We start from the raw sequence: 50,743 nt of genomic DNA, 5'->3' as shown, positions 1-50,743 counted from the left end.
CCGGGGCCGGGGCGGCCGGGGCCGGGGCGGCCGGGGCCGGGGCGGCCGGGGCCGGGGCGGCCGGGGCCGGGGATGCGGCAGTGACGGCCGTGGCCGCGGCGTCCTTGGCCGTGGTCACGAACGAGGGTGCCGGGTGCTCGGGCTCGGCCTGGCCCTCGACGGTTTTCTCGTCCCACTTCACCACGGACCCGTCGGTGTAGGTCTGGGCCGTGGGCAGCGTCACCGTTGTCCCGGCGTCAGGCAGGACTCCGACGGAGAGCGAGAACGCCTGGTATTCGTTCTGCCCGATCTGGTGGGCTGCGTCGGCTGTCCAGACGACGGAAGTGGCGGCCTTGGTCACGGTGGCCCCCGCGATGGTGACCGGCTGGGGCAGGCTGCTCGTGGTGACCTCGGCCTTCCAGCCCTCGATGGGCTTGACCGAGACGGACGTGAACGGGGTGTCCGTGGGCAGGGTCACCTCGAGCCTGCTGGTCTTGGCCGTCGGGGATTCGTTGGGGACATTGAAGGTCAGGTGCGTGTAGCCGCCGGCCGCCGTGTCATCGGACTCGACATGGACGTGGGCGGACGCTGCTTGCGGCGCCGGCGGCGAGCAGGCCGGCGGTCATCGTGGCGGCGGCGGCGGTCTTGAGGGTACGGCGAAGCGAGGTTTTCATGGCATGGTGCCTTTCACAAAAGGAAACGGGTGGGGGACCGGCCGGCGCAGTGTCCGTCCGGTAAGCAGCGCCACGCCTGCGGTCCTCATCCGTGTGCGAAAGGGACCGTCTCAGGCGGCGGGCACGAATGCCGGAGGGCCGCGCCGGGGCGGCAGACGGCGGCCAAGACAGTCCAGGGGAAGAACGACGGGCGCCGGGGCGGGTCCGGGGACGCGCCCCGGCACGATCGTGACAGGTTCGGGAAGCCGCACCAGGGGGCGCCACCAGGCGGCCAGCGCCGACAGCGCCCGTTCTCCGCGGGCCAGCAACACCGCCGTACCCAGGGTCGCGGCGGCGTGCGCGGCGAACATGAGGCCGTCGGCTCCGGCCGAAGAAGCCGTCATGCCGGAACTGAATACCTCGGCGGGCACGGCAGAGGCAACGTGCCCGGTATGGCTCTGGACCATCGGGGCCGGAACCATGGGTTTTCCGGCGTACAGCGCAGAGAACGACCAGTGAAGCCAGGCCTGCCCGGCCCCGATCAGCCCGGCCAGGACAGGGAAGGACAGCTGGAAGCGCGTCAGCGCGGCCACCGGGACGACCGCCACGGCGCAGAGCGCGGCCAGGACCGCCGGGTCCGGCAACCGTCCGCCGCCGGCCAGGTGTCCGCCGGCCAGGTGTCCGCCGGCCAGGTGTCCGCCGGCCGCGAGGCCGAGGATGATGGATCCGATCAGACTGCTGCGGAACACCCGGAAAGAAGCACGCGTCGTCATCGGCGGTCCTTTCCGGGTGGAGGTTCAAAGCGGGACGTACTGCCGATTCTACGGCCCAGCAACCTTGGAAACGCCTTGGGCGGCTTCCGTGACGCCGGGCCGCCCGGTCCTGCGGCTGGACGCGGGCCCGGAAATCACAATCCGGTCATCAATCAGGACCCGCCGTCGTGGCATCGTTGACTAAGGCAACGGCGGGCATGAAAGTTGAGCCATGAGGCCTCAGCGAACCAAGAACATCCTGGTACTTACGACGGCGGCTGCCGCGGCAGCGCTCCTGCTCAGCGGCTGCGGGGCCGGCGCGGCGCAGCCCCAGTCCACCACCGGACCGGCGGCACCCACGGCAAGCGCGTCGAGCCCGTCGAACAGCTCCGGCGCCTCCGCGGATGAGTCCGCCTCGGCGCCGTCGTCCGCCCCGCCGGGCGCGCAGCCGACCACCCAGTCCGGCCCGGCGCTCTGCAAGGCCGCAGGCTTGACGGCCAGCACCGATTCCACCGGCGGCGGTGCGGCCGGCAGCGTCTACCAGCAGCTGATCCTGACGAACTCCGGCACCGGGCCCTGCCTGCTGAAGGGGTACGCGGGAGTCTCCCTCACCGCGGACGCCAACGGCGAGCCAATCGGTGCGCCCGCAACCCGGGACGAGTCGATCCCGGTCACCGACGTATTGCTCGCGCCGGGCCAGGCGGGCACCGCGGTGCTGCGCTACACCCAGGCCGCCAACTACACGGACTGCACCCGGGTCCCGGCGGCCGGCCTCAGGATCTACCCGCCCGAGGACACCGCCTCGCTGTTCCTCGCCCAGCCCCGGGACGCCTGCAGCAACGCCGGCATCAACCTGCTGATCATCGAGGCCTTCCAGGCCAAGTAGCGCCGGCCGGCGGTGCGCCGGAGCCAGGCTGAGTCGGGCTCGCTACCGGGCTGACGGTACGGCCGGGCCCCGGACCGGACCCCGGATACGGGCCGCCGGATACTGTCGGTGCCGTAAGGCATGATGGAGGAATGAAGGGGCGTGAGCTCGCCGGCGGAGCACGTGCGGCCGGTGCCATGGACCGGTTCAGCCGGCCGACCCGGGACTGGTTCCTGGGTGCCTTTTCCGCGCCCACCCCGGCCCAGGACGGCGCCTGGAACGCCATCTCCTCCGGATCGCATGCCCTAGTCGTCGCCCCCACCGGATCCGGCAAGACGCTCGCGGCCTTCCTCTGGACGCTGGACCGGCTGCTGGCCGCTGCCCCCGCCGGGCCGCCGGAACTGCCCGGCCTGGACGCGGCGGCGCTGAAGGGCACGCGGCGGAAGGCACCCAGGCGGAATACCCGGGTGCTGTACATTTCCCCGCTCAAGGCGCTGGGCGTCGACGTCGAACGCAACCTCCGCGCCCCGCTGATCGGCATCACCCAGACCGCCAAGCGCCTCGGGCTGCCCGCGCCGCTGATCACCGTCGGGGTCCGCTCCGGGGACACCCCGGCGTCTGACCGCCGCTCGCTGCTCAGCCACCCGCCGGACATCCTCATCACCACCCCCGAGTCCCTGTTCCTGATGCTGACCTCCAAGGCGCGGGAGACCCTCAGCGAGGTCGACACCATCATCGTCGACGAGGTCCACGCCGTGGCCGGCACGAAGCGGGGTGCGCACCTGGCGGTATCGCTGGAACGCCTCGATGCCCTGCTGCCCAAACCCGCCCAGCGGATCGGCCTCTCGGCCACCGTGGAGCCCAGGGAGCTTGTTGCGCAGTTCCTGGCCGGATCGGCACCGGTGGAAATCGTCGCCCCGCCGTCGCGGAAGAACTGGGACCTGACAGTCTCCGTCCCGGTGGAGGACATGTCCGATCTCCAGGTCGCGGCCGCGGCGTTCGACTCCGGCCCGGCGTCCGGGCTGCAGCCGCAGGCGTCCATCTGGCCGCATGTGGAGGAGAAGATCGTGGATCTGGTGCTGGCCAACCAGTCCACCATCGTGTTCGCCAATTCCCGCAGGCTCGCCGAACGGCTGACCGCCAGGCTCAACGAGATCTACGCCGAGCGCCAGCTCGTGGCCGCGGGCGGCGGCTGGGATGCCGTGGAGTCCGCCTCCCCGGCAGGCGCACCGCCGGGCGGGGCCACGGTGCCGGCGTCGACGGCCACGCCGGCGCACATGATGGCGCAGGCCGGCAGCACCGCCGGCGCCGATCCGGTGCTGGCCCGGGCCCACCACGGCTCGGTGTCCAAGGACCAGCGCGCCCTGATCGAGGACGACCTGAAGTCCGGCCGGCTGCGCTGCGTGGTGGCCACGTCCTCCCTGGAACTCGGCATCGACATGGGCGCCGTGGACCTCGTGGTGCAGGTGGAGTCCCCGCCGTCGGTGGCCAGCGGGCTGCAGCGGGTGGGCCGCGCCGGGCACCAGGTCGGCGAGATCTCCCAGGGCGTCCTGTTCCCGAAGCACCGCGCGGACCTCGTGCACACGGCCATCACGGTGGAACGGATGCTCGGCGGCAAGATCGAGCGGCTCAGCGTCCCGGCCAACCCGCTGGACATCCTGGCCCAGCAGACCGTCGCCGCCGCCGCCCTGGGCGCCATCGACGTGGAGGAATGGTTCTCCACCCTCCGGCGGTCGGCCCCCTTCGCCTCGCTCCCCCGTTCAGCCTTCGAGGCGACCCTGGACCTGCTGGCGGGCCGCTACCCCTCGGACGAATTCGCGGAATTGCGGCCCCGGATCATCTGGGACCGCAACGCAGGCACCCTCGAGGGCCGCCCGGGCGCGCAGCGGCTGGCCGTCACGTCCGGCGGAACCATCCCGGACCGCGGGCTGTTCGGCGTCTACATCATCGGCACCGAGGCGGAGGGCACCGGCTCCCCGGGCTCCGCCGGCGGTGCAGCCGCGGACGGCAGGGCCGCGAGCCCGGCCGCGGCGGCGGCCAAGGGCGGGCGCCGCGTCGGCGAACTCGACGAGGAAATGGTCTACGAATCCCGCGTGGGCGACGTCTTTGCCCTCGGCGCGACCAGCTGGAAGATCGAGGACATCACCCACGACCGCGTCCTGGTCTCCCCCGCCTTCGGCCAGCCCGGCAAGCTCCCCTTCTGGAAGGGCGATTCCCTCGGCCGGCCGGTGGACCTGGGCCGGGCGCTGGGCGCGTTCGTGCGCGAACTGTCGGCGTCCGACGTCGGGCCCGCCACCGAACGCTGCAGGGCCAGCGGCCTGGACGACTTCGCGGCGAACAACCTGATCCAGTACCTGGCCGAACAGCAGCAGGCCACCGGGGTGGTCCCCTGTGACACCACCCTCGTGGTGGAGCGTTTCCATGACGAACTCGGCGACTGGCGGGTGGTGCTGCACAGCCCCTTCGGCATGCCGGTCCATGCACCCTGGGCCCTGGCCGTCGGGCAGCGGCTGCACCAGCGCTACGGGATGGACGGCTCCGCGATGGCCGCCGACGACGGGATCGTGCTGCGGGTCCCCATGATGGAGGACGAACCGCCCGGCGCCGAGCTCTTCCTCTTCGACCCCGAGGAGCTGGAGCAGATCGTGACGGCGGAGGTCGGCGGCAGCGCCCTGTTCGCCTCCCGTTTCCGTGAGTGCGCCGCGCGTGCCCTGCTGTTGCCACGGCAGACTCCCGGGAAGCGGCAGCCCCTGTGGCAGCAGCGGCAGCGCTCCGCCCAGCTGCTGGACGTCGCCCGGAAATACCCCACGTTCCCGATCGTGCTGGAAACCGTGCGCGAATGCCTGCAGGACGTCTACGATCTTCCCGCCTTGAAGGACATCGCGGCCTCCATCGAGCGCCGCGAGCTGCGGATCGTGGAGACCACCACGCAGCAGCCGTCGCCGTTTTCCAAGTCCCTGCTGTTCGGCTACGTCGCGCAGTTCCTCTACGAGGGCGATTCCCCGCTCGCCGAACGCCGGGCGGCCGCGCTCGCCCTGGATTCCACCCTGCTCAACGAACTGCTGGGCCGGGTGGAGCTGCGCGAGCTGCTCGACGCCCAGGTCATCGACGCCACCGAACGCGAGCTGCAGCGCCTGGCACCGGACCGGAAGGTGCGCGGCCTGGAAGGCGTCGCGGACCTGCTCCGCCTGCTGGGCCCGCTCGCGCCCGGGGAAGTCGCGGCCCGGCTGGAACCTTCATCGGTGGTTGAGCCTGTCGGGGTTGAGCCTGTCGAAACCCCGGTGGTTGAGCCTGTCGAAACCGTCGAGACCCTAGCCAACGCAACCGCGCACCTGGCAGCCCTCCAGCGCGCCCACCGCGCCATCAAGGTCAACGTCGGCGGCGCCGAGCGCTACGCCGCGGTGGAGGACGCCGCCCGGCTGCGCGACGCCCTCGGCGTGCCGTTGCCGATGGGCGTGCCGCTGGCCTTCATCGAGCCTGTCGCGGATCCGCTGGGCGACCTCGTCTCGCGGTATGCCCGCACCCACGGGCCCTTCACCTCCGCCGAAGCCGCCGCCCGGCTGGGACTCGGCGTCGCCGTCGTCGGCACCGCGCTGAAGCGGCTCGCCGCGGACGGACGCGTGGTGGAAGGCGAGTTCCGTCCCCACGCCCCGGCCCCGGGCGAGACGCCCGGCGGGGCGCCGGGCAAAGCAGACACGGGCGCGCCGGCGCCCGCCGCCCCGTCTGTCGTTCTGCCTCTGGCGGGAGTCAGCGAATGGTGCGACGCCGAGGTCCTGCGCAAGCTCCGCCGCCGTTCCCTCGCCGCGCTCCGGGCAGAGGTCGAGCCCGTGGACACGGCCGCGTACGGCCGCTTCCTTCCTGCCTGGCAAAACGTCCGCACACCCGGAAGCCGCCGCGGGCAGTCGGCGCTGCGCGGGCTGGACGGCATCATCACCGCCATCGACCAGCTCTCCGGCGTACCCGTGCCCGCCTCTGCCTGGGAGCCGCTGGTCCTGGCCGGACGGATCACCGACTACCAGCCGGCCATGCTGGACGAGCTCATGGCGGCCGGCGAGGTCCTGTGGTCCGGCGCGGGCCCGCTGCCGGGCAACGACGGCTGGGTGAGCCTGCACCTTGCCGATTCGGCCGAACTGACGCTGAACCCGGCCGTGGACTTCGTCCCCGGCGACGCGCAACAGCGCCTCCTGGACCATCTGCGCAACAACGGCGGCGGCTACTTCTTCCGCCAGCTGAAGGACATCGCCGGCGGCATGGACTCGGTGCTGGGCGACCAGGACGTGGTCGCCGCGCTCTGGGACCTCGCCTGGGCGGGCCGGATCACCGGGGACACCTTCGCCCCCGTGCGCGCCCTGATCGCCGGCGGCCACACCGCCCACCGGCAGGTCGCCCGCGCGCCGCGGGCCCGGGCACCGAGGCTGAGCCGGCTGGGACGCGCCCACGGCACCGGGTTGCTGGGCTCGCCCGGACTCACCGGCGGCCGCTACGGTTCCGTCACCGGCACCGCGCCTGCCCCTCCGCTCGCCGCGGGCCGCTGGTCCGCGCTGCCCGCCCCGGAGCTGGACCCCACCATCCATGCCCGGGCCACCGCCGAACTCCTGCTGGACCGGTACGGCGTGGTCACCCGCGGATCGGTCATGGCGGAGAACATCCTGGGCGGCTTCGGCCTCATGTACAAGGTACTGGCCAGGCTGGAGGAAGCGGGACGGTGCCGGCGGGGCTACTTCATCGAACACCTCGGGGCCGCGCAGTTTGCCGTGCCTGCCACGGTGGACCGGCTGCGGTCCTTCGCCGAGGACACCCAGCTGTCCAAGCCCGAGCCGGTCGCGCTGGCCCTCGCCGCGACGGACCCGGCCAACGCCTACGGCGCGGCCCTGCCGTGGCCTGCCCTCAACGCCGAGGCCGGCACCGGGCACCGGCCCGGCCGGAAGGCCGGGGCCCTCGTGGTGCTCGTCGACGGCGCCCTGATCCTCTATGTGGAGCGAGGAGGCAAGACCCTGCTGGCGTTCAGCGAGGACCCCGCGGTCCTGGCCGCGGCCGGCGCGGCCCTGGTGGGGGTGGTGAAACGCGGCGCGGTGGACAAGCTGATCATGGAAAAGGTCAACGGCCACGGCCTGCTGGACACTCCCGTCGCCGCCGCCCTGGCCCAGGCCGGCGCCTACTCCACCCCGAAGGGACTGAGGATCCGTGCCTGAGGGCGACTCCGTCTTCCGCGCGGCCGCGCAGCTTCACGCCGCACTGGCCGGCCGGCAACTGATCTCCTCCGACTTCCGGGTGCCCCGCTTCGCGACGCTCAAGCTGGACGGCTGGACCGTGGATGAGGTGGTCCCGCGCGGCAAGCACCTGCTCATGCGGCTGCAGGGTCCGTCGCCGGCGGACCGCCTGACCGTCCACTCGCACCTGAAAATGGAGGGGGCCTGGCAGATCTACCCGCCGGGCGGCCGGTGGCGCAAACCCGGGTTCACTGCCCGGTGCGTGCTGAGCACCGCGGCGGCAGACGCCGTCGGGTTTTCGCTCGGCATTCTTGAGGTCATCCGGACCGCGGAGGAGGACTCGATCGTGGGGCACCTCGGCCCGGACCTGCTGGGGCCGGACTGGGACCCCGCCGAGGCCGAACGGCGGATCCGCGCGGCGCCCGGGGTCCCGATCGGCGTCGCGCTCCTGGACCAGCGGAACCTGGCCGGGATCGGCAACATCTACCGCTGCGAGGCCTGTTTCCTCTCCGGCGTCCACCCGGCATCGCCCGTGTCCGCGGTGGCTGACCTGCCCGCCCTCATCAGCGACGCCAAAGCCCTCCTGGAAGCCAATCTGGGGCCCGGCCGACGGACCACCGTGCTGAACGCGCGGGGCCTGCCGGCGGGCCTTCCCATGGGCCGGACGGCCGGCCGGTCCACCTACTGGGTCTACCGCCGCGAGCACCAGCCCTGCCTGAAGTGCGGCACCCCGGTGCGCCGCGGGGTCCTGGGCAGGGCGACGGGGACCGAGGAACGGGACATCTATTTCTGTCCCGTGTGCCAGCCGGCGGCATAGGACCGCGCTCCACCACGCGCCGAGTCCGGACCGGCGACGCTCAAATTACCCCACGCGGCCGGCATTCGGATTCCCGCCGCGCCAGGGATTTTGCGCCTCGCCGGGACCAATCAGCGTCATCGCTCGTCACAGGGGCACGGCCGCGTCCGGAGTCACGGGCCGGGGCGCCTTCACCTCCGGCACCATGAATCGCGGCAACAGGAGCTGCACCAGCGGCCCGATGGCAACGGCGTAGACCACCGTGCCCACACCGATGGAGCCGCCCAGCAGCCAGCCTGCTCCCAGCACCACGACCTCGATGCCGGTCCGGGACGCCCGCACGGACCAGCCCGTGCGCCGGGCGAGCCCGGTCATCAGGCCGTCGCGGGCGCCGGGCCCCAGGCGGGCGCCGATGTAGCAGGCCGAGGCGATCCCGTTGAGGACCACGGCTCCGGCGAGCATGCCGATCTGGCCGCCGAGATGGGAGAACTCCGGGATCAGGGCCAGGCCGGCGTCCGCGAAGACCCCCACCAGCACGGCGTTGCAGAGCGTCCCGACGCCGGGCCACTGCCGGAGCGGGATCCAGAGCAGCAATACCAGGAAGCTGACGATCACCACCACGGTCCCGATGCTCAGGCCGGCCTTGCCCGAAAGCCCCTGGTGGAAGACGTCCCAGGGATCCAGGCCCAGTCCGGCCCGGATGAACATCGCCAGGGAAACGCCGTACATGGCGAGGCCGACAAGGAGCTGGAGGAGTCTGCGGGTCATCATGGAATCCATCCTCCCGGAGAACTGGCCTTGTAATCCATATCCAGTTTGAGATACTGGCCTTATGTCCGGCTCGCTGAACCCCAGTTCCCTTGCCCGCCTGCTGGGCGGGTGGAACCCCGGTGCCGCCCCCGCCTACCGCGAGCTCGCCGACGTCGTGCGCCTCCTGGTCCTGGACGGCCGCGTCCCGCTGGACACCGCACTGCCGAGCGAACGGGCACTGTCCGAAACCCTGGGGGTCAGCCGCACCACGGTCACCGCAGCCTACGCCGGCCTGCGCGAGCAGGGTTTCCTCAGCAGCGGCCAGGGCAGCCGCGGCCGCACCTGCCTGCCCGGGCATGTCTTCGGGAACAGCGCCATCGCGGCGGGCGCCCCCGGCCTCGCCGCCCCGGCCGGCGTCATCGACCTTGCCTACGCCTCGCTGCCGGCCAGCGGCGAAGTGGTGCACCGCGCGTTCGCCGCCGCCCTGACCGAACTCCCCGCACTGCTGCCCGGTTTTGGCTACGATCCCCTCGGCGTCCCCGCCCTCCGCGAGGCGATTGCCGCACGGTACACATCGGCCGGCGTGCCCACCACGCCGGCGCAGATCCTGGTGACGTCCGGAGCCCAGCACGCGCTGAATATCGTCCTGCGCACACTCGCCGGGCGCCAGGACAAGGTGCTCGTGGACCACCCCACCTACCCGAATGCGCTCGATGCCATCCGGTCCGCGGGCTGCCGGCCGGTTCCCGTGGCACTGCCGCCGGCACCCGCCACGGGATGGGATCTGGACGCCGTCGAGGCCGCCCTGATGCAGCACCGCCCCAAGATGGCCTATGTGGTGCCGGACTTCCACAACCCCACCGGCCGGCTGATGCCCGACGCCCAGCGCCGCCGTCTGGTCCGCGCCGCGGCATCCTCCGGAACTGTTCTCGTGGCGGATGAGACCTTGCGGGAGCTGAACCTCGACGGCGGGACGGCAGCACCGCTGGCATCGTTCAGTTCCGCGGTGGTCTCCATCGGGTCACTGAGCAAGTCCCACTGGGCAGGTCTGCGGACGGGCTGGATCCGTGCGGGGGAAAGCCTGATCAGGCGTTTCGCGGCGGCCCGCACCACCATGGATCTGGGCGGCCCCGTCGTCGAGCAGCTGGCCGCCGCCCACCTCGTCGATGCCCTGACGGACCCGCTCCCGGCGAGGCTCGCCATGCTTCGGGAGAACCGCTCTGCGCTGTTGGGCCTGCTGGGCCGCCATCTGCCGCAGTGGCAGACGGAACATCCCGGCGGCGGGCTGACGGTGTGGTGCCGGTTGCCGGCTCCGGCCAGCACCGCCCTGACGGTGATCGCACCGGACTTCGGTGTGAGGCTCGCGGCCGGACCACGCTTCGGAGTGGGCGGAGCGTTCGAACACTACCTGCGCGTGCCCTACACGCTGCCCCCGAAACAGCTGGAAACTGCCGTACTGGCCCTGCGCGCAGCCCAGGACCGGCTGGATGCCGCCCCGCAGCTGCGCCGGACGCTGAAGGACTCGCCAACCGCCGCGATCGCCTGATGCCCGGTTTCGATTGCGGGGCCCAACTGGCTCGCAGTTGTTGCCGTTTTAAGCGCCCAAAACGACAACAACTGCGGGCTACTTGGGGTACAGCTAACCTGCCGCGGCAGTGGCGCCGCCGGCCGGGCGTCCCATGCGCTGTTTCGCCGTATGGCTCCCGGGACCGATGGGTACGTTTGTCGTGGCCTTGGCCAGGCCAAAGAGCGGCATGCCGTTGTACACGGCCTCAATCCCCCTGGCCGGCACCTGGTACGTCTCATGCCAAACGCCCACGTCCCCGCGTCCTGATAGGTCCTTCATGAAACGCCGCCAGGGCTCCAGGTGGGGAGAGTCCCTGTCGGCAGCGAATTTTCGGAGATGCTCGGGGCTCTCCCAATAGCTGAGCAGGACCGTGGTGCGCCCGAACCATTGCTCGAATCCCAGCATCCCCGACGTCGGGGTGCTGGCAAGGTGCCGGAGCATCCTGGGCATCGCCGCGGCCACGCCGGCGACGGCCCCTACCTTCCACCACCGGTTGGCGCGCATGCCGATCAGAAATACTGTCAACGATTCCCGCTCCGGATCGGCGGTAAAGCGTCCCGGGAAGATCTCCTGCGCCATGACGGCTCCTTGGATGGATTTTGTAACATCGTTATGAAACAAGGTTATGAAACAATGGACCACATGGCAAGACCTATCGTGCATAACGAGTCACTGAGGCAGGAACTACTGGCCGTAACCGCCGAGCTCGTTGACCGTGAAGGCCCGGCGCGGGTCACCCTGAGGGATGTCGCAGCCGCTGCGCAGACTTCGACCACGGCCGTCTACTCGCTCTTTGGGGGAAAGTCGCAGCTGCTTACCGCGGTGGTAGATGACGGGTTTCGCTCGTTCCACGAATCCCAACTGGCCGCGGCGGCCGGCGGGCTGCACGCACTGGGCCTGGCCTACAGAGCCTGGGCAACGGAGCACCAGGCCCTGTATCGGCTGATGTTCGGCGGTGCCCTGGCCGCGTATGTGGACTGCGGTCCCAGCCCTGACACGGCAGCAGCAGCCATGACCCCGTTGATCGAGGCCGTGGCTTCCGCCCAGACCGCCGGCGCCATGCGGCAGGCCAGCGTGGACATCGTGGCCACGGCCATCTGGGGCCAGGTGCACGGGCTCGTGAGCCTGGAACTGGCGCAGCTTGGCTCGCCCGAAACCAACTGGAAGTCCGTTTACTCTTCGGCCCTGGACGCCATGGCCCGCGGTTGGGCTGCCTGACACGCCCGCTGCCGCCATCGCCCGACGCGCAGAATTCCCTGTGACGCGCAAAATACCTGACGCGCACGGAATCCGGAATCCGCGCCTCGCCAGGTATTTGCGCACCGCCAGCCAGAAACCGTGTCGGCAGGCGAACCGCGCCGCCAGACTAGGCGTAGACCTTTCCGAGGAACCCACCCCAGGCCTTCGCCGTGGCCTCGGAGTCCCCGCGGCCACTGAAGTCGTGGACGGTCATGCCCACCGGCGCCCCGAAGGCGTTCCTGCCGAAGAACCGGTACAGGGTGTCGGCCGTCCGCAGGCCCAGGAAGTTCCCGTTGGAGAAGTCCACTTCCCCGGAGAGCGTCGCCACGCCGTCGAGCTCCAACTCCACGGCGCTGCCCGCCGCCGCATCCGTGACGCCCAGGGCAGTCTTGAGCCGGTCGAAGCCGTCCGGGGTCTGTGACGCGGCCGGCGCCTGGACGTCCGTGAATACCACAGGCCTGCCGTCGAAGTACTTCAGGTACTGGCCCAGGGTGTGCAGGTAGAAGGCGGTGTGCTTGCTGGCGCCGTCGTACTGCTCGTCCCAGTTGTCCGCGAAGATGCCGCTGTGGACGTAGTGCAGCCGGGCGCGGCCGCCGTCGAGCGGTTCGAGTACATGCTCGAGCTGGTTGAACCAGCCGTCCGGGCCCTCCATCCGGGACACCAGATGGGCGGGGTATTCCTCCACCGTCCTGACCGCCGGCCACTGGTCCGTGGGGAACATCCAGGCCGGGGTGTCCTGGGTGACCGCCTCCCAGACCCGTTCCGGGGTGCCGGGCAGCTCGGCGTCGTAGACGATCTCGAAATTCCGCTTGTCAGTCATTGTCCTGCTCCTTTGTTGGTGGTGTTTTGGTTGGCTTGAGTGTCGGATGAAGGGCGACGACGAGCCGGTGCTTGCGCCCCGCCGCAGTGCCGGTGGTGGTGCCAGCCGCACTGGCGACGGCGCCGGTACCCGCCGCGCCGGCCGGCCCCCCGGTCCCGCCGTCGTGGTACTTGTCCACGAGCCGGGCCACCGCTACGCCGAGCTCCTCGGCGAAGGCGCCCCGGTCGGCGGCGGACCGGAAGGTGATCTCGCCGTCGATCGCGAAGGTGGCGAGTTTCTGCCTCGCCGCCGCGGCGCCGGCGATCAACTGGCCCATCTCCTGGACCATCCGGCCGGCGAGCGCCAGCAGCCAGAACGCTGAGAACCGGTCCGAGAACCGGTGCGGATCCGGGGCCACGGCGGCCAGCGCCGCCGGTGAGATCAGGTAGGAGGCCGCCGTCGCCCGCAGGATGCGTTCGGTGACGTTGCCCTTCCGGCGTTCCTCCACGAGCCCCACCAGCCCGTGCCGTTCGAGGGCCTTGAGGTGGTAGTTCACCTTCTGCCGCGGCAGCCCAAGCCTGGCGGCGAGCTGCGTGGCCGAGCCGGGCTCGACGAGCTCGCGCAGGATGCGGGTCCGGATGGGGTCCAGCGAGGCCTCCGCCGCGGCCGGATCCTCGATCACTTCGATGTCCAACATGGTTCAAGTGTGCCAACCGACAGTTTTAGTTGTCAAGAACTTTTTTATTGTCGGTGGCCACGGTTTGTCCAGTTCGCCGGAACCGTTCCGCGCCGCCGGGAGCTTACGGCGATCCGGCAGGTGACCGGCGATCTCGCGGCCGGACCCGGCAAAGTAGAATGGACCCGTGATGCAATCCCCCCTCCCCGTGCGCGACGGCGTGAACGCGACCCGCCTGCGCCTCCCGGCGGAGGGTCCGTGGGGAACGGCACTGGACTACATGATGCACCGCTGGGGCCACATCGATCCCCAGGGCATCGAGGACCGGTTCGACGCCGGGGAGATCGTCGGCGAGGCCGGCCTGCCGCTGGACGGCGCGACCCCGCTGCAGGACCACACCTTCATCTGGTACTACCGCACCCTGCCGCCCGAGACCCGGATCCCGGTGGAACTGGACATCCTGCACCAGGACGAGCACCTCCTCGTCGTCGACAAGCCGCACTTCCTGCCCACCACTCCAGGCGGCACGTACATCCAGGAATCCGCCCTGGTCCGGCTCCGGAACCAGCTGGATCTGCCGGACCTGATCCCGATGCACCGGCTGGACCGCATGACCGCCGGAATCCTGCTGCTCTCCACCAATCCCGGGACCCGCGGCAGGTACCAGGTGCTCTTCGAGAAGCGCCAGGTCCGGAAGGAATACGAGTGCGTGGCCGCGGCCCGGCCCGCACCCGGCCATCCCGCCGTCGACTTTCCCGTGGTGGTGCGCAACCGCATGACCAAGTCCCGCAGCTACCTCCTCGCCGAGGTGGTCGACGGCGAGCCCAACACGGAGACCCGCATCGAGCTGCTGGAAAAGCTCGACGGCGGCGCCCGCGGCTCCGACACCCCCCGCGCGCTGTACCGGCTGGAACCGCACTCGGGCAAGACCCACCAGCTCCGCGTGCACATGGCGTCGCTGGGTCTGGGGATCGTCAACGACGCGTTCTATCCCGAACTGCTGGACAAGGCCCCGGACGACTATTCCAGGCCGCTGCAGCTGCTGGCCCGCGGAATCCGTTTCGTCGATCCCATCACCGGCAGCCCGGTGGAGTACCGCAGCCGGCTGGAGCTCAGCGAGGCACGCTAGCCCGTCATGGACCGCCGGCGGCAGGGAACAGCCCGAAGTGCGGTACCTTGTGCGCATGGACTTGGGCAACGCGGACAGCTGGGGCGTGGCGATCTACTTCTGGATCATGCCGGCAGTCCTCGGCGACGCTATTTTCCCGCCGATCCCCTCCGAGATGCTGGTCATCACCGGCGGCGCGCTGTCCGCGGAGGGTCGTGCCAACGCGTTCCTGGTGGTGGCGCTCGCCGCGCTGGCGTCCTGGCTCGGCGATCTCCTGGTCTTCCAGCTCTTCAAGCGGCGCCTGAGCCATGTGCTCGACCGCTGGAAATGGGGCCGGGTGTTCCACGCCGCGGTCCACCGGGCCATCGCGCGGGCCGGCCGGTCCTCGACCTACGGGGCGATCATCGGGGTCCGCTTCATCCCCGGGGGACGGCTCGCGACCACGGCAGCCGCAGGCATCGCCAATGTCTCCACCCGCGGCTTCAGCCTCTGCGCCGCCCTCGGGGGAACCCTCTGGGCGGTCTGGTCCGTCGCCCTGGGCTATTTCACCGGCTCCGCCACGGGGCTGCCGTTCTGGGCGAGCTCGCTGATCGGCGTCGGCGTCGGCCTGGTGATCGGCGCCGTCGTGGGCGTGATCGTGACGCGCCGCCGGGGCGGCCGCTCCCCCGTCGTTGAACCCGCCGGTGATCTCGCCGGTGACCCCGATGAGGAACTGGACTTCTGAGTCAGACGGGCGTCCAGCGGCCGCGGCTGCGGCGGAGGACGGTGAGGTTTCCGGTCACCGCAACGCGTTCGACGGCGTCGCGCACCATCGCTGCCGCTTCCCGCGCCTGGCTGTTCTCGCCGCTGTACGAGGTGGGCTCGACCAGGAAGCGCAGGTTCAGCTGGGGAACCCCGCCGGCCAGCTCCAGCTGGTTTGATTCCACGTGGTGGCGCGTTTCAAGCGCCTCCACAGCAGCGGCCATCACGGCCTCCGGAGGGTTGCCCGGCTTGAGCCCGGTGATCTTCAGTCTGGTCTGGAACGACGGCATGGACCAACCCTAGCCGCGCCGGCACACCCTCCCTCACATCCTGCAGCCAAACCGGCGACGCTCCCGCACATTTCGCAAGCCAACCCGCGACGCTCCCGCACATGACGTGAGGGAGCGCCGGGCAGAAACCCGCGGAACCTGAGGGAGCGTCGGAGGGGTGCGGGAAGGACTAACTCAACACATATCAGCCCGTGTTGCGCAGGCCGGCGGCGACCCCGTTGACGGTGATGAGCATGGCGCGCTGGAGGCGTTCGTCGATCTCCGCGCCGGAGATGCCCGCGGCGGCTTCGGCCCGGATGCGGCGCAGCAGCTCCACCTGCAGGTAGCTGATCGGGTCCAGGTACTGGTCCCGGATCTCCAGCGAGCGCTTCAGGGTGGGCTGGGCATCGAGGATGACGTGCTCGCCGGTGAGGTTCTGGATCTCGGCGACGGTGAGCTCGTATTCGGCCCGGATGGTGCCGAACAGATGGTGCAGCTCCTCCGGGACCAGGGTGGAGACGTAGTAGCCGGCAACGTCCATGTCCGTCTTCGCCAGGGTCATCTCCACATTGGAGAGCACCGAGCGGAAGAAGTGCCAGCCGTCCATCATCTCCACCAGCTGGGCCGAGTGGCCTGCCTCGCGCGCTGCCTTGAGTCCGGAGCCGACGCCGAACCAGCCCGGGACGATCTGCCGCGACTGGGTCCAGCCGAACACCCACGGGATGGCGCGCAGGCCGTCGAGCCCGGAGCCGGAATCCGGCCGCTTGGACGGCCGCGAGCCGATGTTCAGCGAGCCGAGCTGCTCCACCGGGGTCGACGCCATGAAGTAGGCGGGCAGGTCCGGATGGTCGATCAGCGTCCGGTAGCGGGCGAACGCCGCATCGGAGACGGTCTCCATGACGTCACCGTAACGCACCCGCTGGTCTTCGGAGGTACGCGGTGTACGGTGCAGCGCGGAACCCTGCATGACCGCCGCGAGCGAGAGTTCCAGGTTCTCCCGGGCCAGTTCGGGCAGCGAATACTTGTCCGAGATGACCTCGCCCTGCTCGGTGAACTTGATTTCACCTTCCAGCACGCCGTTCGGCTGGGCCATGATCGCGTCGTAGGTCGGTCCGCCGCCACGGCCCACGGAGCCGCCGCGGCCGTGGAAGAGCCGCACCCGGACGCCGTGCTTCGCCGCCACATCCCGCAGCTTGCGCTGGGTCTTGTAGATTTCCCACTGGCTTGTCATCACCCCGGATTCCTTATTGGAGTCCGAGTAGCCCAGCATGATCTCCTGCACGTCGCCGCGCAGCCGGACCAGCTCGCGGTAGGACGGGTCGGAGAGCAGCCGGTCCACGATTTCGGCCGAGGCGCGCAGTTCCTCCACCGTCTCCAGCAGCGGCGCGAAGCCGATCCTGGCGTAGGGCCCCTCGCCGAAGAGGTTCACCAGGCCGGCCTCGCGGGCCAGCACGGCAGCGGCCAGGACGTCGTCCGCGCCGCGGGTCATGGACACGATATAGGTCTCGATCACGTCGGGGCCGTAGGTGCGCAGGGCGCGCCGGATCTCCCGGAAGACGTCGTACGTGCCGTCCGCGACGCCGTCGAGCTTGATCGGGTGGCCGGACAGCGGCCGGCGGGAGGCGAGCTCGGATCCGAGCACCTCGAGGCGCTCGGCCCGGCTCAGTTCCGCGTAGCGGACGCCGGGGCCGCCCAGGCGGTCCATCAGCTGGCCGACGGCGTCATGGTGGTGGTCCGCATGCTCGCGGATGTCCAGGGTGGCCAGGTGCAGACCGAAGGAGGCGACGGCGCGGCGGACCCGGGCCAGGGCGCCGTCGGCCGCCAGCGCCGCATGGTGGTTCCGCAGGGACCGCTCCAGCAGGCCCAGCTCGGCGAGGAGCTCCGCGGTGGCGGCGTAGTCGCGGCCGGGCTCGTGCGGGGATCCGGCCCCCACGCGCCGTCTGGTGTTCAGCAGCTTGGCCTTGATGCAGGTGAGCTTGAGCCGGTACGGCTCCTGCGCGTTCAGTTCAAGGACCCTGGGGTCCAGGCCCGGCAGGTTCGCCAGGTCGACGTCGATCGAGTCCAGCAGCTCCTGGTCCGCCGCGGCGAGCGCCGTCGAGTTGGACAGGATGGAGATGAGTCCGTCGATCATGCCGATGCTGATCCGCACGGCGTGCTGGTTCTGGAGCTGCAGGACCTCGTGCGTGACGGCCGGGGTGACGTTCGGGTTGCCGTCCCGGTCGCCGCCGATCCAGGAGCCGAACCGGATCGGGGCCTTCCCGGCGGGGAGGGTCACTCCGTGCTCGGCGAGCAGCTCTGACAGGTCCGAGAGCATCTCCGGCATCGCGTCGGTGAGGATTCCGGTGAGGTAGTAGATGGCGTTCCGGGCCTCGTCCACCGGGGTGGGCCTGACCTGGCGGAGCTCGTCCGTCTGCCACATCTGGTCGATCACCTCGGCGAGCTGGCGGTCCTGGCGACGGCGCCCCGAGGTGCCTTCCGCGGTGGATTCGGCCAGGATGTCGGAGAGCCGGCGGACCTTGTCCAGCACGGAGCGGCGCGAGGCCTCGGTGGGGTGCGCGGTGAAGATGGGCCGGACGTCCAGCTCGTTCACGACTTCCTGCAGCACGGACGTGCCGGCCTTCGCGGCGATGTCCGTGACCGCCCTGGCGAGCCAGCCGTCCTTTTCCGGGCGCGTGCGCAGCCCGCGGACCCGGTGGACCTGCTCGGCGGCGTTGGCCAGGTGGAAGTAGAACGCGAAGGCGCGGACCAGATCGGTGGCCTGCTCCAGGGGCAGGGAGCCGAGCAGTTCGCGGACCTGGGCGACGACGTCGTACGAGCTCCACGGACCGGTGGCGTCGGCACCGCCCCGGGCCGCCTCCTTCGATTCCTTGGTCAGCAGGCGCACCTGCTCCACGAGGTCCAGGAGTTCCGGGCCGTGCTGGCGGACCAGGGATTCGCCGAGGAGGGTGGAGACCCGCCGGACGTCGGCCCGCAGTTCGGAGGCGAGATCAGTGCCGGGATTCATTGCAGTGGCGGCCATGGAAACCTGTCTTTCGAGGGTTCGACGTGGCTCGTACACTGCGCTGGATACTGTGAGCCCGGTTACGTGTTCCTATGGGATGTTACCCGGCTCACGGGCAGGGTGGGAATCCGTCTCAAATAGTGTCCGGCCCTTGGACCCGGCTCCCATGCCCCGGACACCTACCGGACGATCTTGAAGTTGAATTGCCCGGTTCCGAGCGCCCCCCAGAGCCGCAGCCAGAGCGGCATGATCATTTCGGCGCCGCGCGCGGTGGTGATGTCGCCCAAATCGATGATGTCCCGGTGCCCGAAGCCCTTGAGGAGCCCTGCCACGGTCTTCTTGGCCTCCGCGTCGTTTCCGGAGACGAACACCGAGTGGTCTCCCCCGGCCACCGCCGCCGGATCCACCATCACGCTGGCCGTCATGGTGTTGAGGGTCTTGACTACCCTGGCTTCCGGGAATGCACGCTGGATCTGCTCGGCAAGGCTGTCCGTGTTCACCGGGCTCAACGACGGCGGCATGCCGTGGGAGAAGTCGAGCGGGTTCGCGACGTCGATGACGACCTTGCCGGCCAGGTTTGCGGCCCCGGCGGCGGTCAGCGCCCCGAGGGACCCTCCGCCGTTGGTGGCGTTGACGACGATGTCAGCGCCGGCAGCGGCCTCGGCGAAAGCGGCGACGCCGATCTGGCTGTGCGCCGCGTGCCACTGGGCAAAGGGCGCGGCCCCCATGCGGCCCGGCTCGGTCCGCGCCAGCGTGGCCTGCGGGTCGCGAGTGCCGATGACCACGTCATGCCCCAGCCCGGCCAGGGCGCCTGCGAGGGTGGGGCCAACGGTTCCGGTGCCAAGCACAGCTATTTTCATGGCGTTCCCACTCCATAATCCAAGGGGTGGACGGCTCCGTCCACGGTTGTGGCCGAAGATACCAGCCGGACCTGCCCGCGGCAATGACCCTTGGTTGAATTCACCGCACCGGACTTCGGTTGTATGTTGGGCAGTAAGTCACCGCTTTGGAGGAACCCATGGACGCTCTGAACACCGCCGCCGACGCACAAATCGAGGCCCAACAGGCCCGCTGGCAGCGCTTCCGCGACAGCCGCAACACCGCCCTGGCCGCGGAGCACGGCTGGCTGACGCTGACCTCGTTCCAGTGGCTGGAGGACCGGCCGGCCGCCGCAGAGCCCGCCCCGGGGCTGTGGTCCACGGACGGCACGACGGCGTTCCTCACCGCCGCCGCGGCCGACGGGCTGACGCTGGTGGAGACCGGCGAGCCTGTGGACGGCACCAGCAGTGCGACGCTTGCGGATGAGGAATCGCTGATGTGGGTGCAGTACGGCGGCGGGGACGGCCGGCAGGTCGTCGTCGAACTGGCCATGCGGGCCGACCGGTACGCCATCCGCACCCGGGACTCGCAGTCGCCCGTGCTCACCGGATTCGACGGCGTGCCCACCTTCGGCTTCCGGCCGGAACTGGTGGTCGAGGCCAGGTTCGTGCCGTATCCGGAGCCGGTGGACGTCCCCATCGGCACCGCCAACCCGCTGGTGGACGGGATCCACCGCTCCGTCGGCGAGCTGGTATTCCGGCTGCCGGGCACGGAACACGAATTCCACCTCCAGGCCGAAGAGGAGAGGCTCGGCGCCCTGACGGTGACGTTCCACGACGAGACCAACGGCGAATCAACCGACGAGTGGCGGAAGGTGTCCACGGCCAGGCCCCGCCCGGACAACACGGTGGTCCTGGACTTCAACCGGGCTATCAACTATCCCAGCGCCTTCACCCCCTACGGCACCTGCCCCATGCCGGTGAAGAACAACAGCCTGGACTACCGGATCGAGGCCGGCGAAAAGCAGCCCTTCCCCTGAGGCCCGCCCCGGCTGCGCCCGCCGGCCCGGAACGGAAGCCCAGATCGGAAGCCCGAACGGACATTTGAGGCCCCAAAATCAGCGGATTCGGGGCGCCAAGTGTCCGTTCGGGCCGGGGTTCGGGCGGGGCGAAGGTGGCGATGGGGGTGGGGCCGCCCGCCGGCTACACGATCGCGGAGATCCCGGTGACCGCCCGGCCCACGATCAGCGTGTTGATCTCGTACGAGCCCTCGTAGGTGTAGATCGCCTCGGCGTCGGCGAAGATCTTGGCCATCCGGTAGTCGGTGACAATCCCGTTGCCGCCCAGCAGTGACCGGCCCATCGCCACGGTTTCCCGCATCCTGGCGCTGACATAGGACTTCGCAAGGGACACCTGCGCCATGTCCGCGGCGCCCCGCTCCTGCAGCTGCGCGATCCGGACCATCATCCCCATGCTCGCCACGGCGTTGCCGAGCATCGTCACGAGCTGCTGCTGGACCAGCTGGAACTTCGCCAGCGGCCGCCCGAACTGCCGGCGTTCGACGGCGTACTGCCGGGCGACGTCAAACGCTGCCAGCTGCTGCCCGACCCCCTGCCACGCGACCATGATCCGGGAGCCGCGCAGGAGTTCGTTGGTGTCCTCGAAACTGTTGATCCCGGCGAAGCGGTCCGCCTCCGCCACCCGAACATCCCGGAAGACGATGTCGGCGTTCTGCACCGTGCGCAGCGCGATCTTGTTCTCGATCCTGCTCCGGCCCACCCCGGGCAGGTTCGCGTCCACGATGAAGCCGCGGATGCCGCCGTCGGCCTCGTCCCGCGCCCACACGAGCAGGTAGTCGCAGAACGTCCCGTTGCCGATCCAGCGCTTGGCCCCGTTGAGCACCCAATAGTCACCGGCCGCTCCCCCGGAGACCCGCCGGGCCCGGGTTTCCATGCCGCCGGCGACGTCGGAGCCGTGGTCCGGCTCGGTCAGCGCGAAGGCGCCCGTGGTCCGGAGGCTCGCGGCGTCCTCGAGCAGGCGCGCCTTCTGCTCAGCCGAGCCGAAACCGTGGAGCGACTCCACAAAAAGGCCGTGGTGGACCAGGAAGAACGTGGCCAGCGAGGTGTCCACGCGGGTCATCTCGGCGATGACGATCCCGGCGAACAGGTGGGTGTAACCGCGCCGGGCCGGGGCGCTCAGCTCGAGCGCCGCCAGCTTGGGCAGGATGTGCGCCGGGAATTCGGCCTTGTTCCACCAGTCACCGGCGTACGGGGCGACGTCGCGGGCCAGGAACCGGCGCAGCTCCCCCAGCTTCTCCTGCTCCGCCGCGCCGAGCAGGGATTCGAAGTCGAAGAAGTCGGCCGCGGGCAGCCCCGCCGTCGAAGCGGCCGGGGCCGCCGGAGTCGCCGAACCAGAGGACCCAGGGGAACCCACTGAAGCCGCCGGGGAGCCAGCCGGAACGGTCACTTCGGGCCCATCCGGATGGCGCCGTCGAGGCGGATGGTCTCGCCGTTGAGCATCGCGTTGTCGACGATGTGCGCGGCCAGGTTCGCGTACTCTGCGGGGCGGCCGAGCCGGGACGGGTGCGGCACCTGATGGCCGAGGGAGTCCTGCGCCTCCTGCGGCAGCCCGGCCATCATCGGTGTTTCGAAGATCCCCGGCGCAATCGTGACAACCCGGACCAGCGAGCGCGCCAGTTCACGGGCGATCGGCAGCGTCATGGCGGCCACGGCGCCCTTGGAGGCGGCGTAGGCGGGCTGGCCGATCTGGCCGTCGAAGGCGGCGACGGAGGCGGTGTTGATGATGACGCCGCGCTCCGGACCGCCCAGCTCCGTCACGGCAGGCTCGGTGGCCGCCATCGCGGCGGCGGCCAGGCGGATCACGTTGAAGGTGCCCACGAGGTTGATCTGGATGACGCGGTTGAAGTTTTCCAGCGGCAGCACGCCGTCGCGGCCCAGCACCTTGCCGGGGGTGACGATCCCGGCACAGTTCACCACGATCCGCAGCGGGCCCAGGGCGACGGCGGCGTCGACGGCGGCCTGCACCTGCGCCTCGTCGGTGACGTCGGCGGGGACAAAGACCGCCTTGTTGGCCGGCTTCACAGGATCCCCGGCTTCCGGCGGGGGGCTCCCGGCTTCCGGGGGGTTTCCGGCTTCCGGGGGGTTTCCGGCTTCCGGGCTGCCCGGGCCCGCCGCCCGCCGGTCGTTCAGCGCGGCGGCGAACGCCTCCCCCGCAGAGCCCGGCAGGTCCAGCAGCACGACGGATGCGCCGGCGTCGAACAGCCGCCTCGCCGTTGCCGCCCCCAGCCCCGAGGCCCCGCCGGTAATCAGCGCGACAGTACCTTTGATGTCCATCCATCCTCCTTGATGTGGAACCGGATCCCCGCCGCGGGACGCGCCATGAGGTGCACGGCAGCAATCGGCTGCAGGGAAACATAAGTTAGTGAATGTTAACTGAAAGGCGGGCGTCCCGCACCTTCCCGAAGATCGCGCCCCGGATGCGCCCCGCCACTAGGCTGGAGCCATGACGCCCGCAGACGCCACCGGCAACCCGGACTGGTCCTTCCGCGCCGACGAGGGAGCCCGCGCGGTGACCAGGCTTTTCGGGCAGCGGCTGTTCTTCCTGCCCGGGACCCACATCGCCGCGACCACCCGGCCCTCCAGCCGGTTGAAGAACCTGGCCCGGCCCTGGCACTACTGGTGGCAGGCGCAGTACCTGGACTGCCTCGTCGACGCCGCGCGGCGGGAGCGTCGCGGCGAGGTCCGCCCAGGGGCCAAATTCGACGGCAAGAACCGGCCGGGAGCCGGGAAGCTGGCTTCCCGGCTGCTCACCGGCATCCGGCTGCGCAACTTCCTGACGGTCGTCAACAGCTACTACGACGACATGGCCTGGCTGGCCCTCGCCACCCTGCGGCTGGAGAAAATTGCCGAGGACGCCAGCCAACCGGGCAGCCGGCGCAACACCCGCGTCCTGCAGCGACTGACCCGGCAGTTCGACGCCGCCTCCACGGACGATCTGGGCGGCGGGACGTTCTGGAGCACGAAGCGCGACTTCAAGAACACGCCCGCCACCGCCCCCATCGCGCTCTACTACGCCCGGACCGGCCACGCCGCCAAGGCCCAGGCCCTGCTGGACTGGCTCGATGCCCGGCTCTACGACCCCGGCCAGGGCATGTACCAGGACGGGCTGCGGATCAGCAGCGCCGGGGAGGTGCTGCTGGAAAGCGCCATCTACACCTACAACCAGGGCCCCGTCCTCGGCGCCCTGCTGGAACTCGGCGGTGCGGCAAACCTCGAGCGGGCCTCCTCCCTCGTCGCAGCGGTGGCGCGCAGCCTCACCCTGGCGGCCCCGCCGGCGGGGCGCAGCGCCACGGTGCTGCGCTGCGAGGGAACGGGCGACGGCGGCCTCTTCACCGGGATCCTCGTCCGGTATCTGGCGCTCGCGGCCGTGGACGAGCGCCTGCCGGCCGGGACCCGGGCCACGGCTGCCCGGCTCGTGACGGACACCGCAGAAGCCTTCTGGGAAGGCCGCCGCATCCTTCCGGCCAAGGATCCGCTCGCCCGCCGCGGCGGCCGCGTGGTGTTCTCCAGCCGGCCGGAACTGCCGGCGCGCCGCAGCTACCCGGCGGGCGCCGCCGTCGAACTGTCCACCCAGCTCCAGGCCTGGATGGTGCTGGAGGCGGCCGCGGCCGTCGCCGGGAACGTGGCCGCTACCACATCCGGAAATTAGGTCATGCAACAGTGACGTAATTGATGTGATCCTGATCACATACGCTGCAATCGGTTTGGTTGCTTAGGTTTGGCTAACCTACAGTTTTGCGTAGTGAGCATGCCCTAACTTCCCCGCTCACGGGGGGCTAGGGAATCAACGACCTTTTCCTTGCAGAAAGCAGTCCCATGAAGATCCGCACCAACGCGCTGGCAGGCATCGCCCTCGCCGCCACCGCCGCTCTCGGCCTGGCAGCCTGTGGCTCCTCCGCCACCCCCGCCGCCACCGGCTCCGCCTCCGCCGGCTCCACGGCGGCCGGCGAAATCACGGTCTACAACGCCCAGCACGAGGAACTGACCCAGGAATGGGTTGACGCCTTCACCAAGGAGACCGGCATCAAGGTCACCGTCCGTAACGGCGAAGACCCCGAAATGGCGAACCAGATCATCCAGGAAGGCGCCGCCTCGCCGGCCGACGTCTTCCTCACGGAGAACTCCCCTGCCATTGCCCAGGTCGAGAACGCCGGGCTCTTCGCGGACGTCGACAAGGCCACGGTTGACCAGGTCCCGGCCGCCTACCGTCCCTCCACGAACAAGTGGACCGGCATCGCCGCCCGCTCCACGGTGCTGGTCTACAACAAGTCCAAGCTCACCGAGGACAAGCTGCCCAAATCCCTGCTGGACCTGGCCAAGCCGGAGTGGAAGGGCAAGTGGGCTGCTGCCCCGACAGGCGCCGACTTCCAGGCCATCGTTTCCGCGCTGCTCGAGCTCAAGGGCGAAGCCGCCACCGACGAGTGGCTCAAGAGCATGAAAGACAACGCCAAGGCCTACAACGGCAACAGCTCCGCGATGAAGGCCGTCAACGCCGGTGAAGTGGACACCGCACTGATCTACCACTACTACTACTTCGGTGACCAGGCGAAGACCGGCGAGAACTCCCAGAACATCGGTCAGTACTACTTCAAGAGCCAGGATCCGGGCGCCTTCGTGTCCCTCTCCGGCGGCGGCGTCCTGAAGTCCTCCAAGAACGCGGCGGCCGCCCAGGCCTTCCTTAAATTCCTTACCGGCAAGACGGGCCAGGAGGTCCTCCAGAAGGGCACCTCCTACGAGTACGCCATCGCTTCCGATGTCCCGGCGAATGACAAGCTCGTGCCGTTGAAGGAGCTTCAGGCGCCCACCGTCGATCCTGCCAAGCTCAACTCCGCCAAGGTCACCGAGCTGATGACCAAGGCAGGACTGCTGTAACCATAGTGACAACCAAGCTGGCTGCTCCCGGAACCATAGGGGGCACGACGACGGCGGGCAGGGGCAAGCGCCCCCGCCCGCCTTTCGGCGTTTCTGTTGTCGCGATCCTGGCGGTCCTGATCGCCTTGTTCTCGCTGATCCCGCTGGGCTACGTGGGCGTCATGACGGCCGCCACCGGCTGGGACACCGCCATCGCCCTGATCTTCCGGCCGCGCGTCGGCGAACTCCTGCTGAACACGGTGCTGCTGGTGGTGGTCACCGTACCGCTCTGCCTCGTGCTCGGCGTGGGCGGCGCCTGGCTCGTGGAACGCACCCACCTCAAGGGCCGCAAATGGTGGGCCGTGCTCCTCGCCGCCCCCTTGGCCATCCCGGCCTTCGTCAACAGCTACGCCTGGGTTTCCGCGGTGCCCTCGCTCGCGGGTCTGGGCTCCGGCGTCCTGATCGCCACCCTGTCCTACTTCCCCCTCGTGTATATCCCGGCCGCCGCAACGCTCAGCCGGCTGGACCCGGCCATCGAGCAGTCCGCCGCGTCCCTGGGGCTCGGTGCCTGGCGTGCCTTCTTCCGTGTGGTGCTGCCCCAGCTTCGCATCGCCATGACCGGCGGCGCCCTGCTGGTATCCCTGCACCTGCTGGCCGAGTACGGCGCCTTCGCGATGATCCGCTTTGACACCTTCACCACCGCGATCATGGTGCAGTACCGGTCCACGTTCAACGGGACGGCCGGGAACATGCTGGCCAGCGTGCTCGTCTTCATCTGCCTCATCCTGCTGCTCATGGAAGTCCGCAGCCGCGGCAGCGCCCGCTACGCCAGGGTGGGCTCCGGCGCCCAGGGCCGCGCCCTGCGGCTGCCGCTGCACGCCTACCAGCTCCCCGCCCAGCTGTTCCTGCTCGCCCTCACCGCGCTGGCCTTCGGGCTTCCGCTGTCCTTCGTGCTGCGCTGGATCATTGCCGGCGGCCCGGGGATCTGGACCGCGGATGAATTCCTGCCGGCGCTCCTGCAGACCCTCGGCTACGGCCTGGGCGGGGCCGCCGCCACGACCGTGGTCGCATTCCCGATGGCGTACCTGGCCGTGCGGCATCCCAACTGGTTCAGCAAGGCCCTGGAACTGTCCAACTACGTCACCAGCTCCATGCCCGGGATCGTGGTGGGCCTGGCATTCGTGACCGTGAGCATCCGGCTGGTGCCCGGCATATACCAGACCGCCGGGCTCCTGGTCGCGGCCTACGTGCTGCTGTTCCTGCCGCGGGCACTGGTCAATATCCGTTCCGGCCTGTCCCAGGCGCCCAAGGAGCTCGACGAGGCCGCCCAGGTGCTCGGCAAGCCTCCCCTGATGTCCTTCATCCGGGTGACGCTGCGACTCACGGCCCCCGCCGCCGCGGGCGGGGCGGCGCTGGTGTTCCTCGGAATCGTCAACGAGCTCACGGCGACCCTGCTGCTCTCCCCCAACGGGACCCGGACCCTGGCCACCGAGTTCTGGAGCAAGAGCAGCGCGATCGACTATGCCGGCGCCGCCCCGTACGCCCTGCTGATGATCCTGATCTCGGCACCGATGACCTATCTCCTTTTCCAGCAGTCCAAGAAAGCAGCGGGACAGTGACCGATTATTCCCCTTCGCGGCTCCCGGAGCCCCGGATCGCCGCGTCCGTGGCCACCAGCACCAACAACCACCTGGAGATCGAGGCGGTCACCAAGAACTTCGGCTCCCAGGCCGTGCTCAAGGGCGTCAACCTTTCGGTGGCCCAGGGCGGTACGACGGCGATCGTCGGACCGTCCGGCTCCGGCAAGACCACGCTGCTGCGGCTGATTGCCGGCTTCGAGCACCCCGACACCGGCAGCATTGCCCTGAACGGCAGCAAGGTGGCAGGCGACGGCGTGTGGGTCCCGGCGCACAAGCGCCACGTCGGCTACGTGGCGCAGGACGGGGCCCTGTTCCCGCACCTGACCGTCGGCCAGAACATCTCCTTCGGACTCGACGCCTCAAGCCTCCCGGGCCGGCACCGGGGCATCAAGGCCCGCGTCAGCGAACTGCTGGACATGGTCTCCCTGGACCCGGCCATGGCCAAACGGCGTCCGCATGAACTCTCCGGCGGCCAGCAGCAGCGCGTGGCCTTGGCCCGTGCCCTGGCCCGCGAACCCGAACTCATGCTGCTGGATGAACCCTTCTCCGCCCTCGACGCAGGCCTCCGCGTGGCCACCCGGCGGGCCGTCGGCAAAGTGCTGAAAGACGCCGGCGTGACCACGATCCTGGTGACGCACGACCAGGGCGAGGCCTTGTCCTTCGCCGACCAGGTCGCCGTCATGCGGGACGGGAAACTTGCGCAGATCGGCAACCCCTTCATCGTCTACACGCGCCCGGCGGACCGGGCCACCGCGGAGTTCCTGGGCGACGCCGTCATCCTCGACGCCTGGATGGAAGGCTCCCTGGCCACCTGCTCGCTGGGCGGCATCCCGGTGCGCCGGCCACCCGCCCAGGGCCGGGTCCAGCTGATGCTGCGTCCCGAGCAGATCCGGATCGCCGAGGACGGACCCATCCGCGGCACGGTCGTGGACACCGACTACTTCGGTCCGGAGACCACGGTGCGGCTCAAGCTCAACATTCCGCCGGTCCTCGCCGAGGGTGCCGTGGCCGACCACCGCTACCCCGGCGGCGGCGAGGTCATCACCATCCGGCACTGGAACGCCTCGATCACCCGCCCGGGCACCGAGCTCTGCCTGCGCGTGGTGGGCGAGGCCGTGGCCTTCCCCATGGAGGACCTGGCCCCCGAATGAGCAGCAGGGCCGCCTCGCCCGGCGCGCCCGGCTTAAGGGTGCTGCGCGGCCGGCAGGGCTCCTGGTTTCAGGGTGCTGCGTTCAGGACGCCGGCCGTTTGGCCTGCGGGTACGGGGTCTCGTGCCGGGCCAGCATCGCCACGAACCCGGCGATCTTCCGCTCGCGCGTCGAGGCCTGCCTGACCGCGTTGGTCCGGTAGATCAGGGCATAGCGGTTCACGGAGCTCAGGACGTCGAACATGGCCTGCGCGCGCGGCTCGGCGGCGATGGCCGCGGCGAGGTCCGCGGGAACTTCCGCCGTCGCCGCCCCCGGATAGGCGGCTTCCCAGCGCCCGTCCGCCTTCGCGCTCTCGACGGCGGCGCGGCCGGGAGCGGTCATCCTCCCGGCAGCCTCGAGACGCTCTGCCCGGTCCACGTTCCGCGCGGACCACCTGCTCTTCGGGCCCCGGCGGGTCATCCGCTGGAAGGAGCTCCCCTCGTCCCGGCGCCTGCCCTGGCCGTCGATCCAGCCGAAACAGAGCGCCTCCGCCAGGGCCGCATCGTAGTCCAGCTCCGTCACCGAGCCGCCCTTCTTATGCAGGACCAGCCACACGCCGGGACTCTCCGCGTGGTGCGCCTGCAGCCACGCGCGCCACCCGGCGGCGTCCTTCACCAACAGTTCCGCAAGCTCAACAGCCATGCCTTCATTTTCCACGAGGCTGCCCGGAACCGCGGCTTTGGTGGCACCATAGCCCTAAGAGCCCGAACCCGTCCCGTCCCCCGAGGAGCAACGATGCTGCGTGCCAGGCCTGTCCACTTCACCTCCCGCGCGGACCAGTGGGAGCGGCTCCTCACCGATCTGGGCCTGGTGAAGAGCGTAGACGGTACCGAATGGCGGGAGTTCGACGCCGGCGCCGGCCGCCTGGCCCTGCACCTGGCCGCGGCCGGTTCCGCCGAGGACGGCACCACCGCCTTCGGCGTCGAAGTGGGCGACCTCGCGGAGTTCGCCCGCCGCACCAACCAGGCCGGTGCGGAAACGGGAAATGCGCCGGCCGAGCTCATCCGGGCGGACCACGGCGATTCCTGCCGCATCACCGGCGAGGACGGCTTCACCTTCCTGGCCGACAAGGCCGCCAGGGGCGTCCCGGCCGCCAACACCGCGCCCGGCGCCGGCAGCGCGGACGCTGACCCGGCGCTCGCCGTCGTCGAGGTCTGGTTCACCGAGGATGCCGCCGCTGCCGCTGATACGCTGCGGAGCATCGGCGCCCGGTTCCGGCCCGTCCCCGACGACGACGAGACGGCTGACTTCACCGCCAAGAATGGCGGGGTGCTGATGGTGCGCCCGGGTTCCGGCCCGGCGCGGGCCGGGCTGGGCTTCGAGTACGGCGGCGATCTGGACGCCCTGCGGGGCCGGCTCACCGCGGCGGGGCATGATGTGACCCTGGTCGAAGAGGCGTTCGGCCGTTCCCTGCATGTGCCAAGTCCTGATGCGGACGGCGTTGCGGCCCATCATCCGGCGCTCTGGATCGCCTCGGCCCGGGGGCCCGCCTGAGTGTGACAACGTCGGACCTGCGGGGATGGGGTAGAACTTAACCATGAACGTTCGCACTCCCGACCCGAATCCCGGCTGGCTCTCCGACGACGACTTGTTTGAGGCGCGCGGCAGGCTGCCCATGGTCTACGTTGAGGCCGTTCCGGTCCGGCTGGATCCGCTCGGGTTCGTGAACGAGGTCGGCACCCTGCTGCAGGCCGACCAGGACGGCACCATGGTCCGCTCCCTGGTGTCCGGCCGGGTGTTGTACCGCGAGACCATCCGCGCGGCGCTGCTGCGCCATATGGAGAAGGACCTCGGCCCGCTGGCGTTCCCGCAACTGCCGATCAGCCCGGTGCCGTTCACCGTGGCCGAATACTTCCCGGCCCCGTCCCAGACGGGCTTCACCGATGACCGGCAGCACGCCGTTGCCCTGGCGTACATCATCCCGGTCACGGGTGAATGCTCCCCGCGCCAGGATGCCCTCGAGCTGACCTGGATGACCCCGCAGGAAGTCATGAGCCCGGACGTGCAGCTTGAATTCAACGGAGGCCGCGGCGCCCTCATCCGCCAGGCGCTGGCGTTCGCGGGCGTCGGCAACTAGGCCCCTCGGGGGCCCGGTGGAGGCCCCGGGACGCCCGGGGCATACGTGCGTCCCAGCTTCACGCCGCCGCCTTTGTAGACTGTTGGGCGGACCGCAAGAAATTTAAGGACTCCCGATGACCCACCCCCCAGCCTCCCGGAACTACATAGAACAGCAGGCTGGATCTCTGCAGGGCGGCGACCACCTGCTTCTGCCCGATGGAGACCGCTCCGCCGAAATCGAGCGCGTGGACGTCGAAACCGACGATTTCGGCTCGCCCGCCATGGTGCTGGCGACGCTCACGGGCGGCGGCATGCTCCGGATCGCGGCAGCGTCCACGGTCCTACTCACGGTGGCCGGGCCGGACGTGGACACCCCGGACGCCGTCCCCCCGCTGCCGTCCGGCCGGCTCCTCCCGCCGGAGGACTCTGCCGATGAGGACTCTGCCGAGGAGAGCGGCGAGGATGACAGCGCCGCCGCGGCTCCCGCCGTCGTCGTTCCTCCGCTTCCTGCCGGACCGCCTGCCGTGAGCGGCCCCAGCGACCAGGACCTGGCCCTCATCCCGGCGCCCGACGGCACGCCGGAATCGGTCGTGGAGGCCGTGGCCGAGGCCCACCCCCGCGCCGAGGGCGTGCTGCTGCTCAGCGAACGGCTGACCAAGGGCATCAACACCAAATCCGGCAGTTGCCTCAAGGACCTCAGCGATCTGGCCCACGAATTGTTCATCATCCTCAAGGACGCCGAGAACGCCCTGGCCGTCGCGGACCTGCTCAATGTCCTGCCGTTCGACGGCAACCCGGGCCGCTGGGCCTCGGTCGAGGCATCGCTGGCGCTGTCCAGCTACATCTGCCGCCAGCTGGGGCAGGAGGAACGCGCCGCCGTCTACGAGAGGTTCCTCCGCACCCCGGAGGCCATGGAAACCGACCCGTTCAAGGCCCGGATCAGCGCCAAGGTGCGCCAGCGTTCGCTCAACGAACCGAACCTCTATGACAAGGAAATCTTCCGCTCGATCGACAACTCGAATCCGGCTGCGGAACGGGACTGGCGGCTGCTGCGGCTCCAGTCGCTGCTGTTTCTGCGGGCCCACGGCGGCTCGGAAACCATCGGCGCGCGCGAACTGGAACGCCGGATCGGCAACGAACTCGAGTCGGTCCGCTCCTGACGCGGGCCGCATCGCCGCCCGTGCTGCGGCACGGGCGGCGGGCCAGGCGGCGGGCCAGGCGGCGGGCCAGGCGGCGGACTGCTGATTGCGGCCCGGCCCTACCCCGCCGCGGCCGGGCGTTGTAGATTCAGGCCATGACGAACAATCTGAGCGTTGTGATCAACTCCGACGCGCAGCAGGTTTGGACGATGCTGCGCGAACCCGCCAAAGTGGCCCAGTGGCACGGCTGGGAGACCGACGACCTGGCCGCCGAGATCAATCAGATCTATTTCAGCCCCAAGGTGGTCGAAGACGCGGACCACACGTCCCTGGTGGTCAACGGCGGGGACATCTTCACCCTGAAGCCGGTCCCCGCGGGCACGGAAGTCAGTGTCACCCGGGCCGCGATCGACCACAATTCCGAGTGGGCGGCCTGGGACGAGGACATCACCCAGGGCTGGCTGACCTTCCTCCAGCAGCTGCGCTTCGCGCTCGAACGCCATCCCCACGGCAAGCGCAGGACCTGCTTCTTCTCCGTGCCCGGGGGCGAAGATTCGGCCATCGAGAAGCTCGGGCTCAGCAACGTCCCGGCTCCCGGGGAACCCTACGACCTCACCCTGGCCACCGGCGAGGAGGTCTCCGGCAAGGTGTGGTTCCGCAGCAACCACCAGGTGGGCCTGACCGTCCACAACTACGCCGAGCACGGCGAAGGCCTGGTGATCGTGGCGGACCAGCCCACCATCCCGGAGATCCGGCCCGAGGGCGGTTCCCTCGTGATCGTCTCCACCTACGACCTGGGCGCCCACCGGCTCGAGGCCGTCCGCGGCCACTGGGACAAGTGGCGGGCTGAGAACTATCCCACATCCGACCCGCCGCACTGAGGCCTGCCGGGTGATAGCTGGCAGACTTGGACGGTGCCAGCGAATCCCGTCTCCGATCCTTTGCCCCCCGCGCCTGCCCGGCAGTCCGAATTCTCCTTCCGGGTGGGCAAGCGCCTGAGCGAAAGCTGCGCGCCGTCGGCCGGGCAGCTTGCCGCCAACGGCGGGGAATTCCTGGGCCGGACGGGCACCATCACCACCCCGCACGGCGAGATCCGGACGCCGGCGTTCATCGCGGTCGGCACCAAGGCCACGGTCAAATCCGTGCTGCCCGAGTCCATCGCCGAGCTGGGCGCGCAGGCCGTGCTGGCCAACGCCTACCACCTGTACCTGCAGCCGAGCGCGGAGATCCTGGACGAGGCCGGCGGCCTGGGTGCCTTCATGAACTGGCCCGGGCCCACCTTCACGGACTCCGGCGGGTTCCAGGTGATGAGCCTGGGCTCGGGGTTCAAGAAGGTCATCGACATGAAAACTGCGCCAGTTGCGGATACCGCAGTCCCCGACGACGCCGTCGCCCCCGGCAAGGAGCGCCTGGCCCACGTGGACGAGGACGGCGTGTGGTTCAAGAGCCACCTCAACGGCGACCGGCACCGTTTTAGCCCCGAGATCTCCATGAACGTCCAGCACCAGATCGGCGCGGACATCATGTTCGCTTTCGACGAGCTGACCACTCTGCAGAACTCCCGCGGGTACCAGGAGGAGTCACTGGAGCGCACCCGGCGCTGGGCCGAGCGGTGCCTCACCGAACACTTCCGGCTCACGAACGTGCGCGCCGGCAAGCCCTACCAGGCCCTGTTCGGCGTGATCCAGGGCGCCCAGTACGAGGACCTGCGCCGCAAGGCCTGCCGCGACCTCGGCGCGATGAACTTCGACGGCTACGGCATCGGCGGGGCGCTGGAGAAGGAGAATCTGGGCACGATCGTGCGCTGGTGCAACGAGGAACTGCCGCAGAACAAGCCGCGGCACCTGCTGGGCATCTCCGAGCCGGACGACATCTTCACGGCCATCGAGAACGGCGCCGACACCTTCGACTGCGTCTCCCCCACGCGGGTGGCCCGCAACTCGGCGTTCTACACGCCCACGGGCCGGTACAACCTCTCCGGCGCCCGGTACAAGCGCGACTTCGGCCCGCTGCAGGAAGGCTGCGACTGCTACGCCTGCCTGAATTACTCGCGGGCCTACATCCACCACCTGTTCAAGGCCAAGGAAATGGTCTCGGCCACGCTGATCTCCATCCACAACGAGCGCTTCGTGGTGAAGATGGTCGACGACGCCCGGCAGGCCATCGAGGCCGGCAACTTCTTCGAGTTCAAGGCCGAAACCCTGGGCCGGTACTACTCCTAGGTCCCCGCGCGCCGGGGGCCGCCGCGCACCGCCGGTCCGCCGACCACCGGCGAAATCGCCGGAATGCGGCTGGGTCGCCGGCGCGTTCGGGCGACCCTGAACCGTTCCGGCGACCCCGGGGTTTTCCACATAACGACGGCGGCGTCTACCGGTTGTTCCGCGCCCGGCAGAATCTGGGTGGATGACCCAGATTCAGGCACCTCGCCCGCAACTTCCGGAAACCGGAAACCTCTGGCGGACCGACCAGCTCCACGAGAGAGGGCTCAATTCGCGGGCAATCCGGCTGTTATTGAGCCACGGCAAGCTGGTCCGGCTGCGTTACGGCTGCTACCTCCGGGCTACATTGTGCGACAAGCAGTCCGCCACGATCCGCAGCAAGCAGTTGATCCACGCGCATGCCCACGGAACCCTTACGACGTCGACGGGAGACTTCGTCTACAGCCACACCTCGGCCGCCCGGCTGCACGGCCTGTTCCTCTGGAATGTGGACGATCTGATCCACATCCTGCTTCGGGTCCGTCCTTCCAACGAGCGCTTGGGCAAGGATGTCCGCGGGCACACCCGGCCGTACACGGAGGCGGACGTCCGGACCATTGGCAAGCTCCGGGGCACGACGCTGGAGCGGACAGTGGTGGACTGCGCCATGATGCTCAGCTACCGGCAGGCACTGGTGATCATGGATGCTTCTATATTCGTCAAGCGTTGGAGGGTGGGCAGGATCGCCGGTCCCGGTGCTCAGCTGCGCGCCCAAGGTGACCTAGCCCGGCTACTCTCAGGCGCCCGAAGCTATCTGAGGAGCTTGGGTGCTGCGTGGCCCACTGTTTTTGTTGTCCTCCACGTATCGACGAGATGCACAGACATCTGAGAGCCGACGGAATCAGCGATTAACCAGTTGGCGGCACTGGGTCAGACACATCTTCATTCCGCCATCAGGCCAACGAGACCGACGCTACGGCCCTGCCGCACAAAGCGTCGTGACGGGAAATAGAGACGCTCCCGGCCCGGCCATTGGAATGGCCGGGCCGGGAGCGCTGATTTAATTGCGACGTAAGAACGATCTGTATCCGGAAGATTAGCCTGCGTGGTCGGCTCGGTAAGCTCTGAGCGTATCTTCTCTGATCCATCTTCTGGTCAGGAAGGTGTCCAGAACGCAGGACGCGGCGAAGGTCGCCCAGGAAATCCATATAGGTGCGAGGCCCGCAAAAACCAATGCCATGACCGCAAGGATCACGGCACCAGCAGCATAGTTGTAGAACCGCCGCCCGGGAGTAGCTGCCAGCGCTTCTTGCCGTTCGCGAATGTAGTTCAGCATTGAGTCCCTTCAGGGAGTTTAGCGGCAGTATCCGCCAGTGTATCGGAAGGCCATAGCGCCGATCGGCGCCGGCGCGAGCTGAATGCATTCCCGCCTCGCGTTGGCAATGACCGCCTGGATAGAGATCTGAACTGCGGAGATGGCGCAGGCCCAGAGGGATATGGGCGACCACTTACCCGCCCAGCCGCATACGTGCAGCACATTGGAAGCGATTGAAGCCGTTGCTGTTTCATACCGGTTGAACTTGAGGACGGGAAACCAGCCGACCCAGCCGAACTGCGGATCGGCGACCACGGGGTATGCGATCCCTGCGGCATGGTGTTCAACGATCTGCACGAGGTTTCCGTCCCTGATCTCGTAGTGCGTGGCAACGTCTTTCCCGTTCGCGTCTTTTGCCCAGGCGGACATGAAGGCACCGATGGTTGTTCCGGTCGCGTCGACGACGAAAATGGCTCCTTCCGGTGCTGGTGCGTCAGCACTTTGCGGCATGTCCTTCGCTGCAACGAGTTTCGCGCCTGCGGGCAAAGTGAGGTCGTGTGTAATTTCCGTTGGAGCAGTGTTGTCTTCGAGGACTGTGTGAATACGGAACCCGGAAGTGGTCGCCTGTACGGTGTGTGCTGTGCTGTCCGAAGGGTCATAGACGACGCTTCCGTCCGCCGAGAGCACCCCACTGATTTCAGCGTCGGCACCGGTTCCCACATTGATCGTGAGGTCACCGTCAGCAGTGGCCAAGGTTGATCCCACAGGCTCGGAAGCGTCGAGTGGGATGGTGACTTCAACCTGTCCTGATTTCACGAACGACCCGTCAGCGGACTCGACGGCCGGCACTTCATCTGTTTTGAGTTCCGGCGCGGTTGCCGCGCTTACGATGGCTGCCAGATTGTTTGCTGAATCTTCCGAGGCCTCTGTGTTTGCCTGGACGCTTGACGTATCGCCGCTGGCCGGTTCATCCGAAGCCAGGGCAATATTGGCCGGTACTAAAAGTGAAATGGCTATCACCGTGGCCGTGGTGAGTGCTCGTATTTTCATGTCCCCCCTCAAGGCGCACTCCCCAGCGGAATGCTGATGCATCCTTACAGCATTTTTACGATTAGTAAAGCGTTTGGATGGAAACCATACTTCCGGGCTTAATCTTTTGAACATTTTGAAAGAATCCAATATAAGTCGGCGCGGTTCACGGAAAGTCAGCCAGACAAACAAAGCAAAGATTGAGTCGAAGTCAAGGTGCTGAATGGCTCCAATGACCACGACAACTGGGCAGCGCCCGCCGCGCTGTTCTTTGTCGGCCGTTCCACCATCCAGCGCGCCAGGACGAGTATCGCGCTGAGGTGGCGGATGGAGGACGTGGCATGGCCTGCCCGGATTCCACCCGCAAAATGGCAGCCCGAACGGGATTCCGCGTGCGAGGTGTCCGGTCCGGCAGCGCTAATGCGCCGCAGGGATCAGGTCAACCGCTCCCAGCAGTCGTCTGCGGCTTGAAGAAATCTCCGTCTGCGGGTCCGTTCCCCGAACAGGGGGTAGCTGGCTGGACTTCCAAAGAGGCCGGTAGCGTTGTTATTGCCTGGAGCGAAGGTGATGGCTATCAGAACCGCTATCGCGGGTACTGATGCGAACGTGAACAAGGAGAGGATCAGCCCGTACGTGCGCCCGGGTGCCTGTCCGTCCCGGGTCCGGATCCGAAAGCCGCCCAAATAGGTTCCGAGCGTGGTTCCGTGGGCATAGAGCGTCCAGTTGGCTGCTACCGCGGCCAGCACGGTCCCCGCAGCGAGCGGAAGCTGGTGTCCGGGAGCGAGAAAGAAAACAGAGGCGACCGGGACCCATACGAGGAGCGAGTCAACAAGAAACGCGAACAGGAAGGAGGGCCAGTTCACTGTCAGGGGGTCCGGGGCATCCACGCAGTGATTCTTCCACGCGACGGCCGCTAATCCCTCCAACCCGCCATGACCGGAGCGGCGAGGCCATCGGAGGCCATAAACAAAACCTCAGCATCAGCAGCCGAGAGTACGCCCACGATGACCCATGGTTCGGTATCGGTGCTCCCCTGCCGGGCACATCAGAGCCCGCCCCCAGGATTCCGAACCGGCGTTCTGCTCCATGCTGGAGCCGACGGATACGGCGGCTCCAGCAGGCCACCCACTGACCGTTACGAGCGCTCCAGCGGGTCGGGATCCTCGCCCGTTACTCTTCAAGCGTGCGCCTGGTGCAATGCACAGTAAAGAGGACGGAACAGCTCACCTTTAGGCGGTGCTGGGCACCGCTCCAGCGGTTCCATTGATGGCATCGGTGTTGAGGTGCCGAAAGATCTGGCGCGTGATGTAGCGCTTGAGGCTGCGGATTATCTCTTTCTTGGTGCGTCCTTGGCTTGTTCGTCTGGCGACATAGTCTTTGGTGGCCTGATCGCGGTTAATTCTGATGAGGGCAATGGTGTAGATCGCTTTGTTGAGTTGGCGGTCGCCGCCGCGGTTCCGGCGGAACCGGGTGGTGCCGCCTGATGATGCAGGGACCGGACAGGTCCCGGCCAGCGCGGCGAATGCCGCTTCGGAGCGGATCCTTCCGGTGTGTGACCAGGCTGTGAGGATGATGGCGGCGAGTACTGGGCCGACGCCGTAAATTCCCAGACCCGGGTGCACTTCTTGCACGAGGGATTCGAGTTCTGTGTGGTTCTTGCCCAGCTGCTCCTGCAGGGTCAGGATCTGCTTTGCAAGCCGGGTGGCTTCCCGGCGGCAGGTTTGAACGCCGAGTTCCTCATCTCGTTCCCGCCATCCGGCGATGGTGTTGACCTGGGCAGTGTTCAACGGCTTGCGGGCATCGATGCCCAGGTCAACGACTCGCAGGAGGGCGGTGAGTGAGTTGATGGCCCCTGTGCGGTCCCGGGCCATGGACCGTCTAGCGATCGTGAGGACGCGCAGGGCCATCTGGTATTGGCCTGAGCGCGGGTCCCGAATCCGGTCCAAGGGGATGCTCAAAGTGGCGCGTGCTGCGCGGGTTGCATCGAGGGCATCGGATTTGCCCAGGTATCTGCCCAGGCGGTGATTCGGGACGGGCGCTTCCGTGACTCTGAAGCCGGTCTCAGCTGCTTGTTGCCTGAGTTTGGCGCCGTAGGAGCCTGTCCCTTCCATAGAGAGCAGGACGGCTTCCGCGGATCCGCTGGTTCGGCGCAGGATCCAGGACAGTGCCCGGGAGCCGCCGGCAGTAGTGGCCGGGAATGTTTCGTTCGCGATCTCTTCACCGGTTGCGGTGTTGATAATGGCCAGCGTGTGGGTTTGGGCGTGGGTATCGACGCCGACTACGAAGCGGAAGTGCTCTGCAACGATCATTCTTTCCTCCTATTGTTCCTGGGCATGGCGGCGCACCGGAGGGTTACGGCGCGGCAGGTCTGTAATGGGCCACACCCGAGCCCGGGTGGGCATGCTTCTAATCAGGCCAGCGCAGCAGACAGAACCGATGCCGGGCCCGGCCAGGACGGACATATCCAAGAAAGCGCACTCCGGAACAGATCAGGTCGGAGGCAATACCATGGGTGAGTCACGTCCTGGCCAGGCCACAGCACCAGCCTGCCAGCCGCTCACGGAGCAGCCAGGGAAAGACTTACAGACCATGGGCTCAGGCTTGGTGCGGACCGTGCCTTGATGGAAGCCATGGCGGACGGTTTGGCGGGTCGCCGCGGCATCAGGAATCTTCGCATGGCCATGATCAACGCCGATCCGAGATCCGAGTCGGCCGGTGAAACGCTCACTCGCGAACTCATCGCACGGCTGAATCTCCCCATGCCCGAGGCGCAGGTTGAGGTGCACAGCCCGGCCGGCCGGCACCGCTTTGACTTTGCCTGGAAAGAGAAAAAGGTAGCGCTCGAGTTCGACGGCAGGGTCAAGTACTTCGGCTACCGGCCAGCAGACGAGGTGATCTACCAGGAGCGGCGCAGGGAGAAAGCCCTCACCGAAGATGGCTGGCGCCTCGTCCGTGCGGAATGGAAGGACGTGTTCCGCGAACAGGAGTTCAAGAACCGGATCCTGACCGCACTCCGGCGTTAGCCGTCGTCGAGATCGCAGCTACGGAGTGGCGGGGGTCGCCGCCCCGTAGCTCGGTTCGCGCTTCTTGATCCAGCCGATCACCAGCGACGTCAGCGGCACAAAGAGGAACTCCACGCCGGTCTTGTACACGAAGCCGACGAGCACATAGTTCACGAACACGCCGACGTCGCTGATCCCGATCACGGACGCGGCGATGCTGCAGAAGATCAGCGTGTCCACGAACTCGCCGGCGCCGGAGGATCCCATCAGCCGGGCCCACAGGGATTTCTCCCCGGTACGGGCCTTCATCCTCACCAGGATCCAGGAGTTGATCGTCTGCCCGGCCAGGAATGCCAGCAGCGAGGCCAGCATGATCTGCGGGACGGGGCCCAGCGCGCCTTCCAGCGCCGCCTGCTTGGCGGCGCCGAAGTCGTCGTCGAAGCCCGGCAGCGCGATGATGATCCAGTAGCAGAGCGAGGCGAACACGGACAGGGCGAAGGTGGTGAAGATGGCCTTGCGTGCCACCTTGAAGCCGTAGACCTCGCTGAAGACGTCGCCCAGGATGTAGGCCAGCGGGAAGAGGAAGAAGCCTCCATCGGTGATGATCGGGCCGATGGCCACCCCCTTGGAGGCGCCGATGTTGGACAGGATCAGCACCACGGCCATGAAGGCCAGCATGATGCCGAAGTACGGGGAACCGATCGAGGCGAACTTCGGCGGCGCTGCGGCCGGGAAAGTCTTGGCGGAAGTCATGGGTGTTCCATTCAGAGTGGTTCGCTCGGCCGCCCGGACCCTCGTGGATGACGACGCAGGGCAGCCGGCTGTACTAGCACTGGATGGCTCCGGGCAGGACGACTGCCGGAACCGCCCTCCAGTCTCTCACCCCGGAGGCGGGGGCGCCCCAAGCGTTAACGACGACGGCGGGCCGCCGGCTGCCGGAACCGAAGTCCCGTAGCCGGCCACCCGCCGTCGTCCTCCCCGCGGCCTGTGGCGCGCGAGGCTAGGCGTCGATAAGGTCCTTGCCGTCGTCCTTGCGGCCGGGACCCGCGCCCGGGCCCGTGCCCGTGCCGGCGGAAGCCGCGGCAGGCTCCCAGGCGTGGCCCTGTTCGTGGTCCAGGTGCGTGGACTTCTTGTTCTTCAGCGCGAAGATGTAGACCACCAGCGAGATGGCGATGGCCACGGTGACGTAGGTGAAGAACAGGTCCACCTGGCCTGCCTTCTGCAGCGCCGCGCCGATCAGCGGAACGGTGCCGCCGAAGAGCGAGTTGCCGATCGCGTAGCCCAGTCCCACGCCCAGGGCGCGGATGGAGGCCGGGAACAGCTCGGCCTTCACGAGGGCGTTGATCGAGGTGTAGCCTCCGACGATCAGCAGGCCGCCCATCATGAGCAGGAACGCCGTGAACGGATCCTTGGTCCCGGACAGCGCGGAGAGCAGCGGCCAGGTGAACAGGACGCCGGTGATGCCGAACCAGAGCAGCAGCGGTTTGCGGCCGACCTTGTCCGAGATGATGCCGTAGACCGGCTGGAGCAGCATGAAGATCAGCAGCGCCCAGAAGTTGATGACCGAGGTGTCGGTCTTGGCGATGCCGGAGGTGTCGTTCATGAACTTCAGGATGAAGTTGGTGTACGTGTAGAAGGCAACGGTGCCGCCGAGCGTCACGCCGATGCAGATCATCAGGGGCTTGAAGTGCTTGGTGAGCAGCAGCTTCATGGTGCCCGGCCGGGCTTCGCCGGCCGCGGCCGGGGCGTTGGCGGCCTCGACCTGTTCGGCCGACAGGGTCTCTTCCATCGAGCGCCGCAGCCACAGGACCACGAGGGCGGCGACGCCGCCGATCGCGAACGGGATGCGCCAGCCCCACTCGGTCAGGATTCCCTTGTCCATGGTGTTCTGCAGGATGACGAGGACCAGCAGGGCCAGCATCTGGCCGCCGATCAGCGTGACGTACTGGAAGCTGGAGAAGAAGCCGCGGCGCTTGGACGTGGCGGCCTCGGACATGTAGGTGGCGCTGGTGCCGTATTCGCCGCCCACGGAGAAGCCCTGGATCACGCGGATGATGACCAGCAGGATCATGGCCCAGATGCCGATGACGTCCTGGGTGGGCAGCACTGCGATGGCGAAGGAGCCCGCGGACATCATCGTCACGCTCCGGGTCAGCGCGGCCTTGCGTCCCTTGCGGTCGGCGTAGCGGCCGAAGAACCAGGCGCCGATCGGGCGCATCAGGAACGACGTCGAGAAGACGGCCATCGCCTCAAGGCCGGCCTGGAGCTCGTCCTTGGAGTTGAAGAAGTGCGACTGGAAATACGCGGCGAAGACGGTGTAGACGTAGAGGTCGTACCACTCGACGAGGTTGCCGGCAGAGCCTTTGAGGATGTTGCCTACGGCCTTGCGGGTCTGCGCTGCCTCAGTCTGGGGCGTGGCTTGAATGGTGCTCATCAGTGAACCTTCCTTGGCTGCGCCGCCACGGGTAACCGTTCCGCGCGTGCTTTCGTGCTGTCCATGGCAACATTGCCCATGGTTCCTCCTCGACGTTGTCAGTCCCCTGAAAACCCGAGGACCCTACCCAAACTATGCGTGATCCACGGCACAACCACTGTCCGCAGGGATTTCCTAACACTTCCTTAGGTTTCGCCCTCCCGTGGATTCCGGCTCCCTGCGGATTCCGCTCCCTGCCCGCCGCCGTTGCCGGGCAGGACGAAAAGGCAGGGGAACGGGTAATCTCCAAAGCGGGCAGGGATTCATACGCCCGACCAACGAAAAGGGACCAGCAATGGAAGTGCTCATCGTCGAGGACGACGACGCCATGGCAGCAGCGCTTGCGGCCGCCGTCGAGTCTGCCGGGCACAGGGCAGCCAGGGTGTCCCGGGGAGCCGACGCACTGCTGGCCCACCGGAGGTTTGAAGTCATCCTCCTGGACCTGGGACTCCCCGATATCGATGGCCTCGACGTACTGCGGAAACTGCGCCAGGTCACGCAGTGTCCCATCCTGATCCTCACCGCCCGCGACGATGAGCGGAGCGTGGTGCTGGGGCTGCGGTCGGGGGCAGATGACTACCTCGTCAAACCGGTGAAACTGGTGGAGCTGCTGGCCCGGATCGAAGCCGTCACCAGGCGCGCAGTCCGTCCCAGCGCCGACAGGCCACGAAGCATCGTGCTGGGGGACCTGGAGGTGGACCTCGACCGGCGCGTAGCGGCCCTCCGCTCCCAGGTGTTGCCTTTGACCGCGACCGAGTTCGATCTGCTCGCCCTTCTGGCCCGGCACGCCGGCTCGGTGGTCACCCGGGAACAGATCCTGGACGCGCTGTGGGGGGATGCTTTCGTCGCGTCCTCGCGTTCCCTGGATGTGCACCTGACGGGGCTGAGGGGCAAACTGCAGTTGCCTGGTTTCATCATCAACGTCCGCGGCGTCGGGTACCGGATCGAGGCGGATCCCGCGTGAAACTGCGCGTCCTGGGCCTCCTCAGCCTCATGTCCGTCCTGATGGTCATCACCGTTTCCAGCGCCATCCTGACGTCCGTCAGCCGGGAGCTCACGCAGGAGCTTCAGATCAACCGGGCCGCCGCGCTCAACCGGTTCGCCCAGGTGGCCTACGAGGCCGCGGTGGACGGTGATTCCACCCAGCTTCAACGGGACATGGACAGGTACTCCGGGCTTTACGGGGAGGGCGTCCTGGTCCGTCTGCAGCAGGGCACCGTGCGCTCAGGCGCCCTGAGCGAGGACAGGGCAGATGTCAGGGACGCCATCGCCAGGGCGAACCTGAACCTCAGCGACACCAGCCTCGCCCCGCTGCCGCCGTTTGGAGCCGGCTCCGAGGTGATCTCCCGCTCCTTCGGAAGCGCCAGCCAGGTCCTGGGCGAGACCGTCCTCGAAGTCAACCCGGACGCAGCGCGCCAGAAACTGCGGGACCGGTGGCTCGTCGTCGGGCTTGCCTCGTCCGTGCTCGGGGCGCTGCTCATTGCGGCCGCCGCGCGCGTGACCGGATGGGTGCTGCGGCCGGTTCACCGCCTGAATTCGGCGGTGACGGAACTTGAGGCAACGGGCAGGACCAGCCAGCTTCCGGAGGACGGGCCGCCGGAGCTGAGGCAACTCAGCCGTTCGTTCACCAAAATGGCGCAAACCGTCAGCCAGAGCATCGAATCCCAACGCCAGCTGATAGCCGACACGTCGCACCAGTTGCGCAACCCGGTGGGCGCCTTGCGGTTGCGGATCGACCTGCTGCAGCTGGAACTTCAAACGGACCGGGAGAACGCCGCGGCGGCCGGGGTGCTGGCAGAACTTGAGCGTGTGGAGGAGATCCTGGACGGAGTGCTGAAGCTGGCGGCGGCGGAGCACAGGGCGTCCGAGGATTCTGCCCGTGCCGCAGTCAGCACCGCTTCCGGCGGGCACCGGACACTCATCGACCCCTTCGTGGTCCTGCAGGAGGAAGTGGAACGGGCAGGACCCGCCGCGCAGCGCACCGCAACGTCCATAGTGCTGGAGCGGCCGCCCGAGCCTGCCGTCCAGGTGGCCTGCAACTCCGCTGAGCTGGCCCAGATGGTGGGGGAACTTCTCAACAACGCCATCAAGTACGCGGCCGGCGCCCACATCTCGGTTGCCGTCCGCGCGCGCCCCGACGGGGCCATCGTTGAGGTATCCGACGACGGCCCCGGACTTTCGGCGGATGAAATGGCCGCAGCAACCACCAGGTTCTGGCGGTCACCGCGGCACAATGGGATCCGTGGCAACGGCCTGGGCATGACCATCGTGGACAAGCTGGCCGCGGCCAACGGTGCCCGGCTCCTGCTGGCGGGGCGGTCTCCGCATGGACTGATCGCCCGCATCGATTTTCCCCGGCCGTTGTCCGTGGCGGACCAGGGGCGGACGGATGGCTGACGCCAGGACCCAGGATGCCCATCTTCCCTCGCGGCGGACAGCCTTCAAGGCAGGGCTGGCCCTGGGCGTGTCCGGCCTCCTGCTGCCCACGCTGAATGCCTGCACCCCGGAGGACCGTTCACGCACCGTAACGGTGGCCGGAGGCGAGCCCGGCGGCTTCTACCTGGAGTTTTCCACCCTGCTTGCCGAGTCGCTGCAGCGTCATGGCGTGGTCGGCACCGCCGTGCCCCAGGTTACGGATGGCAGCCTCGAGAATATGCAGCGCCTGCTCGCCGGCGACGCCACGTTCGCCGTCGCCCTGGCTGATGCGGCGGCGCAGCAGGCCGCGCAGCATGCGGCGGCACAGCAGGCGGCGCCGGGGCCGTCGTCGGGCGCCGGGGGCATTGTCGCGCTGGGGAAGGTCTATGAAAATTATGTCCACTGCCTGGTGCGGAAGGACAGCGCCATCCGTTCCTTCGCCGATCTCGCAGGGAAGACCGTGGCCATCGGCGAGGCAGGGTCGGGAACGTCGCTGACCGCGCACCGCATCGTCGCAGCCTCCGGCCTGTCCGCGGCCGGAACCGCTTCCGCGGACAATCCGGTCAGGGAACTGAACCTCGGCCTGAACAATGGACTCGCAGCCCTCAAGGAGCGGTCCGTGGATGCCCTGTTCTGGTCCGGCGGTGTGCCCACGGCCGCCATCACGGCGGCCAACAGGGAGATGGGGCTCGCGATGATCGATCTGTCTGCCCTCATCCGGCAGACCCGGGCACAATTCGGTGCTTTCTACGACCGGGTCCTGATCCCGGAGAACAGTTACGAAGGCATTCCCGGGGTCTGGACGGTGGGCGTAGCCAACCTGCTCCTGTGCCGCGGGGATCTGGACGAGCGCATCGTGAAGCGAACGGTCGAACTGCTGGTGGACCAGGCCCAGGAACTCATCCCCCGGTCCAGCCTCGGCGTGCAGTTCCTGAGCCCTGAAACACTGATCAACACCGCTGGCGTGCCGCTGCACCCTGCCGCGGCGGCCGCCTATCGGGACCTGCATGGCTAGGACAATGGCAGGAGGGTGACATGACTTCAGTTGCCTCCAACAACCTTTCCGCCGTCACAACCGGTAACTTTCCCGCCGTCGCCCTCACCGTCGCCGGATCCGAAGCCGCGGGCGGTGCCGGCGCGCAGTCCGACCTCAAGACGTTCCAGGAGCCAGGCGTCTTCGGCATCGCGAACCTGACGTGCATTGTCTCCTTCAATCCCAAGGGCAACTGGAACCTCCGGTTCGTCCCCGTGGATCAGCAGGTCATTGCGGACCATTTGGAGGCGACGACGGCGGCATACGGCGCCGCTTCCGGCGCACCCTCGGTGCTGGGCACCGTGAAGATCGGCACGCTGGGCAGCCCGGCCACCATCAGCACCGTGCACCTGACCGGGCCGACGCCGTCGACGTCTACTACGACGGCGAGACGCTGGAAGTCCTCTCCGAAGCGAAGGTGGGTGAGGTGGCGGCGCTCCGTTCGATGCCCTGTGGGAGGGCGGACCGCGCTCGGCAGGCAAACGGTCAGCGCGGGTCCGATACTTTGCCCATGAAGAGGGGCAGCCCGGTCTCGACGTGGACGATCTCGTAGCGGAACGGCCGGTCGAAGCGGATGACCTTCATCGCTTGGACGACGCCGCTTACGGCCTGTGCATTGATCTGGGTCACCGCAGCGGCAACCGTGCCCTTTTCCGCGACGGTGATGTTAGCCGCCTGCGCCGCCTGCTTGATCACCATGCCCTGCTGGATTGCGTTAAAGTCGGACTCCGTTTGGAGCATTTCCTGCAGTCCCAGCGAGGCGAACACCCTGCGCAGATCAAAGCTGCTCTTCTGGTCCCACTTCGGCAAGTAAATCTGCACCGTCGTCGGTGCGGCTGCCTCAAGGGCGCGGGCAGCGTCGGCGAGGCCTGGTGCTCCGGACCCGGGAGTACCGATGTCCGGCAGTACGAGCCGCATCACAAAACCGTCGGCGTAGGGCAGATCCACGGCGCTCCATCCCGCCCCCTCTGCATAAGCGACCTGCTGGATGGTCTGCATCGTAGGCACGTTGGGCTGCTGGCCGTCCCCCGTCGTAAACGGGAGGTCAGAAGTTCCCGCCGGGTCAAAGGGAACCTTCCAGGCCGAGGCAAGGTACACCGCATTGAGCAGGCTGAAGGTGTCCTCGGGGTCATACGGCGCCGGTGATTTCTTGATCCGGCCGCCGGTGTTCTTGTCCACCCAGGCGTCCATGGCCGACTTGGTGGCGGACGCATCCCGGAAGGCCACGGGGTAAACGCCCGTCCCGTAGTGCCCGGCCAGGGTTTTCAGGTATCCCTCCCCGGTGGGCACGCCCTTGTCCACGAACAGGCCGTTCGCCACGTGCAGGACCGGTGTACGCGGTGGATTCTTTTCGTCAACCGAGCCGGGATCGCCGTCGAACTTTTCCAGAGACGCAAGCAGCGCGTTCATGGCTTCGTCGCGATTTTTCCCAGGGAGCCCCAGCACCCGGTCCATCTCGGTAGCCGTTTCTCCGGTGGCGCCCGCTCGGAGCATGGCCAAGGCGATCAGCAGGCTGCCCGGGGACGAGATCACGTTGCCGTTGGCGCCGTCGCCGCCGTCGGACAGGAGCGCCGCTCCGAGTTTCTGCGCGGAAGACCGGAACGCCTGCAGCTCGGCCCCGTAGGGGGCGCCGTCCACCGAGGCCCGCTGCACGCCGTCGGCCTTTAGCAACGCCGGCGGCGACGCCGAGCAGGCCGACAGTGCCAGGGCCACGACGGCCGCGGCTGCCACAAGCCTTGCTTGAAGTTTCTGTTTCATTGCCGCCCCTTTGGCCAGCCCCTCAGCCACATTGGAATGGCGGGAACCCGCCTATGGCCAGTCAACCAGTCGGGGCTGAACAGAACGATGCCTGCCGGGTCACGGTTTGCCGTCGGTTTGGTGACGACGCCGAATCGGAGCCTCAGGGTTACCTCAGCGCCGGGGGATGTTGCGCAGGTTGCTCCGCGCCATGCTGACTGCCTCGCCGGCGCCCCTGTTGAGGACAACCTTGGACATCGCGGTGGCAAAGCCCAGGATCTGGGCGCCCTTGATTTTCGGCGGGAGGGAGAGCGCCTTCGGATCCGTGATCAGCTCCACAAGCGAGGGTCCCGGGTGGGCGAAGGCTTCCCGGTAGGCCGCCTCGATTTTGGCCGGGTCGCTGACCCGGACGGCGTGGAACCCCAGGGCCCGGGCGACCGCCGCATAGTTCGCATCGGGCACGTCCACGCCGAAATCGGGGAGCCCGTCCACCAGCATTTCCAGTTTGACCATGCCCAAGGTGGAATTGTTGAACACCACCACGTTCACCGGCAGCCGGTGCGCGGCGACGGTGATCAGCTCCCCCAACAGCATCGACAGGCCGCCGTCTCCCGACACCGAAACCACCTGACGCCCCGGGTACGCCAACTGGGCACCGATCGCGTGCGGAAGCGCGTTCGCCATGGAGCCGTGCAGATACGAGCCAATCAGGCGGCGGGTGCCGAGCGGGTTGATGTAGCGGGCGGTCCAGACATTGCACATGCCCGTGTCCGCGGTGAAGACCGCGTCCTTCGCCGCCACCTGGTCAAGCAGTGAGGCCGCGTACTCGGGGTGGATCGGCTCTTTCGTTTCCGCTTTGCGGGTGTAGGCTCCGACGGCTTTGTTCATGAGCCGGTCGTGCTTCCTGAGCATCCGGTCGAGGAAGCGGCGGCTCTTCTTCGCCTGGAGCAAGGGCATCAGCGCAGCAAGCGTGGGCAGCACGTCGCCGTGGACGGCGATGTCGACGTCGGTCCGCCGGCCCAGTTTGTGTGCGGCGCGGTCCACCTGCGCCGTGCGGGTCCCGGGGAGGAACTGGTCGTACGGAAAGTCCGTGCCCAGCAGGATCAGCAGGTCGGCGTCCTCGATCCCCTCCGCGGCGGCGCCGTAGCCCAGCAATCCCGTCATGCCGATGTCATAGGGGTTCTCGTACTGCATGAAATCCTTGCCGCGGAGCGAATGGCCGATCGGTGCCCTGATCAGTTCGGCCAGGGCAATGACCACGTCATGGGCGCCCTGCACGCCGGCCCCGGCGAAGATGGCCACCTTTTCGGCCGCATTGATCGCATCGGCCAGCTGCCGGACGCTTTCCGCAGCCGGCGTCAGGGTTGCCGGCACAAACGCGGCGGGAAGCGGGGTGGCGGCTGTCGCTTCCAGGCCGGCGATGTCACCGGGAAGGGTCACGACGGCGACTCCCCGGAGGGCGACGGCGTGCTGGATGGCGCTGTGCATGACCCTCGGGGCCTGGTCGGAGGTGCTGATCAGCTCGGAATACACCGAACATTCGGTGAAGATCCTGTCGGGGTGCGTCTCTTGGAAGAAGCTGCTGCCGATCTGTTTGCTGGGGATGTGCGATGCAATGGCCAGGACCGGCGCTCCGGAGCGGTTGGCGTCGTAAAGCCCGTTGATCAGGTGCAGGTTTCCGGGCCCGCACGAGCCGGCGCACACGGCGAGGCGGCCGGTCAGCTGGGCTTCCGCCGCGGCTGCGAACGCCGCGGCCTCTTCGTGCCGCACGTGGATCCAGTCGATTCCACCCTGTTTGGCGCCACCGGTTTTGCGGACGGCGTCGACAATCGGGTTAAGGCTGTCGCCGACTATCCCGTAGATGCGCTGGACTCCGGCGGCCTCAAGTTGTTCGACGAGCTGGGTTGCAAGTTCCTTTGCCATGGGTGCACGCTCCCGCAATCGGATCTGTTGGCTGATACGGCAAATATAGTCCGCGCTGGCAGGGTCTTGTCCTCTGACGCTCCCTCAGCTTCCGCACCAACCGGCCGGACGCTTCCTCAGATGATGTGAGGGAGCGTCGGCCCACACCGTGCGGGACGTGAGGGAGCGCCGGCCCACACCGTGCGGGACGTGAGGGAGCGCCGGCCCACACCGTGCGGGCCGTGAGGGAGCGCCGGCCCACACCGTGCGGGACGTGAGGGAGCGCCGGGGGTCGGGGCTCAGCTCCCCGAGTGCGCCTGCAGGAACGAGTAGACCTCGGTCTCGTCCACGCCCGGGAACGCTCCCGGCGGCATCGCGGCGAGCAGGTGCGAGTGCGCCCGCGCCGAGGGCCAGGCGTTCCCGGCCCACTCCGTCGCCAGGGCAGCCGGCGGGCGCCGGCAGCAGCTTTCGTCCGGGCAGGTGGACTTGGACCGCTCCGTGGTGTCCCGCCCGCGGAACCATTTCACCTGCGCGTAGGGCACGCCCACCGAGAGCGAGAACTCGCCGTTCGCGGAGCGCTCCGTCCGGGCGGTGCACCAGTAGGTCCCCGCCGGAGTATCCGTGTACTGGTTGTAGGCGCTGAACTTGTCCGGCACGTCAAAGACCACCCGCGACGTCCAGTTCCGGCACGAGGGCTGGCCCTCGATGGCGCCCGTGTGGTCCTGCGGGAACGTCACGCCGTCGTTCTCGTAGGCCTTGTAGATGATGCCGCTCTTGTGGGTCTTCTGGAAGTGCGTGCGGATGTCCAGGTGCTCGGTGGCCAGGTTGGTGAAGCGGTGCGCGGCGGTCTCGTAGGAGACGGCGAAGGCGTCCCGGATGTCCTCGACCGCGATTTCCTTGGCGGCCTTGGCCTTCTGCAGGAACTCGACCGTCGCCTGTTCCGGCAGCAGGAGCGCCGCGGCGAAGTAGTTTGTGGCCACGCGCTGCATCAGGAAATCCCCGTAGTTGCTGGGGGTTTGGTGGCCCAGGACGTAGTGCCCCAGGGCCTGCAGCAGCACCGAACGGGGGTCGTGGTCGCTGCGCGCGTTCTGCGTGAGATAAATCCGGTGGTTCTTAAGATCGGTCACCGAGCGGGTGGAATGGGGCAGGTCGCCCACGTGATGGAGGCTGAAACCGAGGTGCCCGGCGATGTCCGCGATGACATGGTGGGACAGCGGTCCGCTGGTGTGCCCCACGGAGGCGAGGACCTTCTGCGCCTCGGCCTCGTACTCCGGGAAATAGTTATTCCGTTCACGCATCATGGCGCGCAGTCCGCCGTTCGCGCGGCGGGCCTCCTCCGGCGTCGCGATCTGCTCGTTGAGCCGGCGTTCCAGCTCGTGCTGCAGGCCCACCATCGACTCCAGCACATCCATCGGCAGCCGCGAGCTGATGCGGATTTTCGGCAGGTTCAGGGACTCATAGATGGGGCTGCGCTGGTAGCGTTCCAGCTCGATCTCGAGCGCCGCGCGCCGGTTGGGCGGCTCCGCCCCCAGCAGTTCGTCGATGCTGACGCCGAGCGCCGCGGCGAGCTGCTGGAGCAGGCCCAGTTTCGGCTCGCGTTTGCCGTTTTCGATCAGGCTCAGCTGGCTCGGGGCGGTCCCGACGGCGGCGCTCAGGTCATCGAGCGTCAGCCCTGCCGCTTTGCGCAGATGGCGGACCCGGCGGCCCATGCTGATGACGTCCACCTCGGGCACCGAGGGAGTCACGGCGGACGAAGCTTGGCGATTCCAACTGGCGGGGTGCATTTCTTGAGGATACGCGAAGAAGTGCATTTCTTTCCATGGTTTTGGTCTAGAAACCCCCTTGAAAGTGCAGAAAAGTAGGTCTTACGGAGAAAAACACCGCACCGGAGCCGCCGGTCCCGCCTTCAATGACGAAGGCGGGCCGGCCACCCGGGGCACAACCAAGGAGACAACGATGACTGCAGCATTTGAGCCCACCCAGCAGACGCCCGAAGAGCAGGCCGCCGCCCTGGAGCTCGAGTGGGCTGCCGACCCTCGCTGGGAAGGTGTCACCCGGGACTACAAGGCTTCCGACGTCATCCGCCTCCGCGGCCGCGTCTCCGAGGAGCACACCCTGGCCCGCCGCGGCTCCGAGAAGCTGTGGAAGCAGCTCACCGAGGAACACAGCACCGGCAAGTACACCAACGCCCTCGGCGCCCTGACCGGCAACCAAGCAGTGCAGCAGGTCAAGGCCGGGCTGCGTGCCATCTACCTTTCCGGCTGGCAGGTCGCCGCCGACGCCAACAACTCCGGCCACACCTACCCGGACCAGTCCCTCTACCCGGCCAACTCGGTGCCGACAGTGGTCCGCCGCATCAACAACGCCCTGCTCCGCGCCGACCAGATCGAGTTCTCCGAGGGCATCCAGACCGTCGAGGACTGGATGGTCCCGATCGTCGCCGACGCCGAGGCCGGCTTCGG

Annotated in this window: 43 protein-coding genes and 2 pseudogenes; 24 read left to right on the top strand and 21 right to left on the bottom strand. The window is 68.3% G+C overall.

The features are described from left to right. Together J9611_RS13975 and J9611_RS13970 are read right to left on the bottom strand one after the other, a co-directional pair. Nucleotides 1-511: YcnI family copper-binding membrane protein (locus J9611_RS13975; protein ID WP_246527813.1), on the bottom strand; the 511-nt coding region annotated here is incomplete at its 3' end. A 252-nt stretch (nt 512-763) separates the two neighbouring features. Beyond that, on the bottom strand, nt 764-1,405 hold the full coding sequence (locus tag J9611_RS13970) for a hypothetical protein (protein ID WP_211880980.1): 642 nt from the start codon (nt 1,403-1,405) through the stop codon (nt 764-766). A 211-nt stretch (nt 1,406-1,616) separates the two neighbouring features. On the opposite strand from J9611_RS13970, the gene J9611_RS13965 reads away from it, so the two are divergent. From J9611_RS13965 to J9611_RS13955, 3 genes are all read left to right on the top strand, one after another. After that, a complete protein-coding gene (locus tag J9611_RS13965; RefSeq protein ID WP_211880978.1) occupies nt 1,617-2,270 on the top strand; it encodes a DUF4232 domain-containing protein in 654 nt (217 codons plus the stop codon). Nucleotides 2,271-2,401: 131 nt separating this feature from the next. After that, a complete protein-coding gene (locus J9611_RS13960) occupies nt 2,402-7,441 on the top strand; it encodes an ATP-dependent helicase (protein ID WP_211880976.1) in 5,040 nt (1,679 codons plus the stop codon). Further along, entirely contained in the window at nt 7,434-8,276 is an 843-nt protein-coding gene (locus J9611_RS13955; RefSeq protein ID WP_211880974.1) for a DNA-formamidopyrimidine glycosylase family protein, read from the top strand. Before J9611_RS13960 ends, J9611_RS13955 begins: the two co-directional genes overlap by 8 nt. A gap of 126 nt (nt 8,277-8,402) precedes the next feature. Here the strand turns inward: J9611_RS13955 and yczE are convergent, their stop codons facing one another. Further along, entirely contained in the window at nt 8,403-9,026 is a 624-nt protein-coding gene (gene yczE / locus J9611_RS13950) for a membrane protein YczE (protein WP_211880972.1), read from the bottom strand. Nucleotides 9,027-9,087: 61 nt separating this feature from the next. Between yczE and yczR the strand changes: the two genes are divergently transcribed. Further along, nucleotides 9,088-10,551, top strand: coding sequence for a MocR-like transcription factor YczR (yczR, locus tag J9611_RS13945; protein ID WP_211880970.1), 1,464 nt, complete (start codon nt 9,088-9,090; stop codon nt 10,549-10,551). 93 nt (nt 10,552-10,644) lie between these two features. Here yczR and J9611_RS13940 read toward each other — a convergent pair whose 3' ends face one another. Continuing rightward, the gene (locus tag J9611_RS13940) at nt 10,645-11,151 is read right to left on the bottom strand and encodes a DUF4188 domain-containing protein (protein WP_211880968.1); all 507 of its coding nucleotides are present in this window, start codon (nt 11,149-11,151) and stop codon (nt 10,645-10,647) included. Nucleotides 11,152-11,214: 63 nt separating this feature from the next. Between J9611_RS13940 and J9611_RS13935 the strand changes: the two genes are divergently transcribed. Next, a complete protein-coding gene (locus J9611_RS13935) occupies nt 11,215-11,790 on the top strand; it encodes a TetR/AcrR family transcriptional regulator (protein ID WP_246527807.1) in 576 nt (191 codons plus the stop codon). Between the two features lie 148 nt (nt 11,791-11,938). Here J9611_RS13935 and J9611_RS13930 read toward each other — a convergent pair whose 3' ends face one another. Further along, a complete protein-coding gene (locus J9611_RS13930; protein WP_211880966.1) occupies nt 11,939-12,631 on the bottom strand; it encodes an SRPBCC family protein in 693 nt (230 codons plus the stop codon). Continuing rightward, complete coding sequence (locus J9611_RS13925) at nt 12,624-13,307, bottom strand: ArsR/SmtB family transcription factor (protein ID WP_211880964.1); 684 nt, start codon at nt 13,305-13,307, stop codon at nt 12,624-12,626. The genes J9611_RS13930 and J9611_RS13925 overlap by 8 nt, the downstream gene beginning before the upstream one ends. Nucleotides 13,308-13,476: 169 nt before the next feature. Here J9611_RS13925 and J9611_RS13920 point away from each other — a divergent pair, with 169 nt between their 5' ends. After that, nucleotides 13,477-14,415, top strand: a complete 939-nt coding sequence (locus J9611_RS13920; protein WP_211880982.1) for an RluA family pseudouridine synthase — start codon at nt 13,477-13,479, stop codon at nt 14,413-14,415. A 55-nt stretch (nt 14,416-14,470) separates the two neighbouring features. After that, complete coding sequence (locus J9611_RS13915; RefSeq protein ID WP_211880963.1) at nt 14,471-15,118, top strand: DedA family protein; 648 nt, start codon at nt 14,471-14,473, stop codon at nt 15,116-15,118. A gap of 1 nt (nt 15,119) precedes the next feature. Here J9611_RS13915 and J9611_RS13910 read toward each other — a convergent pair whose 3' ends face one another. From J9611_RS13910 to J9611_RS13900, 3 genes are all read right to left on the bottom strand, one after another. Then, nucleotides 15,120-15,425 (bottom strand): hypothetical protein, encoded by a 306-nt coding sequence (locus J9611_RS13910; RefSeq protein ID WP_211880962.1) that lies wholly within the window; start codon nt 15,423-15,425, stop codon nt 15,120-15,122. 184 nt (nt 15,426-15,609) lie between these two features. After that, nucleotides 15,610-18,423, bottom strand: a complete 2,814-nt coding sequence (ppc, locus tag J9611_RS13905; RefSeq protein ID WP_211880961.1) for a phosphoenolpyruvate carboxylase — start codon at nt 18,421-18,423, stop codon at nt 15,610-15,612. 161 nt (nt 18,424-18,584) lie between these two features. Continuing rightward, nucleotides 18,585-19,265: an NADPH-dependent F420 reductase gene (locus J9611_RS13900; protein WP_211880960.1), complete on the bottom strand. Its 681-nt coding sequence runs from the start codon at nt 19,263-19,265 to the stop codon at nt 18,585-18,587. 158 nt (nt 19,266-19,423) lie between these two features. Between J9611_RS13900 and J9611_RS13895 the strand changes: the two genes are divergently transcribed. Beyond that, nucleotides 19,424-20,263 carry a DUF1684 domain-containing protein gene (locus J9611_RS13895; RefSeq protein WP_211880958.1) on the top strand — a complete coding sequence of 280 codons (840 nt, stop codon included), beginning with the start codon at nt 19,424-19,426 and terminating at the stop codon, nt 20,261-20,263. A 163-nt stretch (nt 20,264-20,426) separates the two neighbouring features. Here the strand turns inward: J9611_RS13895 and J9611_RS13890 are convergent, their stop codons facing one another. Together J9611_RS13890 and J9611_RS13885 are read right to left on the bottom strand one after the other, a co-directional pair. After that, a complete protein-coding gene (locus tag J9611_RS13890) occupies nt 20,427-21,656 on the bottom strand; it encodes an acyl-CoA dehydrogenase family protein (RefSeq protein WP_372447791.1) in 1,230 nt (409 codons plus the stop codon). 29 nt (nt 21,657-21,685) lie between these two features. Beyond that, a complete protein-coding gene (locus tag J9611_RS13885; protein ID WP_211880957.1) occupies nt 21,686-22,576 on the bottom strand; it encodes an SDR family NAD(P)-dependent oxidoreductase in 891 nt (296 codons plus the stop codon). Nucleotides 22,577-22,745: 169 nt separating this feature from the next. Between J9611_RS13885 and J9611_RS13880 the strand changes: the two genes are divergently transcribed. The 4 genes from J9611_RS13880 (at nt 22,746) to J9611_RS13865 (ending at nt 27,944) form a co-directional block, all read left to right on the top strand. Continuing rightward, a complete protein-coding gene (locus tag J9611_RS13880; protein ID WP_211880956.1) occupies nt 22,746-23,951 on the top strand; it encodes a glycoside hydrolase family 76 protein in 1,206 nt (401 codons plus the stop codon). 167 nt (nt 23,952-24,118) lie between these two features. After that, complete coding sequence (locus J9611_RS13875) at nt 24,119-25,174, top strand: iron ABC transporter substrate-binding protein (RefSeq protein ID WP_211880955.1); 1,056 nt, start codon at nt 24,119-24,121, stop codon at nt 25,172-25,174. A gap of 5 nt (nt 25,175-25,179) precedes the next feature. Then, complete coding sequence (locus J9611_RS13870; RefSeq protein ID WP_211880954.1) at nt 25,180-26,772, top strand: ABC transporter permease; 1,593 nt, start codon at nt 25,180-25,182, stop codon at nt 26,770-26,772. After that, nucleotides 26,769-27,944: an ABC transporter ATP-binding protein gene (locus J9611_RS13865; protein ID WP_211880953.1), complete on the top strand. Its 1,176-nt coding sequence runs from the start codon at nt 26,769-26,771 to the stop codon at nt 27,942-27,944. The genes J9611_RS13870 and J9611_RS13865 overlap by 4 nt, the downstream gene beginning before the upstream one ends. An 81-nt stretch (nt 27,945-28,025) precedes the next feature. Here the strand turns inward: J9611_RS13865 and J9611_RS13860 are convergent, their stop codons facing one another. Beyond that, nucleotides 28,026-28,622, bottom strand: coding sequence for a YdeI/OmpD-associated family protein (locus J9611_RS13860; protein WP_211880951.1), 597 nt, complete (start codon nt 28,620-28,622; stop codon nt 28,026-28,028). A gap of 93 nt (nt 28,623-28,715) precedes the next feature. Here J9611_RS13860 and J9611_RS13855 point away from each other — a divergent pair, with 93 nt between their 5' ends. The 6 genes from J9611_RS13855 to J9611_RS13830 all read left to right on the top strand — a co-directional run bounded on the left by J9611_RS13855 (nt 28,716) and on the right by J9611_RS13830 (nt 34,264). Next, on the top strand, nt 28,716-29,474 hold the full coding sequence (locus J9611_RS13855) for a VOC family protein (RefSeq protein WP_211880950.1): 759 nt from the start codon (nt 28,716-28,718) through the stop codon (nt 29,472-29,474). Nucleotides 29,475-29,517: 43 nt separating this feature from the next. After that, complete coding sequence (locus J9611_RS13850; protein WP_211880949.1) at nt 29,518-30,057, top strand: NUDIX hydrolase family protein; 540 nt, start codon at nt 29,518-29,520, stop codon at nt 30,055-30,057. A 115-nt stretch (nt 30,058-30,172) separates the two neighbouring features. Beyond that, complete coding sequence (locus tag J9611_RS13845) at nt 30,173-31,198, top strand: DUF6707 family protein (protein ID WP_211880948.1); 1,026 nt, start codon at nt 30,173-30,175, stop codon at nt 31,196-31,198. Between the two features lie 134 nt (nt 31,199-31,332). After that, nucleotides 31,333-32,058 carry an SRPBCC family protein gene (locus J9611_RS13840; RefSeq protein WP_211880947.1) on the top strand — a complete coding sequence of 242 codons (726 nt, stop codon included), beginning with the start codon at nt 31,333-31,335 and terminating at the stop codon, nt 32,056-32,058. 33 nt (nt 32,059-32,091) lie between these two features. Beyond that, a complete protein-coding gene (gene tgt / locus J9611_RS13835) occupies nt 32,092-33,399 on the top strand; it encodes a tRNA guanosine(34) transglycosylase Tgt (protein ID WP_211880945.1) in 1,308 nt (435 codons plus the stop codon). 181 nt (nt 33,400-33,580) lie between these two features. Then, entirely contained in the window at nt 33,581-34,264 is a 684-nt protein-coding gene (locus J9611_RS13830; RefSeq protein WP_211880944.1) for a type IV toxin-antitoxin system AbiEi family antitoxin domain-containing protein, read from the top strand. Nucleotides 34,265-34,471: 207 nt separating this feature from the next. Here J9611_RS13830 and J9611_RS13825 read toward each other — a convergent pair whose 3' ends face one another. The 4 genes from J9611_RS13825 to J9611_RS13810 all read right to left on the bottom strand — a co-directional run bounded on the left by J9611_RS13825 (nt 34,472) and on the right by J9611_RS13810 (nt 38,028). After that, entirely contained in the window at nt 34,472-34,711 is a 240-nt protein-coding gene (locus J9611_RS13825; RefSeq protein WP_211880943.1) for an NfeD family protein, read from the bottom strand. 18 nt (nt 34,712-34,729) lie between these two features. Further along, on the bottom strand, nt 34,730-35,740 hold the full coding sequence (locus J9611_RS13820) for a hypothetical protein (protein WP_211880942.1): 1,011 nt from the start codon (nt 35,738-35,740) through the stop codon (nt 34,730-34,732). A gap of 413 nt (nt 35,741-36,153) precedes the next feature. After that, a complete protein-coding gene (locus tag J9611_RS13815) occupies nt 36,154-36,606 on the bottom strand; it encodes an RDD family protein (protein WP_211880941.1) in 453 nt (150 codons plus the stop codon). Between the two features lie 342 nt (nt 36,607-36,948). Further along, the gene (locus J9611_RS13810) at nt 36,949-38,028 is read right to left on the bottom strand and encodes an IS110 family RNA-guided transposase (protein ID WP_211880939.1); all 1,080 of its coding nucleotides are present in this window, start codon (nt 38,026-38,028) and stop codon (nt 36,949-36,951) included. A gap of 270 nt (nt 38,029-38,298) precedes the next feature. Here J9611_RS13810 and J9611_RS13805 point away from each other — a divergent pair. After that, nucleotides 38,299-38,742, top strand: a pseudogene (locus J9611_RS13805) (putative endonuclease domain-containing protein); the annotation flags it as partial. 18 nt (nt 38,743-38,760) lie between these two features. On the opposite strand, the gene J9611_RS13800 reads toward J9611_RS13805, so the two are convergent. Next, nucleotides 38,761-39,474, bottom strand: a complete 714-nt coding sequence (locus J9611_RS13800) for a queuosine precursor transporter (protein WP_211880937.1) — start codon at nt 39,472-39,474, stop codon at nt 38,761-38,763. 247 nt (nt 39,475-39,721) lie between these two features. Further along, nucleotides 39,722-41,155 (bottom strand): MFS transporter, encoded by a 1,434-nt coding sequence (locus tag J9611_RS13795; RefSeq protein ID WP_211880936.1) that lies wholly within the window; start codon nt 41,153-41,155, stop codon nt 39,722-39,724. A 334-nt stretch (nt 41,156-41,489) separates the two neighbouring features. On the opposite strand from J9611_RS13795, the gene J9611_RS13790 reads away from it, so the two are divergent. The 4 genes and pseudogenes from J9611_RS13790 to J9611_RS13775 all read left to right on the top strand — a co-directional run. Beyond that, entirely contained in the window at nt 41,490-42,158 is a 669-nt protein-coding gene (locus J9611_RS13790; RefSeq protein ID WP_211880935.1) for a response regulator transcription factor, read from the top strand. Beyond that, entirely contained in the window at nt 42,155-43,591 is a 1,437-nt protein-coding gene (locus tag J9611_RS13785; RefSeq protein WP_211880933.1) for a HAMP domain-containing sensor histidine kinase, read from the top strand. Before J9611_RS13790 ends, J9611_RS13785 begins: the two co-directional genes overlap by 4 nt. After that, the gene (locus J9611_RS13780; protein ID WP_211880931.1) at nt 43,584-44,624 is read left to right on the top strand and encodes a TAXI family TRAP transporter solute-binding subunit; all 1,041 of its coding nucleotides are present in this window, start codon (nt 43,584-43,586) and stop codon (nt 44,622-44,624) included. The genes J9611_RS13785 and J9611_RS13780 overlap by 8 nt, the downstream gene beginning before the upstream one ends. Before the next feature lie 20 nt (nt 44,625-44,644). Continuing rightward, nucleotides 44,645-44,989: pseudogene (locus J9611_RS13775) on the top strand (bifunctional hydroxymethylpyrimidine kinase/phosphomethylpyrimidine kinase); the annotation flags it as partial. 139 nt (nt 44,990-45,128) lie between these two features. Here the strand turns inward: J9611_RS13775 and J9611_RS13770 are convergent. The 3 genes from J9611_RS13770 to J9611_RS13760 form a co-directional block, all read right to left on the bottom strand. Next, complete coding sequence (locus J9611_RS13770) at nt 45,129-46,400, bottom strand: serpin family protein (RefSeq protein ID WP_211880929.1); 1,272 nt, start codon at nt 46,398-46,400, stop codon at nt 45,129-45,131. 153 nt (nt 46,401-46,553) lie between these two features. Next, complete coding sequence (locus tag J9611_RS13765; RefSeq protein WP_211880927.1) at nt 46,554-48,302, bottom strand: pyruvate dehydrogenase; 1,749 nt, start codon at nt 48,300-48,302, stop codon at nt 46,554-46,556. A gap of 278 nt (nt 48,303-48,580) precedes the next feature. Continuing rightward, entirely contained in the window at nt 48,581-50,092 is a 1,512-nt protein-coding gene (locus J9611_RS13760) for a helix-turn-helix domain-containing protein (RefSeq protein ID WP_211880925.1), read from the bottom strand. A gap of 145 nt (nt 50,093-50,237) precedes the next feature. On the opposite strand from J9611_RS13760, the gene J9611_RS13755 reads away from it, so the two are divergent. Beyond that, on the top strand, nt 50,238-50,743 hold a 506-nt coding region (locus tag J9611_RS13755), incomplete at its 3' end, for a beta/alpha barrel domain-containing protein (protein ID WP_504741983.1).

The organism is Pseudarthrobacter albicanus (assembly GCF_018224015.1).
Taxonomy (GTDB): Bacteria; Actinomycetota; Actinomycetes; order Actinomycetales; family Micrococcaceae; genus Arthrobacter; species Arthrobacter albicanus.
This window is presented reverse-complemented; position numbering and strand designations above follow the sequence as displayed.

What these genes read in the sequence shown, in the direction of transcription:
- J9611_RS13970 (WP_211880980.1), bottom strand. Translation starts at nt 1,405, where the DNA reads ATGACGACGCGTGCTTCTTTCCGGGTGTTCCGCAGCAGTCTGATCGGA.
- J9611_RS13965 (WP_211880978.1), top strand. Translation starts at nt 1,617, where the DNA reads ATGAGGCCTCAGCGAACCAAGAACATCCTGGTACTTACGACGGCGGCT.
- J9611_RS13960 (WP_211880976.1), top strand. Translation starts at nt 2,402, where the DNA reads ATGAAGGGGCGTGAGCTCGCCGGCGGAGCACGTGCGGCCGGTGCCATG.
- yczE (WP_211880972.1), bottom strand. Translation starts at nt 9,026, where the DNA reads ATGATGACCCGCAGACTCCTCCAGCTCCTTGTCGGCCTCGCCATGTAC.
- yczR (WP_211880970.1), top strand. Translation starts at nt 9,088, where the DNA reads ATGTCCGGCTCGCTGAACCCCAGTTCCCTTGCCCGCCTGCTGGGCGGG.
- J9611_RS13940 (WP_211880968.1), bottom strand. Translation starts at nt 11,151, where the DNA reads ATGGCGCAGGAGATCTTCCCGGGACGCTTTACCGCCGATCCGGAGCGG.
- J9611_RS13935 (WP_246527807.1), top strand. Translation starts at nt 11,215, where the DNA reads ATGGCAAGACCTATCGTGCATAACGAGTCACTGAGGCAGGAACTACTG.
- J9611_RS13930 (WP_211880966.1), bottom strand. Translation starts at nt 12,631, where the DNA reads ATGACTGACAAGCGGAATTTCGAGATCGTCTACGACGCCGAGCTGCCC.
- J9611_RS13925 (WP_211880964.1), bottom strand. Translation starts at nt 13,307, where the DNA reads ATGTTGGACATCGAAGTGATCGAGGATCCGGCCGCGGCGGAGGCCTCG.
- J9611_RS13920 (WP_211880982.1), top strand. Translation starts at nt 13,477, where the DNA reads ATGCAATCCCCCCTCCCCGTGCGCGACGGCGTGAACGCGACCCGCCTG.
- J9611_RS13915 (WP_211880963.1), top strand. Translation starts at nt 14,471, where the DNA reads ATGGACTTGGGCAACGCGGACAGCTGGGGCGTGGCGATCTACTTCTGG.
- J9611_RS13910 (WP_211880962.1), bottom strand. Translation starts at nt 15,425, where the DNA reads ATGCCGTCGTTCCAGACCAGACTGAAGATCACCGGGCTCAAGCCGGGC.
- ppc (WP_211880961.1), bottom strand. Translation starts at nt 18,423, where the DNA reads ATGGCCGCCACTGCAATGAATCCCGGCACTGATCTCGCCTCCGAACTG.
- J9611_RS13900 (WP_211880960.1), bottom strand. Translation starts at nt 19,265, where the DNA reads ATGAAAATAGCTGTGCTTGGCACCGGAACCGTTGGCCCCACCCTCGCA.
- J9611_RS13895 (WP_211880958.1), top strand. Translation starts at nt 19,424, where the DNA reads ATGGACGCTCTGAACACCGCCGCCGACGCACAAATCGAGGCCCAACAG.
- J9611_RS13885 (WP_211880957.1), bottom strand. Translation starts at nt 22,576, where the DNA reads ATGGACATCAAAGGTACTGTCGCGCTGATTACCGGCGGGGCCTCGGGG.
- J9611_RS13880 (WP_211880956.1), top strand. Translation starts at nt 22,746, where the DNA reads ATGACGCCCGCAGACGCCACCGGCAACCCGGACTGGTCCTTCCGCGCC.
- J9611_RS13875 (WP_211880955.1), top strand. Translation starts at nt 24,119, where the DNA reads ATGAAGATCCGCACCAACGCGCTGGCAGGCATCGCCCTCGCCGCCACC.
- J9611_RS13860 (WP_211880951.1), bottom strand. Translation starts at nt 28,622, where the DNA reads ATGGCTGTTGAGCTTGCGGAACTGTTGGTGAAGGACGCCGCCGGGTGG.
- J9611_RS13855 (WP_211880950.1), top strand. Translation starts at nt 28,716, where the DNA reads ATGCTGCGTGCCAGGCCTGTCCACTTCACCTCCCGCGCGGACCAGTGG.
- J9611_RS13850 (WP_211880949.1), top strand. Translation starts at nt 29,518, where the DNA reads ATGAACGTTCGCACTCCCGACCCGAATCCCGGCTGGCTCTCCGACGAC.
- J9611_RS13845 (WP_211880948.1), top strand. Translation starts at nt 30,173, where the DNA reads ATGACCCACCCCCCAGCCTCCCGGAACTACATAGAACAGCAGGCTGGA.
- J9611_RS13840 (WP_211880947.1), top strand. Translation starts at nt 31,333, where the DNA reads ATGACGAACAATCTGAGCGTTGTGATCAACTCCGACGCGCAGCAGGTT.
- J9611_RS13830 (WP_211880944.1), top strand. Translation starts at nt 33,581, where the DNA reads ATGACCCAGATTCAGGCACCTCGCCCGCAACTTCCGGAAACCGGAAAC.
- J9611_RS13825 (WP_211880943.1), bottom strand. Translation starts at nt 34,711, where the DNA reads ATGCTGAACTACATTCGCGAACGGCAAGAAGCGCTGGCAGCTACTCCC.
- J9611_RS13820 (WP_211880942.1), bottom strand. Translation starts at nt 35,740, where the DNA reads ATGAAAATACGAGCACTCACCACGGCCACGGTGATAGCCATTTCACTT.
- J9611_RS13810 (WP_211880939.1), bottom strand. Translation starts at nt 38,028, where the DNA reads ATGATCGTTGCAGAGCACTTCCGCTTCGTAGTCGGCGTCGATACCCAC.
- J9611_RS13800 (WP_211880937.1), bottom strand. Translation starts at nt 39,474, where the DNA reads ATGACTTCCGCCAAGACTTTCCCGGCCGCAGCGCCGCCGAAGTTCGCC.
- J9611_RS13795 (WP_211880936.1), bottom strand. Translation starts at nt 41,155, where the DNA reads ATGAGCACCATTCAAGCCACGCCCCAGACTGAGGCAGCGCAGACCCGC.
- J9611_RS13790 (WP_211880935.1), top strand. Translation starts at nt 41,490, where the DNA reads ATGGAAGTGCTCATCGTCGAGGACGACGACGCCATGGCAGCAGCGCTT.
- J9611_RS13780 (WP_211880931.1), top strand. Translation starts at nt 43,584, where the DNA reads ATGGCTGACGCCAGGACCCAGGATGCCCATCTTCCCTCGCGGCGGACA.
- J9611_RS13770 (WP_211880929.1), bottom strand. Translation starts at nt 46,400, where the DNA reads ATGAAACAGAAACTTCAAGCAAGGCTTGTGGCAGCCGCGGCCGTCGTG.
- J9611_RS13765 (WP_211880927.1), bottom strand. Translation starts at nt 48,302, where the DNA reads ATGGCAAAGGAACTTGCAACCCAGCTCGTCGAACAACTTGAGGCCGCC.
- J9611_RS13760 (WP_211880925.1), bottom strand. Translation starts at nt 50,092, where the DNA reads ATGCACTTCTTCGCGTATCCTCAAGAAATGCACCCCGCCAGTTGGAAT.